Annotated in this window: 55 protein-coding genes (2 of these 55 only partly in view); 26 read left to right on the top strand and 29 right to left on the bottom strand. The window is 68.1% G+C overall.

Annotated features, from left to right (window positions below; translation table 11 throughout):
* Window positions 1-775 carry the 5' portion of a ricin-type beta-trefoil lectin domain protein gene (locus tag ACIBG8_RS14905; RefSeq protein WP_397343254.1) on the bottom strand. Its footprint begins 311 nt before the window's first position, so 775 of the gene's 1,086 nt are visible here — the first part of the coding sequence; the start codon lies at window positions 773-775; the stop codon falls past the left edge of the window.
* Window positions 776-1,170: 395 nt separating this feature from the next.
* On the opposite strand from ACIBG8_RS14905, the gene ACIBG8_RS14900 reads away from it, so the two are divergent.
* Window positions 1,171-2,472, top strand: coding sequence for a ricin-type beta-trefoil lectin domain protein (locus tag ACIBG8_RS14900; protein ID WP_397343253.1), 1,302 nt, complete (start codon window positions 1,171-1,173; stop codon window positions 2,470-2,472).
* 5 nt (window positions 2,473-2,477) lie between these two features.
* Here the strand turns inward: ACIBG8_RS14900 and ACIBG8_RS14895 are convergent, their stop codons facing one another.
* Entirely contained in the window at window positions 2,478-3,224 is a 747-nt protein-coding gene (locus ACIBG8_RS14895; RefSeq protein WP_397343252.1) for a FadR/GntR family transcriptional regulator, read from the bottom strand.
* 95 nt (window positions 3,225-3,319) lie between these two features.
* Here ACIBG8_RS14895 and ACIBG8_RS14890 point away from each other — a divergent pair, with 95 nt between their 5' ends.
* The 11 genes from ACIBG8_RS14890 (at window position 3,320) to ACIBG8_RS14840 (ending at window position 10,906) form a co-directional block, all read left to right on the top strand.
* Window positions 3,320-4,597, top strand: coding sequence for an ABC transporter substrate-binding protein (locus ACIBG8_RS14890; protein WP_397343251.1), 1,278 nt, complete (start codon window positions 3,320-3,322; stop codon window positions 4,595-4,597).
* A 2-nt stretch (window positions 4,598-4,599) separates the two neighbouring features.
* Entirely contained in the window at window positions 4,600-5,457 is an 858-nt protein-coding gene (locus ACIBG8_RS14885) for a carbohydrate ABC transporter permease (RefSeq protein WP_397343250.1), read from the top strand.
* Window positions 5,457-6,260: a carbohydrate ABC transporter permease gene (locus tag ACIBG8_RS14880; protein ID WP_397343249.1), complete on the top strand. Its 804-nt coding sequence runs from the start codon at window positions 5,457-5,459 to the stop codon at window positions 6,258-6,260. Before ACIBG8_RS14885 ends, ACIBG8_RS14880 begins: the two co-directional genes overlap by 1 nt.
* Before the next feature lie 2 nt (window positions 6,261-6,262).
* The gene (locus ACIBG8_RS14875; RefSeq protein ID WP_397343248.1) at window positions 6,263-7,441 is read left to right on the top strand and encodes a mandelate racemase/muconate lactonizing enzyme family protein; all 1,179 of its coding nucleotides are present in this window, start codon (window positions 6,263-6,265) and stop codon (window positions 7,439-7,441) included.
* 168 nt (window positions 7,442-7,609) lie between these two features.
* Window positions 7,610-8,353 (top strand): hypothetical protein, encoded by a 744-nt coding sequence (locus ACIBG8_RS14870; RefSeq protein WP_397343247.1) that lies wholly within the window; start codon window positions 7,610-7,612, stop codon window positions 8,351-8,353.
* Window positions 8,350-8,850 carry a hypothetical protein gene (locus ACIBG8_RS14865; RefSeq protein ID WP_397343246.1) on the top strand — a complete coding sequence of 167 codons (501 nt, stop codon included), beginning with the start codon at window positions 8,350-8,352 and terminating at the stop codon, window positions 8,848-8,850. The genes ACIBG8_RS14870 and ACIBG8_RS14865 overlap by 4 nt, the downstream gene beginning before the upstream one ends.
* Window positions 8,840-9,379, top strand: coding sequence for a hypothetical protein (locus ACIBG8_RS14860; RefSeq protein ID WP_397343245.1), 540 nt, complete (start codon window positions 8,840-8,842; stop codon window positions 9,377-9,379). Before ACIBG8_RS14865 ends, ACIBG8_RS14860 begins: the two co-directional genes overlap by 11 nt.
* Window positions 9,373-9,537, top strand: a complete 165-nt coding sequence (locus ACIBG8_RS14855) for a hypothetical protein (RefSeq protein WP_397343244.1) — start codon at window positions 9,373-9,375, stop codon at window positions 9,535-9,537. The genes ACIBG8_RS14860 and ACIBG8_RS14855 overlap by 7 nt, the downstream gene beginning before the upstream one ends.
* 69 nt (window positions 9,538-9,606) lie before the next feature.
* Entirely contained in the window at window positions 9,607-10,104 is a 498-nt protein-coding gene (locus tag ACIBG8_RS14850) for a hypothetical protein (RefSeq protein ID WP_397343243.1), read from the top strand.
* A complete protein-coding gene (locus ACIBG8_RS14845) occupies window positions 10,101-10,400 on the top strand; it encodes a hypothetical protein (protein ID WP_397343242.1) in 300 nt (99 codons plus the stop codon). The genes ACIBG8_RS14850 and ACIBG8_RS14845 overlap by 4 nt, the downstream gene beginning before the upstream one ends.
* Before the next feature lie 8 nt (window positions 10,401-10,408).
* Complete coding sequence (locus tag ACIBG8_RS14840; protein WP_397343241.1) at window positions 10,409-10,906, top strand: hypothetical protein; 498 nt, start codon at window positions 10,409-10,411, stop codon at window positions 10,904-10,906.
* An 872-nt stretch (window positions 10,907-11,778) separates the two neighbouring features.
* Here the strand turns inward: ACIBG8_RS14840 and ACIBG8_RS14835 are convergent.
* From ACIBG8_RS14835 to ACIBG8_RS14815, 5 genes are all read right to left on the bottom strand, one after another.
* Complete coding sequence (locus tag ACIBG8_RS14835) at window positions 11,779-13,578, bottom strand: relaxase/mobilization nuclease domain-containing protein (protein WP_397343240.1); 1,800 nt, start codon at window positions 13,576-13,578, stop codon at window positions 11,779-11,781.
* Window positions 13,579-13,744: 166 nt separating this feature from the next.
* A complete protein-coding gene (locus tag ACIBG8_RS14830; RefSeq protein ID WP_397343938.1) occupies window positions 13,745-14,542 on the bottom strand; it encodes a transposase in 798 nt (265 codons plus the stop codon).
* Window positions 14,461-14,997, bottom strand: a complete 537-nt coding sequence (locus tag ACIBG8_RS14825) for a hypothetical protein (RefSeq protein ID WP_397343960.1) — start codon at window positions 14,995-14,997, stop codon at window positions 14,461-14,463. The genes ACIBG8_RS14830 and ACIBG8_RS14825 overlap by 82 nt, the downstream gene beginning before the upstream one ends.
* A 261-nt stretch (window positions 14,998-15,258) precedes the next feature.
* Window positions 15,259-15,900, bottom strand: a complete 642-nt coding sequence (locus tag ACIBG8_RS14820) for a transposase (RefSeq protein ID WP_397343937.1) — start codon at window positions 15,898-15,900, stop codon at window positions 15,259-15,261.
* A 172-nt stretch (window positions 15,901-16,072) separates the two neighbouring features.
* Window positions 16,073-17,986 carry an FAD-dependent oxidoreductase gene (locus tag ACIBG8_RS14815; RefSeq protein WP_397343239.1) on the bottom strand — a complete coding sequence of 638 codons (1,914 nt, stop codon included), beginning with the start codon at window positions 17,984-17,986 and terminating at the stop codon, window positions 16,073-16,075.
* 165 nt (window positions 17,987-18,151) lie between these two features.
* On the opposite strand from ACIBG8_RS14815, the gene ACIBG8_RS14810 reads away from it, so the two are divergent.
* Both ACIBG8_RS14810 and ACIBG8_RS14805 read left to right on the top strand, forming a co-directional pair.
* Entirely contained in the window at window positions 18,152-18,655 is a 504-nt protein-coding gene (locus tag ACIBG8_RS14810) for a MarR family winged helix-turn-helix transcriptional regulator (RefSeq protein ID WP_397343238.1), read from the top strand.
* A gap of 121 nt (window positions 18,656-18,776) precedes the next feature.
* Entirely contained in the window at window positions 18,777-19,175 is a 399-nt protein-coding gene (locus ACIBG8_RS14805; RefSeq protein ID WP_397343237.1) for a hypothetical protein, read from the top strand.
* On the opposite strand, the gene ACIBG8_RS14800 is transcribed toward ACIBG8_RS14805, so the two are convergent.
* Window positions 19,109-20,503, bottom strand: coding sequence for an NF041680 family putative transposase (locus ACIBG8_RS14800; RefSeq protein WP_397343236.1), 1,395 nt, complete (start codon window positions 20,501-20,503; stop codon window positions 19,109-19,111). The genes ACIBG8_RS14805 and ACIBG8_RS14800 overlap by 67 nt on opposite strands.
* Window positions 20,504-20,714: 211 nt before the next feature.
* On the opposite strand from ACIBG8_RS14800, the gene ACIBG8_RS14795 reads away from it, so the two are divergent.
* A complete protein-coding gene (locus ACIBG8_RS14795; protein ID WP_397343235.1) occupies window positions 20,715-21,113 on the top strand; it encodes a hypothetical protein in 399 nt (132 codons plus the stop codon).
* 366 nt (window positions 21,114-21,479) lie between these two features.
* On the opposite strand, the gene ACIBG8_RS14790 is transcribed toward ACIBG8_RS14795, so the two are convergent.
* Both ACIBG8_RS14790 and ACIBG8_RS14785 read right to left on the bottom strand, forming a co-directional pair.
* The gene (locus tag ACIBG8_RS14790; protein WP_397343234.1) at window positions 21,480-21,761 is read right to left on the bottom strand and encodes a phage tail protein; all 282 of its coding nucleotides are present in this window, start codon (window positions 21,759-21,761) and stop codon (window positions 21,480-21,482) included.
* A gap of 123 nt (window positions 21,762-21,884) precedes the next feature.
* Window positions 21,885-22,472 carry a DinB family protein gene (locus ACIBG8_RS14785; protein WP_397343233.1) on the bottom strand — a complete coding sequence of 196 codons (588 nt, stop codon included), beginning with the start codon at window positions 22,470-22,472 and terminating at the stop codon, window positions 21,885-21,887.
* Window positions 22,473-22,663: 191 nt separating this feature from the next.
* Between ACIBG8_RS14785 and ACIBG8_RS14780 the strand changes: the two genes are divergently transcribed.
* The gene (locus ACIBG8_RS14780) at window positions 22,664-23,227 is read left to right on the top strand and encodes a hypothetical protein (protein WP_397343232.1); all 564 of its coding nucleotides are present in this window, start codon (window positions 22,664-22,666) and stop codon (window positions 23,225-23,227) included.
* 71 nt (window positions 23,228-23,298) lie between these two features.
* On the opposite strand, the gene ACIBG8_RS14775 is transcribed toward ACIBG8_RS14780, so the two are convergent.
* Window positions 23,299-24,000 (bottom strand): hypothetical protein, encoded by a 702-nt coding sequence (locus tag ACIBG8_RS14775; RefSeq protein ID WP_397343231.1) that lies wholly within the window; start codon window positions 23,998-24,000, stop codon window positions 23,299-23,301.
* A 303-nt stretch (window positions 24,001-24,303) separates the two neighbouring features.
* Here ACIBG8_RS14775 and ACIBG8_RS14770 point away from each other — a divergent pair, with 303 nt between their 5' ends.
* Entirely contained in the window at window positions 24,304-26,061 is a 1,758-nt protein-coding gene (locus tag ACIBG8_RS14770) for a DUF4132 domain-containing protein (RefSeq protein ID WP_397343230.1), read from the top strand.
* A gap of 900 nt (window positions 26,062-26,961) precedes the next feature.
* Here the strand turns inward: ACIBG8_RS14770 and ACIBG8_RS14765 are convergent.
* The 4 genes from ACIBG8_RS14765 to ACIBG8_RS14750 all read right to left on the bottom strand — a co-directional run bounded on the left by ACIBG8_RS14765 (window position 26,962) and on the right by ACIBG8_RS14750 (window position 30,599).
* Window positions 26,962-27,108, bottom strand: coding sequence for a hypothetical protein (locus ACIBG8_RS14765; protein ID WP_397343229.1), 147 nt, complete (start codon window positions 27,106-27,108; stop codon window positions 26,962-26,964).
* A 157-nt stretch (window positions 27,109-27,265) separates the two neighbouring features.
* Window positions 27,266-29,005, bottom strand: a complete 1,740-nt coding sequence (locus ACIBG8_RS14760) for a hypothetical protein (RefSeq protein ID WP_397343228.1) — start codon at window positions 29,003-29,005, stop codon at window positions 27,266-27,268.
* A gap of 9 nt (window positions 29,006-29,014) precedes the next feature.
* Window positions 29,015-30,031 carry an RICIN domain-containing protein gene (locus ACIBG8_RS14755; RefSeq protein WP_397343227.1) on the bottom strand — a complete coding sequence of 339 codons (1,017 nt, stop codon included), beginning with the start codon at window positions 30,029-30,031 and terminating at the stop codon, window positions 29,015-29,017.
* A 175-nt stretch (window positions 30,032-30,206) separates the two neighbouring features.
* The gene (locus ACIBG8_RS14750) at window positions 30,207-30,599 is read right to left on the bottom strand and encodes a DUF5131 family protein (RefSeq protein WP_397343226.1); all 393 of its coding nucleotides are present in this window, start codon (window positions 30,597-30,599) and stop codon (window positions 30,207-30,209) included.
* Window positions 30,600-30,628: 29 nt separating this feature from the next.
* On the opposite strand from ACIBG8_RS14750, the gene ACIBG8_RS14745 reads away from it, so the two are divergent.
* Both ACIBG8_RS14745 and ACIBG8_RS14740 read left to right on the top strand, forming a co-directional pair.
* Window positions 30,629-31,159: a hypothetical protein gene (locus ACIBG8_RS14745; RefSeq protein WP_397343225.1), complete on the top strand. Its 531-nt coding sequence runs from the start codon at window positions 30,629-30,631 to the stop codon at window positions 31,157-31,159.
* A gap of 412 nt (window positions 31,160-31,571) precedes the next feature.
* The gene (locus tag ACIBG8_RS14740; protein WP_397343224.1) at window positions 31,572-32,438 is read left to right on the top strand and encodes a NucA/NucB deoxyribonuclease domain-containing protein; all 867 of its coding nucleotides are present in this window, start codon (window positions 31,572-31,574) and stop codon (window positions 32,436-32,438) included.
* Window positions 32,439-32,720: 282 nt separating this feature from the next.
* On the opposite strand, the gene ACIBG8_RS14735 is transcribed toward ACIBG8_RS14740, so the two are convergent.
* Window positions 32,721-33,263 carry a hypothetical protein gene (locus ACIBG8_RS14735; protein WP_397343223.1) on the bottom strand — a complete coding sequence of 181 codons (543 nt, stop codon included), beginning with the start codon at window positions 33,261-33,263 and terminating at the stop codon, window positions 32,721-32,723.
* 224 nt (window positions 33,264-33,487) lie between these two features.
* On the opposite strand from ACIBG8_RS14735, the gene ACIBG8_RS14730 reads away from it, so the two are divergent.
* Both ACIBG8_RS14730 and ACIBG8_RS14725 read left to right on the top strand, forming a co-directional pair.
* Entirely contained in the window at window positions 33,488-34,150 is a 663-nt protein-coding gene (locus tag ACIBG8_RS14730; protein ID WP_397343222.1) for an AIM24 family protein, read from the top strand.
* Between the two features lie 1,436 nt (window positions 34,151-35,586).
* Entirely contained in the window at window positions 35,587-35,838 is a 252-nt protein-coding gene (locus ACIBG8_RS14725; RefSeq protein ID WP_397343221.1) for a hypothetical protein, read from the top strand.
* A 547-nt stretch (window positions 35,839-36,385) separates the two neighbouring features.
* Here ACIBG8_RS14725 and ACIBG8_RS14720 read toward each other — a convergent pair.
* The 5 genes from ACIBG8_RS14720 to ACIBG8_RS14700 form a co-directional block, all read right to left on the bottom strand.
* The gene (locus ACIBG8_RS14720) at window positions 36,386-38,029 is read right to left on the bottom strand and encodes a helicase-associated domain-containing protein (RefSeq protein ID WP_397343220.1); all 1,644 of its coding nucleotides are present in this window, start codon (window positions 38,027-38,029) and stop codon (window positions 36,386-36,388) included.
* Between the two features lie 89 nt (window positions 38,030-38,118).
* Window positions 38,119-38,592, bottom strand: a complete 474-nt coding sequence (locus ACIBG8_RS14715; protein WP_397343219.1) for a hypothetical protein — start codon at window positions 38,590-38,592, stop codon at window positions 38,119-38,121.
* 92 nt (window positions 38,593-38,684) lie between these two features.
* Complete coding sequence (locus ACIBG8_RS14710) at window positions 38,685-39,011, bottom strand: hypothetical protein (RefSeq protein ID WP_397343218.1); 327 nt, start codon at window positions 39,009-39,011, stop codon at window positions 38,685-38,687.
* A gap of 165 nt (window positions 39,012-39,176) precedes the next feature.
* A complete protein-coding gene (locus ACIBG8_RS14705) occupies window positions 39,177-39,407 on the bottom strand; it encodes a hypothetical protein (protein WP_397343217.1) in 231 nt (76 codons plus the stop codon).
* Window positions 39,407-39,640, bottom strand: coding sequence for a hypothetical protein (locus tag ACIBG8_RS14700; protein ID WP_397343216.1), 234 nt, complete (start codon window positions 39,638-39,640; stop codon window positions 39,407-39,409). Before ACIBG8_RS14700 ends, ACIBG8_RS14705 begins: the two co-directional genes overlap by 1 nt.
* On the opposite strand from ACIBG8_RS14700, the gene ACIBG8_RS14695 reads away from it, so the two are divergent.
* Together ACIBG8_RS14695 and ACIBG8_RS14690 are read left to right on the top strand one after the other, a co-directional pair.
* Window positions 39,619-40,164, top strand: a complete 546-nt coding sequence (locus ACIBG8_RS14695; protein ID WP_397343215.1) for a helix-turn-helix transcriptional regulator — start codon at window positions 39,619-39,621, stop codon at window positions 40,162-40,164. The genes ACIBG8_RS14700 and ACIBG8_RS14695 overlap by 22 nt on opposite strands.
* Before the next feature lie 32 nt (window positions 40,165-40,196).
* On the top strand, window positions 40,197-42,179 hold the full coding sequence (locus ACIBG8_RS14690) for a WD40 repeat domain-containing serine/threonine protein kinase (RefSeq protein ID WP_397343214.1): 1,983 nt from the start codon (window positions 40,197-40,199) through the stop codon (window positions 42,177-42,179).
* Window positions 42,180-42,438: 259 nt separating this feature from the next.
* On the opposite strand, the gene ACIBG8_RS14685 is transcribed toward ACIBG8_RS14690, so the two are convergent.
* The 4 genes from ACIBG8_RS14685 to ACIBG8_RS14670 all read right to left on the bottom strand — a co-directional run bounded on the left by ACIBG8_RS14685 (window position 42,439) and on the right by ACIBG8_RS14670 (window position 48,181).
* Window positions 42,439-42,558, bottom strand: a complete 120-nt coding sequence (locus tag ACIBG8_RS14685) for a LuxR C-terminal-related transcriptional regulator (RefSeq protein ID WP_397343936.1) — start codon at window positions 42,556-42,558, stop codon at window positions 42,439-42,441.
* 566 nt (window positions 42,559-43,124) lie between these two features.
* A complete protein-coding gene (locus ACIBG8_RS14680; protein ID WP_397343213.1) occupies window positions 43,125-45,488 on the bottom strand; it encodes a hypothetical protein in 2,364 nt (787 codons plus the stop codon).
* A gap of 77 nt (window positions 45,489-45,565) precedes the next feature.
* Complete coding sequence (locus ACIBG8_RS14675; protein ID WP_397343212.1) at window positions 45,566-45,688, bottom strand: hypothetical protein; 123 nt, start codon at window positions 45,686-45,688, stop codon at window positions 45,566-45,568.
* 495 nt (window positions 45,689-46,183) lie between these two features.
* On the bottom strand, window positions 46,184-48,181 hold the full coding sequence (locus tag ACIBG8_RS14670; RefSeq protein ID WP_397343211.1) for a DNRLRE domain-containing protein: 1,998 nt from the start codon (window positions 48,179-48,181) through the stop codon (window positions 46,184-46,186).
* Window positions 48,182-48,798: 617 nt separating this feature from the next.
* Here ACIBG8_RS14670 and ACIBG8_RS14665 point away from each other — a divergent pair.
* Entirely contained in the window at window positions 48,799-49,188 is a 390-nt protein-coding gene (locus tag ACIBG8_RS14665; RefSeq protein WP_397343210.1) for a DUF1707 domain-containing protein, read from the top strand.
* 283 nt (window positions 49,189-49,471) lie between these two features.
* On the opposite strand, the gene ACIBG8_RS14660 is transcribed toward ACIBG8_RS14665, so the two are convergent.
* Window positions 49,472-50,359 carry a LysR family transcriptional regulator gene (locus tag ACIBG8_RS14660; RefSeq protein WP_397343209.1) on the bottom strand — a complete coding sequence of 296 codons (888 nt, stop codon included), beginning with the start codon at window positions 50,357-50,359 and terminating at the stop codon, window positions 49,472-49,474.
* A 70-nt stretch (window positions 50,360-50,429) separates the two neighbouring features.
* Here ACIBG8_RS14660 and ACIBG8_RS14655 point away from each other — a divergent pair, with 70 nt between their 5' ends.
* On the top strand, window positions 50,430-51,533 hold the full coding sequence (locus ACIBG8_RS14655; RefSeq protein WP_397343208.1) for a TDT family transporter: 1,104 nt from the start codon (window positions 50,430-50,432) through the stop codon (window positions 51,531-51,533).
* Between the two features lie 134 nt (window positions 51,534-51,667).
* Here ACIBG8_RS14655 and ACIBG8_RS14650 read toward each other — a convergent pair whose 3' ends face one another.
* Together ACIBG8_RS14650 and ACIBG8_RS14645 are read right to left on the bottom strand one after the other, a co-directional pair.
* Window positions 51,668-52,336 carry a hypothetical protein gene (locus tag ACIBG8_RS14650; protein WP_397343207.1) on the bottom strand — a complete coding sequence of 223 codons (669 nt, stop codon included), beginning with the start codon at window positions 52,334-52,336 and terminating at the stop codon, window positions 51,668-51,670.
* A gap of 486 nt (window positions 52,337-52,822) precedes the next feature.
* Window positions 52,823-53,452, bottom strand: a complete 630-nt coding sequence (locus ACIBG8_RS14645; protein ID WP_397343206.1) for a hypothetical protein — start codon at window positions 53,450-53,452, stop codon at window positions 52,823-52,825.
* Window positions 53,453-53,562: 110 nt separating this feature from the next.
* Between ACIBG8_RS14645 and ACIBG8_RS14640 the strand changes: the two genes are divergently transcribed.
* Window positions 53,563-53,859 (top strand): hypothetical protein, encoded by a 297-nt coding sequence (locus ACIBG8_RS14640; RefSeq protein WP_397343205.1) that lies wholly within the window; start codon window positions 53,563-53,565, stop codon window positions 53,857-53,859.
* Between the two features lie 198 nt (window positions 53,860-54,057).
* Here the strand turns inward: ACIBG8_RS14640 and ACIBG8_RS14635 are convergent, their stop codons facing one another.
* Window positions 54,058-55,682, bottom strand: partial view of a LamG-like jellyroll fold domain-containing protein gene (locus tag ACIBG8_RS14635; RefSeq protein WP_397343204.1) — the 3' portion only. It continues 43 nt past the right edge of the window; 1,625 of the gene's 1,668 nt are visible here — the last part of the coding sequence; the start codon falls outside the window, past its right edge — the gene reads right to left on this strand; it ends in the stop codon at window positions 54,058-54,060.

Raw genomic sequence — 55,682 nt, 5'->3', positions numbered from 1 at the left:
GCGCGCCGTTCGCCTGCGACACGCCGGTGACGTCCACGCACCGCCCGGACCCCACGCCCCGGATCGCGGTCGACGAGGGACCGTTCGGCTGGCCGATGGTGCCGGGGACGGCCTGGAGCGCGGTGTACCAGGCGGCGGCCATCTTGTCGTAGCCGCCGGCGGTGGGGTGGACGCCGTCGACCAGGTCGGCCGTGGTCAGCTGGGCGTGCATGTCGACCAGGTGGACGCGCTGGCCCTTGCTCTGGACGATGCCGGGGATGGCCGCGTTGTAGGTGCGGGCGGCGGCCTCCTGGCCGGAGTTCGCCAGCGGGATGAGGGTGGCGACGAACACGTCCGCGCCGGGCAGGGCCGTGGTGAGGTGGTCGATCAGCGTGGACAGCCGCTGGGGCGCGCCGCCCAGGTTGTAGTTCTGCAGCACGTCGTTGGTGCCGATGTGCAGCAGCACCGTGCGTGGGTTGTAGGTCCGCGCCCAACCGGCGACGTTGGCGTCGATCTGGTCGATGCGCCAGCCGAGGTGTCCCTCATGGTCGTGGTCGCCGAGGTTTCCCGGCCCGTTGAACTGCGACCCGACGAAGTCGATCGTGTAGCGGCCCGAGGCCAGGCGCTGCCACAACCCGACGCGGTACCCGCCGGGGACCTGCGTGCCATCGGTGATGGAGTCGCCCAGCGGCATCACCCGCACCCCGCCGTTGGACTCCGCGCTCGCGACGCCGGTCCCGCCCAGCGCCACCGCGACCATCGCCAGGAACACCCCGGCGCACCATCGTCTCCACATAAGCCTGCCCAACCTTGTGCGTGTACGGAAATTCGCGGGTTTGTTAGCGTTAACATTCGCCGGGCCGGTCCGTCCCCTTCCGTGTCGTGTTCGGGGTGGTGTGGGCGGAGCAAACACGAGCGGGCGAGGGTCCGTCAAGAGCCCGGTTAGGGGCGTGCTGGAGCGCTTACGCGACCGACCAGGCATTTCCCGCACCCTCGCACACCGACACAATCGGCATTGTTATGAAACTTTCACCATCGCATCTCTCGGCCTAGAGGCCGGAATGTGGGCGAGGACAGGCCCTGATGCGCGGCACTACCACGGCCGCAAGTTGACGAAAGTTTCGGACATGCCTTGACATATTTCAGGGACGTTTCCACACTGACCCCCGAATCCACAGGAAGGGTGTCCGCATGAGCTCGAGGCATAGATCTCTTCTCGTCGCCCTGTTGGCGACGGTGCTGCTCATCGTCCTGGGCAACGCGCAGACGGCACTGGGCGAGAGCGCGAGCGCGACGGCAGGATGCGGCAGGAATCCGACGCTGAACAGCGGCACGCACTGGCTGACGACCAGCGGGAAGAACCGCAGCTACATCCTGAGAATTCCGGACAACTACAACAACGCCACCCCGTACCGGTTGATCTTCGGATTCCACTGGAACGGCGGCACCGCAGGAGACGTTGATTCGGGCGGAACCAGCGGCTACCCGTGGTCCTACTACGGGCTCAGGGCGCTGTCGAACAACTCCGCGATCTTCGTCTCACCCCAGGGCGTCAACAACGGCTGGGCCAACTCCGGCGGCGAGGACCTCACCTTCGTCGACGACATGATCCGGCAGATCGAGGCCGACCTCTGCGTCGACACCGCCCAGCGCTTCGCCCTGGGCTTCAGCTACGGCGGCGGCATGAGCTACGCGCTCGCCTGCGCCCGCGCGACCGTCTTCCGCGCGGTGGCGGTCTACTCCGGCGGGCAGCTCAGCGGCTGCAACGGCGGCACCCAGCCCATCGCCTACATCGGCCTGCACGGACTCAGGGACCCGGTGCTCAACATCTCCAACGGCAGGTCGCTGCGTGACAGGTTCGTCAGGAACAACGCCTGCACCCCGCAGAACCCGCCGGAGCCCGCGCAGGGCAGCCTGACCCACGTCGTCACCACCTACAGCGGGTGCCAGTCCGGATATCCCGTCGCATGGGCGGCGTTCGACGCGGGCCACACCCCCAATCCCGTCGACGGAAAGTCCGGCGACTACGAGCCAGGCGAGAACTCCTGGACGAGGTCAGTGGTCTGGAACTTCTTCGCGCAGTTCGGCGGCACGGGCCCGGAGCCGCCCAGGAACGCGCTCAAGGGCGCCGGGTCCGGGCGGTGCCTCGACGTGACGGGAGTCTCCCAGGCGAACGGCGCGCAGGTGCAGATCTGGGACTGCAACGGGGCGTCCAACCAGCAGTGGGCCTCCACCAGCGCGGGTGAGCTGCGCGTGTACGGCGGCAAGTGCCTGGACGTCAACGGCGCGGGGACGGCCGACGGCACCAGCGTGATCATCTGGGACTGCAACGGGCAGAACAACCAGAAGTGGCGGCTCAACGCCGACGGCACCGTCACCGCCGTAGGGGCGAACAAGTGCCTGGACGTTTCCGCGTACGGCACGGCCAACGGCTCCAAGGTGCAGATCTGGACCTGCCACGGCGGCACCAACCAGAAGTGGACCCGCGCCTAGACGCGTCAGCGCCGCAGCCGTGCGGGGTCTCCCGGGCCGCTGCGGCGCACCAGCCACGCCTCGGTGATGTGGGTGAACACGGCCTCAGCGGCTCCGCTGGGGTCGTGTTCCGCTATGCGCTCGTAGATGCGCCGGTGCCCCCGGTTGGAGGCGACGCACTGCGCCCGCTCCGGCCGCCCCATGTAGCGGGCGGTGTTGATCACCTGGCTCTCCAGCGAGCGGACCACCGCGCGGGCGATGCGGTTGCCGGACGCCTGCATGATCACGTCGTGGAACGCACGGTCGTGCTCGGCGTAGGTGATGTGGTCGTCCACCAGCTCGTCCATGCGATCGACGAGCTCGCGCAGCCGTTCGACGACCTCCTGGGTGGCGACCCGGGCGGCGACGTTGGCCATGTCGGACTCCAGCAGGCGCCGGGTGACGACCAGGTCGTCGAGGATGTCGATGCTCTCGTCCTCGGCGATGCTCGCCGCCAGGACGAGCTCGTCGAGCATGTTCCACATCGTCGGGGGAGTGACCATGGTCCCCGCCCCCTGGCGTACCTGGACCAGGCCCTTCTCCTGCAGCATCTTCACCGCTTCGCGGACGACGGTCCTGCTCACGGAGAACGACTCGCAGAGGGCGGGCTCGGGCGGCAGCGGCGTGCCCGGCGGGTGGACGCCGCCGACGATGCGCTCCACCAGCTCGGCCGCCAGCGCGCTCGCGAGGTTGGCCGGTCGCCGAGCCCACGCGGGGAGCTCCGATGTGGTCATGTTCCGCAGTATAGAGGGCTAGCCGTTGACGTAAGACGTCATACGACTTATGTTTACCGCAATCCAACAGCCCTCCCTTCGAGAAGTGAGCAGCGATGAAACAGGGAGCACTCTGGCCGGCCGTCCTGGTGACGGCGCTGGCCCTTGCGGGATGCGGAAGTGCTGCTGGGACGAAACCGGCGTCCAGCGCGAGTGCCTCGGGGGGCGGCACTCTCGTGGTCTGGGACTGGAAGTCCAGCGACAAGAACGCGGCCGCGTACGTGGCCAAGGCGAAGGCCGACTTCGCCGCCAGACACCCGGGCGTGACCGTGCAGTTCGTCGCGCAGCCGTTCGACCAGTACTACACGCTGCTCGGGGCGGCGATCCAGTCGGGCAAGGGCCCCGACGTGATGCTCTTCAACGGCGGCGGCCAGTTACGCGACCGGGCGAACGCGCTGCTCCCTCTGGACCAGTACGTCACCGCGGACAAGGACCGGCTCGCGGGCTGGGACGCCTTCGCCAAGGACGGCAAGATCTACGCCGCCCCGATCACCCTGCAGGGCCACCCGATCTACTACAACAAGACCTTCTACCAGAAGGCCGGCCTCGACCCGGACAAGCCGCCCACGACCTGGGACGAGCTGCTCAGCCACTGCGCCGCGATCAAGAAGGCGGCCGGCGTGCCGTGCTTCTCGCAGGGCAACAAGGAGGGCTACGGCATCCAGTTCTGGATGTCGGGAATGGGCTCGGGGATCCTCACGCCCGACGAGTACGACAAGTGGATCGCGGGCAAGCGGGACTGGACCAGCCCGAACGTCAAGAAGATCTTCGCGCTGTGGAAGCAGGTCAACGACGAGGGGCTGAACACCTCGGGCCCCAACTCCACCGGCATGTTCATGGACGCCTTCATCAAGTTCGAGGGCGGCAAGGCCGCCAGCATGATCGGCCTGATGTCGGACGTCGGCGGCTGGCACGAGATGAACCCGCTCCTGGGCGCCGACAACCTCGGCGAGACGATCGCGCCCGTCGTGACGTCCGGCGCGGTCCCGAGCCTCGCCTACGACGGCGGGGTGGGGTACGGCGTGGCCAAGTGGACCAAGGACCCGGCTCTGGCCGCCGACCTGGTCAAGTCCCTGACGAGCACCGCCGCGCTGACCGCCTACTCGGCCGACGCGGGGTCGATCCCCTCGGACAAGACCGTGACCATCGCGGGCGGCGGCCCGGCGGCCGCGGCGATCACCGCGCAGATCCCGGACGGCAAGCCCGCCCTGCACGTCGCACTGTCCGCCAAGACCCAGGAGGTGATGGGCCGGGTGTCGCAGCAACTGCTGTCGGGCTCGATCTCGGTGGACGACGCGATGAAGCAGATGGCCGCGGCGGACAAGGCGAGCTGAAGGTGCGCGAGCGCTCCGCTCCGTTCGTCCTGGTGGCCCCGGCCGTCCTGATCCTGCTGGTCTTCCGGCTGTGGCCGTTGCTGCTCGGCGTCAACTTCTCCTTCACGGGCGACGGCGACCTGGACGGGACGGCCGTGGGCCTGGCGAACTACGCCTACCTGCTGGACGACCCCGTCTTCCGGATCGCGCTGCGCAACGTCGGCCTGCTGGCGCTGCTGCTGCCCGTCGCGGTGGCGATTCCCGGGGCGCTCGCGACGTTCATCTTCCTGCGGGTGCCCGGGCACCGGTTCTTCCGCAGCGTCTACTTCTTCCCCGCCGTGCTCTCGCCGGTGATCGTGGGGTCGATCTTCAACCTGCTGCTGGCCTCGGACGGCCCGCTGAACTCGCTGCTGGAGATCTTCGGGCTGCAGCCGGTGGACTGGCTCGGCGACCCGGGGGTCGCCATGTTCACCGTCGTCGGCATCCACGTCTGGGCGACGTTCGGCATGGCCCTGGTGGTCTTCCTGTCCGGCTTCGCCACCCTGGACCACGCGCTCCTGGACGCCGCGCGCGTGGACGGGGCGTCGTTGGCGCAGGTGGTGTGGCATGTGATCATCCCCAGCCTCTCCCGCACGATCCAGTTCGTCTTCGTGACGACCATGATCGGAATGCTCACCTCGATGTTCGGCCTGCTCTACGTGATGACCAGCGGCGGCCCCGGCGGATCGACCTACCTGCCGGAGTACTACATCTGGATCCAGCAGGGCCAGATGAACCGCCCCGCCCTCGCCGCCGCGGCCTCCACGGTGCTCTTCCTGATCATGATGGTCATGGGCCTGGCGCAGATCGGGCTGCTCCGCCGTTCAAGACGGGTGGTCTGATGCGCGGCAAGTGGCTGGTGACCGTACCCATGGTGGTGCTGGCGCTGGCGACCATCTACCCGCTGGTCTTCACCGCCAACGTCGCGATGAAGTCCAAGCGCGAGTACATCCTCGACCGGTTCTCCCCGGCCACCTCTCTCCATTGGGAGAACCTGGCCGGGGCGAGCATGGGACGCTCCTTCGTCAACTCGCTCGTCGTCGTGTCGGTCTCGGTGATCGTGCTCCTGCTGCTCGGCTCGATGGCCGGGTTCGCGCTGAGCCACCTGCCCTTCCGCGGCTCTCGCGCGCTGTTCCTGGGCATCCTCGCGGCGCTGTTCATCCCCTTCCAGGTGATCATGGTTCCGCTGGCCCGCGTCATGGCGGACACCGGCCTGGTCGACACCTATCCCGGGCTGATCCTGGCCTACGTCGCGCAGTTCCTGCCGTTCACGATCTACCTGATGGCGAGCTACTACACCGGCATCCCCGGCGAGATCGTCGACGCGGCGCGGATCGACGGGAACACGCTCTACGGCGTCTACCGGCGGATCATGCTGCCGATGGGCCGCCCGGCGCTGCTGTCCGTCGGCATCCTGGACGCCCTGTTCTGCTGGAACGACGTGCTCATCGCCCTGCTGATGATGCCGTCGCCGGAGCACAGGACCCTCATGGTCGGCGTCACCGCGCTGCGCGGCCAGTACTCCGACGACATCCCCACCTTCTCCTCAGGAGTGCTGATCGCCGCGATCCCCGTGCTGGCGATCTACCTCACCTTCCAGCGGCAGATCGCCGACGCGATCACCGCCGGCTCCACGAAAGGCTGACCATGCGGATCACCGGATATCGCACGCTGACGACCGTCCAGGAATGGTGCCGGTCCGTCGGCGACGCCAACGGTGTCTTCGCCGACGGGGTCACCTCGGTGCCGATCGTGCTGGTGGACACCGACGAGGGGATCTCCGGCGTCGGGCTGGGACCGCATGTCGAGCTGGAGGCCATCTTCGGCGCGATCGTCGGCGAGGATCCGCGCGGCGTGACGGCGCTGTACGACCGGATGTTGCGGCACACGTTCAAGGCGGGCCACGCGGGCGTCGTCTTCGGGACCATCGGCGCGCTCGACAGCGCCCTGTGGGACATCAAGGCGAAGGCGGCGGGCGAACCCCTGTGGCGGCTGCTCGGCGGGCGCGACAGGAAGGTGCCCGCCTACGCGTCAGGGCTGGACATCGGCCTGACCGACGACGAGCTGGTCGCCGTCTACCAGGCCTACGCCGACCGGGGGCTGCGCGCCGCCAAGCTCAAGGGCGGCCTCGACGTCGAGCACGACCTGCGCCGATTGATGCTGGTGCGCGACGTGCTCACGCACGCGGGCGGCGGGACGCGCCCGGCGCTGATGCTCGACGCGAACGAGTCGTGGTCCCGCAAGCAGGCCGTACGCCATGTTCGCGAGCTGGAGCGGGCCGTCGACCTCACCTGGGTCGAGGAGCCCGTACGCCGGTGGGACGCCGAGGGGCTGGCCACCGTCGGGCGCGCCGTCAAGGCCGCGATCGCCAGCGGGGAGAACCTCACCGGGCTTGAGCAGTACCGCCCGCTGCTGGCCGCGGGTGCGCTGGACATCGTGCAGACGGCGGCGGTGTGGGGAGTGACCCACTTCCTGCGGGTCTCCGCCCTGGCCCACGCCCACGACCTGCCCGTGAGCCCGGTCGGCAACATCCCCGTCCCCCTGCTGCACGCCGCGACCTCGGTGCCCAATCACATCGCCAGCGAGCTCCAGGACCTGACGCCCGCCGTGGGCGTGAGCACCGATCTGTACGTCGAGGACGGCGCGTTCATCCTGGGCGACTCGCCGGGTCTGGGCATCAGGATCGACGAGGCCGCGATCGCCGCGTATCCGCGCCAGTCGCAGACGCGGCTGTTCCACGGCCCCAACGTGCGCCCGGAACGCGCCGGCCACCGCCTCCTCGCGCAGGACGCCACCGATGAATTCCTTCTGAACAATCCCCTATAAGTACCGCTCACGTTTTAGAGATGGTTTTTCGGGGTGAGGATTCCGACACGTAAGGTTTCCTGACTGGATCTTGCCAACATGGTGGCTGGATCTTATGGTCGGGGCGGATGTGATCTCGTGGGGTGTCATAACGGGGGCGCCCTAACCCGCCAAGAGAGTGGACGTGTCATGTCAGCGACCCTTGCTCAAATCACCCGCGCCGCAGCAGACGGCGCTCGATTAACGATCGACCTGCCCGACGCCGCAGGCGCCCTGGAGTGGCACGGCATCACCAAGATCGCCGGGCCTGGCTTCGCCCGCTCCTTCTCCCTGGCCCAGCGCGGGGGCAACAGCGCCATCCCCACCCACGTCTTCCCCGGCGGCCGGGTGGAGAACTTCCAGCGCCGGGGCTACGACCTGACGCTGTACGAGGCCGCCGACCGCTCAGACAGCTGCCTCATCTGGGTCGGCCCGCACAACGAGGCCACCACCTGGTTCAACGGCCCCGCCCCGCGCCGCTCCGTGCTCAACGCGCTCGTCGCCGCGGTCGACTTCGCCGACGCCCCAGAGGGCGCGACCGTCAAGGCGCGCGTGCCCGCCGTACTCCAGCAGTTCGGCACCACGGTCATCGGCGCCAACGACCGCCTGACCATCATGGCCACCGACGCCCGCACCTCCCGCGAGACCCTGCCCGACTGGCAGGGCGCCAACCGGGGGAGCGAGGAGGTGTGGAAGGTCGCGCTCGACGTCGACCCCGACCAGAAGCCCAGGCTGGCCGGCACGCCGTACGAGTGGAAGTACACCTTCGCCAACGCCAGCGCCGTCTTCACCGTGCAGTTCGCCTACGACCTCGACAACGCCTCCATGCGCGCGGCGGACACCGGCCTCGCCGACGCGGTGCTGGCCGGGCTCAAGGTGCAGTGGTCGCAGTGACGCTGCCGCTGGCGCTGTCACTGCTCTCCCTGCTGGTCACGCTCTTCGCGCTGGTCGCCGTCGCCGGCGTCTACTCCCGGGTGCGCATCCTGGAGCAGACGGCGCTCAACCCGGACGCGGCCCGGCTGGCCGCCGAGTCCAGGACGGTGTCCTCGGCGTACCGGCCGGAAGCGGGCCAGGTGGCTGCGGTCGTGCTGCTGATGGACGGCTCGTGCGCCGTCTGCCACCAGGCCTGGACGATGGCACACGAGCGGGAATGGCCCGAGCTGAAGATCGTGGGACTCGTCACCGACCCCCAGATGGCCGCGGCCTTCACCGGCGGCACCGTCGTGGCCGACCCCGGCCAGTGGCGTGAGCTGTTCGAGGGCTACGCGCCCTGCATGTACGCGATCGACCCCAAGGGCGCGGTCCTGGATCGCCGGTTCGTCTATGGCGACACCGATGTGCCCGAGTTGTTGGCCAAGCTCGTAGCTTCGAGGAGCACACATGCGCTTTGACCAGATCCCGGAGATGGACGCCGCCCCGGAGGGGGCCGCGCCCAGCCGGGTCAAGATGATGATCGGGTCCGTGCCCGCCAGCCGCCGCACCCTGATGAAGGGCCTGGCCGTCTCGGTGATGGCCGCCGCTGTCATGCCGTTCGACTGGGTGCTCAGCAAGCGCCGGGCCCTCGCCGGACCTGACAGCCTGTGGAGCGAGAACAGCTGCGAGAACTCCTACCCCGGCGGCTATGGTCAAGGCAGCAACAACTGGTGGGGGGACGGCAAGGCCGTCTGCTTCGGCGGCTGGCGCATGGGCGCCTACCCGTGCAACGGCTCCCGCCGCCACTTCGAGGGCAGCCGTACGCACAAGCCGGGCGCCTCCGACCAGGAGAAGTACACCAACGTCGCCCGCGCCACCACCTGTTCCGGTCTCAACGCGTGGCGCTGGAAGTACGGCACCCACCAGTACATCTGCTCCGACGCCTACACCACCGTCACCTGGCGCGACGGCACCCACCACCGCGATCTGACCATCGCGATGTGCTGATGTCCGCTCGGGTACGCATGCTGACCCTGCACCCCCTCGTGCTCGCCGTACCGATCGTCCTCGGTGCGGCGCTGCCCGTGGTGGTGCGGGGCTCGCTGCTTCTGGCCTGCCTCTGGGCCGGGGTGAACGCGGGATACGCCAACTCGGGCAGCACTTGAAGCCACAACTCGGCATTCCTGCTGAGCGCGTCGGTCTGGCGCGGTCGTGGCGCCCTCGCCTGGTTCGGCGTGGGCTTGGTTCTCGGGGCCTCTGCGGTGGCCGGGGTCGGTCTCATCCTGGGCGGCATCGTCCAGGGCCTGGTCCCGCTTCCCGTACGGCTCGCGCTGCTCGGCGTGCTGGCGGCAGCCGTACTCCTGCGCGAGTTCGGCCTGGTCGACTTCCGCGTGCCGGAGAACGCCAGGCTCGTCCCCGAGCATGTTCTGCAGCGCGGCCCGATGCTGGGCGGGATCCAGTTCGGGTTCGAGATGGGCACCGGGATGCGCACCTACTCGCCCTCCTCCGCGCCGCACCTGGTGCTGGCGGCGATCGTGCTCGCGCTGCCGTGGGACGGCGCGCTGGTGGCGGGGGCCGGGTTCGCCTTCGCCCGCTGGCTGATGGCGGCGGCGAGCCTCGGGCACAGCGAGGACGGCGGCTGGAGCGACACCTGGTTGCTGCACGCGCGCCTGCTGGCCGCCGCGACCGCGCTGGCCACCGTGGGTTCGCTGGTGTATGCGGTATGGGTATGACGTTCTACGTGATCGCCGACAGCGCCTGCGGAGGCTGCTCGGCGATCGCCGCGCAGCTCGGGCAGGTCCTGTCCGTGCCGGTGGCGGTGCGCTCCTGCCGCGACCCGCACCTGGCCGAGGAGTTCCCGGTGCTGGCCGGCGAGCCCGCCTGCGCGCGCCCCCTGGCCGTGTACGGCGGGCGACTGCTCGGTGGTGCGGCGTTGATGTGGTACGGAGCACGCCTGCTCACCCCCGGCCGCCGCCTCGCCGGCCTGCGTTTGGCCGTGGAGGTGTTCCGGCTCCGCCTCAGCCGATAGGAGAAGCCATGAAACGCATCCTGTTCGTGCTCGCCGCCGTCACCCTGGCCCTGACCGTCACCGCCACCCCGGCCCTGGCGAAGGCCATCTCCCACGGCGCCCTTACCGGCCATGGCCTACATATCTGGATAAAACCAGGCAGCGCCCGTCAGGACGCCCGCCTGAACACCCTAAGAACCGGCACCCAAGCCAACGGCGCCCTTTACGCCGACCTCTCAGGCTCCTTCTCCGCCAAACGCCCCAAAGGCAAACTAGGCCCCCGATACCGCCTCGACTGGTACGGCCCGCCCGGCAACACCCCGGTGCTGCACCAGTACGTGTACCCGTACGCCCGCAGGGGCCCTGTGGTCTACACCCCCCGCCAGCCCGGCGCGGAACGCCACGGCTGGCACCGCGCCCCCGCCTACGTCAAGACCACCCTCATCGCCCTGGGCCTCCCTCCGCGGGCACCGCACAGCTCGCGCTGGCCCGCCTACGGACCTCGTCCACTACCGGTGAGCTGGTGAACGCGGCCGCCGCCGCATCGACGCCGGGTATCGAGGAGATGCGTGCGTGTTCCGCGCCAGGACTCACTCATGCCGCTTGAGCTGCAACCACACAACGGTCCGAGTGGGGGTGAGCACTTGCTCAACCTGGGTCGAGCCCTCAAAGGTCGGCTCTTGAAAGACTCCAGCTCAGCGTGGGCGACGGGTACCCGCCCGCCACCGCGCGGTTGGGAGCAGTCTCCCTAGGGTGGCCCTCGCCCACCGCAGCATCATGAGCGAGGGCCCGCTCCCATCAGGCGCGGCTACCAGCCCCCCACCACCCTGACACCACAGAACGTGATGAGGCAATCGCTGCAAGTGACTTGACTGGGCGTCGGAGGCTCGCGTCGTATTCCTCACGCCGATTCACGAGTTCGTTGATCTTCGGATTCGGCTGCGGACAGAAAGTCGGTGGGCCGCATGAGCCGACTCGGCCGGTCGGGTACGGCCGTGAGGCCCAGTGAACCTCCCGAGGACTTCGTCGGCGACGCAGTCACGCAGGGCGCGATCCCCGACATGCCGTAGACCGCCAGGGAGGCCGTCCCGTTCGGCCGGGGCATCACGGTCGCATGCATGCCGTGTGGGTAAGGACATCCATGGGGTCTCCCTCGTACGGATCGCGGAGGCAGGGCCATTCGCCTCGGGTGCGTGAGTGCGACGGTATGGAGAAGGCCTATGAGGTCTTCGCCAGCCCGCAGGAAACCGGCGCGGGCGGGCACAGTTTCGGGCGCAGAGATACGGATGGTCTTCATCGCGCCCAGCTCCTGCAGGTCGTGCGCTCTCAGCGGCGTTCTGGGCGGCGCGGCCGATTCCTTCGCGTAGCGGGTCGGAGTAAGGCTCATTGTCCACGGGTGCTATCTGCCTTCCTTGCTGGTGTGTGGTGGCTGGACTCGGCCTGGTGCGGGCGAAGGTCGCGCGGCTGCGCCCCGCGATGCTGAGGCGGGGAAGTCCGCGGCTGACAGGTGTGCCGCGTCCACGCTGGGAGGTGCCTGCGCGTGACGGTGACCGTTCGGTGTTGCTCGTGGTGTGGCCGGGCGCGTAGCCAGGTGAGCGGCAGCCCGCCGGGCCCCGGCCGCCTGTGCCGGGCGATTCTGATAGTCGCGCAGCTCGGAGACAGCAACTGCCAGGGCCGCCAGGTTGGTGATGAGCGTCGTCGTGGCCAGGTTCTGATCGTGCAGGGCGATGTTGACCATCGCCATGAGCCGGGCGGCCGATCGCAGCCGGGCTCCGGCGGCGCTGCGGGGCGGGAAGCGTCCGAACGGGTGGCGGCCCGCGCGATCGAAGGCGGCGGCGGCCAGCCTCAGCTGATCGTTGTCCAGCGCCTGTCCGGCGACCCGAAGCACGTCGGCGGCCGCCCAGGCCGCGTCGCACGCCTGCAGTGGGTCATCGGCCATCTGCCTGGCGGCCCAGCCGGTCGCTGCCGAGGCCTCGGCGTAGATGGCTTGCCGCTCCTCGCGCGTCAGCGTCACCTCTCGCGTCAGCGTCTCTTCGCGCGGCAGGGTCTTCGTGAGCTGCCAGCGCTGGCGCAGGTGGGGGAGGGCGAGCTCGGCCGACAGCTCGCCGCCGCCCACCCACAGCTGCTCGCCATCGGCATCCACGTACTCCGGCAGCGACACCGCATACCCCGTGACCTCCTCGGGCCGGACCGGGCCGTGGCGCAGCCGTACCAGCACACCCTGGTCGCGGAGCGCTGCGAAGAATCCCTGCTCGTCGTTGGCATCGGCCACGACCTGTCGTACGGCGGCTCGCAGCGCTACCTCGGCTGCCCGAGTGGACAGGCGCTCTCCTGCAGGGATGTCCGTGGACGGTTCCCATCGGTGCTGCAGTTTGGGCAGGCTCAGATCGGCGGCGAGCTGGCCGCCCGACAGCCAGATCGGCTCATGCCCTGGACCTTGCGGTTTGAGGGCCACGGCGTAGCCGATCGCCTGGCCGGAGTCTCGGGCGCGGGTGGACACCTGCACACCGGCTGCTTCCAGGCGGGCCAGGAAGTGCGCTTCCGTCCGGGCTCCCGCTGCGGCTACGCTGACGCGGCGCTGGAGTAGCGCCCGCTCCGGTTTCGCCCATCCGTGCCGGATGGCCTTTTCCATTTCCGCCCGCGTGGGACGACGGGCCGCGGTCCGGTCCCCGGGCGGGGTCTTCCGCAGCCCGAGTTCCTCTTCCACGCTCCGGCAGACTTCCCGGACCCGGTAGTAGTCGTTCCACACCTTCGGCTTCCCACCGTCCTGGCGGGCCAGGGTGGCGGCGATGTGGATGTGGTCATCTGCATGCCGTACGGCAAGCCAGCGCACCGCCCGCGCTTCCTGCCCATGAGGGGAAAGCCCGGTGTGATGCATCACCTGGCAGGCGATCTTCCCCCACCGCTCATCAGCCAGCTCGGGGTCCTCAGGCGCCGCGCGAACAACGCAATGCCAGACCGGTCTGTCGTCGCCTTCCTCGCCCAGCGCCTGGACCGGCTGGTTGAGCAGGCCAGCCAGATGGCGTCGTGCTCGTGCCCCTTCCACCGACGAGGGTTGGAAGGGCGGATCGAGGAGCGCGACCGGATCCCGCCAGGCCGCGACCAGCCGGGGGTTGAGGTGTTCTTCCCGCTTGCCTGGTCCGTAGAGGTAGCGGAGCAATCCGGCGACGTTCGTGCCGCGCATCACCTTGCCGATCACGACCGCCCACCGCCTTCCATCCGCTGACCGCGGCTTTCCGCCAGCCGCCGGTGGGATTCGGCCAAGCGTGGAAGCTCACTTCTGGGATTTCCATCTACGCAGGCCTTGTGTGCTGCTGCCGTTTCCACCCCGAGAGGGTGGATTCCCCGTAGCGTCTCGATCAACATCAGCGCGGGGGACAGGGCTCAGGGCTCGACTCAATCGCTCGGCGAAGAGGGCCGAGGAACGCCGATCGCGAAGCGCTACCGGCTTCCCCAGTCAACCCTCGGAAGTCAGTCTTCGCGATCTTCGCGGCATTGCACCGCATCTCGCGCGGTGCTCGCGACGTTGCCGCAATCGACCGGAGAGTTTCGCCGGTCCTCCGACTGGAGCTGGCAGGGCTCCGTCGGCTAGAGGCTCCGCCGGGCCGGTCATGGCTTGACGTCGTTCTTGAGACCAGGCGTTCGGCCCCGGTGAACTGAGCTCCTCCAGGCCCGCAGAGAATATCTTGCTTCTCCCCGAAATGGATGATCATGGAAGTCAGTGTCGGACTATGGCGTTGCCTGTGCCGTAACCCGAAGATGTTGAGCGTCAAGTTGTTGGGCTCTGGCTCACTTTCCGGATGCTGTTGGTGATCTTTAGAGGGTTGATAGGGGCAGGTCTCGGCAGAGTCTGTTGAAGGAGCTGGGAGATCGGGTGGGCTGCCCGCTGCGGTGAGCACGTGCTGGACGTGGGTCTTGGCGAGGCCCTTGTAGCGGCAGGTGCGCAGGCCGTGGGCGCGGGTGGTTTCGGAGACGGTGGCCTCGCACCCGGCGCGGATTGCGTAGCGAGCCTTCCACTCCTCGGTGTTCTGGTCGGCCCGGTTGCGGGTTTGGATCTCTTGGAGTGGCTGGGGCAGCAGTGTCAGGTGGCGGCCTTTGCCGTTGGCATCACCGGTGCAGGCCTCGCGGTCGGGACAGGCCCGGCAGTCCGCTCGAGGAAACAGCGCGGAAAGGCGGGGCCGACCGTGCCAAGGGTGGGTTTCCAGGGCGGGCTGGTGATGCCGTTGGGGCAGGTGACGGTGTGGGCGTCCCAGTTGACGTGGAAATCTGCCTTGGTGAAGCCAGCCCGCCCGCGGGGATCGGCGCGCAGCGGTCCGAGCAGGGTGATGCCCCAGCGCTGGGTAGTGTGGTGGATCAGGTCTGGGGTGACGTAGGCGCTGTCGACCAGGTGCTCGACCGGGGTCAGGCCAGTATTGTCCAGACCCTCGTGGATGGCCTCCACCGCGGTGATGTCCTGGACGGGTGCGGGCTGGGTCAGGACGTGCACGATCACGTTGGGCCGGTCCGGTTCGCATGTTTCACTTTGGTGATCGCGATAGCCGACCCATTCGTTCGTGGTCGAGGCGCCCACCTTCCGGCAGTAGCGTGCCTGCGGATCGTGCGGGCTGACGATCTCCATGCCGGACCACGGCCCGCGGGCAACGATCTCGCCGTCCTCCTCATCCGCCTGCTCTGCGGCCGAACGGCGCGGGCGTCCATGACGAGTCTGGCGATCGCGGGTGGACTTGGGTGCGCGCCAGGCCAATTGCCCCTCTGCGGTGGTCCAGTACTGCTGGACCCCACACCTGCCGCAGGACCTGCACCCTGGGCAACTCCCGCAGCCGCCGGGGAGCCTGGGCAGCATAGATCGCTTGCAGGATCCGCAGCCCGTCCTGGCCGATCAGGAGCACCTGCGCTGCCTGCTCCTCCTTACCCCTTGGGAGACGGTCATAGCGCACCGGCCGGCCATAGCGCCGCCCCCACTCGGGGTGATCAGCATGCTCAGCCACTGTTCGTCGACACCGGCCAACTCCTCCAGTGCCATGCGGAGCGTCTCACCGACCAGCTCGATCCGGTTGAGCTTGCGGATCGCGGCCAGTACGTACGTGGAGTCGGTCCGGATCCGCCCTCGCTGCTTGACCAACCCTGCCTCCACCAGCCGGGTCACCATCACCGCCAGCAGCCGATCCGCGCGATCATCCTGCGCCATCCGGTCCCGAAACTCCGACAACACCGAATGATCAAAGCCAGGATCGGTCAGCTCCAGCCCCAGGCAGTACTTCCAGTCGATCCGGCATCGCACCGCCAGCGCCGCCTGCCGATCGGTCAGGTTCTCCGCGAACTGCAACACGCTCACCAGCGCCAGCATCACTGGCGACACACCCCGCTGCCCGTCAACGGGATACCACTCGACGAAGTCTTCCTCTGTGAACACCCCCGCCAGCCGGTCCCGAACCCACATCGCCGGAGTCCCGCTGGGATTGGCCGCTCGTGCTGCCCGAACCGTCTCCGCCGGGATCCACCGGCCGATATCCCCGCCCATCGACACGCGCCGCACCTCCGTTAAGTCACAGAGACCATGCGGCGCGGCGATCCCTCTCAGACAAGCACGGCCTCAAAGGTAACGCCAGCCCCAGAAAAGATCACCAACAGCATCAACTGTGTGGAGGGGGGATGGTAGGTGACGGCAATGATGCCACCGGTTTGGCTGCTCCTCAGGTGTCCGAGGTGTCCAACGATGTGGGTGTCTGTTGTGCGCCGCGCCAGCGCCAGGTGATGAGGGTGGCCGCGATGGTCGCCGACAGGGGCAGGTTGATGCCGAGGTCGTCGGGCCATGGCCACTGGTGCGCGCCGAGCCATGCCGAGGCGCCGACGTTGACAAGCCAGCCGGCGAGGCTACCGAGCAGGGTCGCTGCGGTGGCGACCGTGGCGATCATGGGGAGGCGGGGTCCCGATCTCAGCCACGTGTGGCGTGGGCCGCGCCGCTGCAACCAGGCGCCGGTCAGTGCGGCCACGACGGCGGAACTGATGCCGATGGAGGTGAAGGCGGAGTGCAGGAGGCTCGCCTGCCCGCTGACCAGCCCGCCAACCCCAGCTATGAGGGTGGGCGCCACATAGGCCACCACGACCTCACGCCAGAGCGTGAAGGGCGTTTTGCCGTGCTCCGCGGGGACCGCGGACCGCTGGTGCGGCGCCGTCCGTGCATGCAAGGCCGTACGCCACCCGTCATCGGTGCCCGCCCAGGCGATGTAGCCGTCGGGGCGGACCAGTACAGCGGGACCGTCGTCGTGGCGCTCGACCTGCACCAGCTCGGTCTGGACCGGCGGCGTGCCCGGCGGGCGGATGAGGAGGAACCCACCTGAGCGCGTCTGTCCGACCGTGGTGCCGTCGGACAGCGCGATCGTCGTGGCGCGGGTACCGACCAGGCGGTGCTGGCCACGGGTTCGCGGGTAGCGCAGGGCGGTGCCGGACAGACCGCCGACCATGAAGCGGGTGACCACGGGCACGCTGAGCAACCAGGTACCGGCATGGTCGCGGATCGCGCGGGAAACGCGTCCGCCGAGTGTGATGCTGCGCATCATCGCGCCGCTGGTTCGCAGCGCTCGGCGACCGATGGGGTGACGCTCCTGGTGATAGGTGTCGAGCAGCTGCTCGGCATCGCCACCGAGGACGGCGTCGAGCTTCCACGCCAGGTTGATCGCGTCCTGGATCCCGGTGTTCATCCCCTGACCGCCAACAGGCGAGTGGACGTGGGCGGCGTCTCCGGCGAAGAAGATCCGTCCGTGACGGTACTGCTCGATCTGACGTTCGTCGCAATGGAAGCGGGACGCCCAGCCGATCTCCTGGACGCCGACCTCGCGTCCCATCGCGCGATCGAGCACCTCGCCAACGTCGGCCTCATCGATCCCGGCGGTTTCCGGCACCTGACGGCGGCGGTCCCAGGTCATCGAGCGATACCAGCCGTCACCGTAGGGCGCGAGGAAACCGAACGCGTCCCGGGCGCTCGCGCCCACAGTCAGCTGCCCTTTGGCCGGCGGCCGCGTCGGAAGCACGTCGGCCAGGACGACCGAGGACAGCACGGTTTCGCCGGGGAATGCCACGTCGAGCAGGTCGCGCGTGGTGCTGTGCGCACCGTCGGCCGCGATCACCCAGGTGGCACGCACTCGCGAGGCGTCCTTGGTTCCCCTGGCCCGCACCATCAGGGTGACGCCGTCGTCGTCCTGGGACAGGCCGAGAAGTTCGACTCCGCGGCGTATGTCGGCTCCGTGTTCGCTGGCGTAGTCCGCGAGCAGGCGATCGACGTTGGGCTGCGGAGTCACCAGGGTGAAGGGATAGGGCGAATCGTCCTGATCGAGCCGCAGGACCGCGCCTGGCCACAGGCTGACGCGAGTCGCGCGTTCCCCGAGTTGGAGTAACTGCTCGGTGATGGTCCGACCTGCGACGGTTCGACTCGCGAGCAACTCCAGCGTGCGCGGCTGGACAGTGAAGGCGCGGCTGGCCGGGTTGGGTGACGGCCAGCGTTCCACCACCACCACACGGCGGCCTGCGCGGGCCAGATCACCAGCGGCGGTCATCCCGGTGGGGCCGCCGCCGATCACCGCGACATCGCAACAGTCCACGGTATGCATCTCGCTACCTCACTCCCTGGTCCGTTCATGGAGCGGCTCTCGCGCAGGACCACCGACGGTGGCGAACCTTGGTTGCGGGTGACCGCGAAACCTGGTTGAGTTGCGTGTGCAACTCAAAAGCTACCTTGACTTGCACACGCAAGTCAACGGGCGAAGGAGGCGATCATGAGCCTGGCCGAAACCGGTAGCAGCCCGACGGAACGGACCGAAGAGGACCAGCGACAGGACTGGATCGCGCTGGTGAAGGTCCTGCTCGTGCTGCCCGGCGCGTTGGAAGCGCAACTGCTGCGCGACTCCGACCTGACGCTGCTCGGCTACATGATCTTGGCGCGGCTGGACGACACACCCGATGCGACCCTGAGGATGAGCCAGATCGCCACCATGGCAAACGGATCTCTGCCACGGACCTCGCAAGCGATCTCACGACTCGAGAATCGGGGATGGGTCCGCCGGACCGTCATCAGCGGGCGCGGGCAAGGCCGGCGTTTCACGACCGCCCGCCTGACCGAGGCAGGTCGCGCGCAACTGGCAGCGGCCACGCCTGAACACACCGCGCTGGTTCGTCGTCTGGTCATCGAGCCGGCAGGCGATCAGTTCAGCGCGCTCGGGTCCGTTGCGCAGCGCATCGTCGAAGCGCTGGGACTACCCGCGCGGCCCGCCGCCGACTGACGGTGTCACCCCGAACACATTATCCAAGACCTGCCGCGACCAGGCGAACGTCTTGCCAGGACGCTGCGCGACTCCGGAACGTTATCCGGTACATCCCCGAAGGCGTCGCGCGGCGGACGGCATGAGCACCGCGCCGAAGGTGACCACCCCACGCGGCGGGAACATCTCGCTCGCCGCGGCCGCCGACGCCTTCCTGACCACCCCGCGCACCGCCAACCCCAACACCCACCGCGCCTACGCCTCCGCCATCGACCGCACCATCGCCCTGCTTGGCCGCGACCGGCCGCTCGCCGACGTCACCGACGCCGAGATCGGCGCCGCGCTCGCTGGCCTGTGGGGCCGATGCGCGCCGGCGACCTGGAACCGCAACCGCGCCGCCGTCACCTCCTGGCTGGCCTGGTGCCGCACCAAGAAGCGCTGGGCCGCGCCGTCGGTCCCGGCTGAGCTTGTTCTTTATCCACCGGGTTGTTGTAGATCGGCGAGGGTGCGGCCGCGTTTGATGGTCTTTCCCACGTCGTAGCGGGTGGCGGGGCGTCGGTTGGGGATGCCGGGTGGGCGTCCGGGGCCGGGTCTGCTGGGTTTTGGTACGCGGGCCGGTTGAGCGATGGCGGCGCGGAGGTTTCCAAACCCGCGTCGGACGCGGGCGGGGGTGAGCTGGCCGGGAGGTGCGGGTTTCTCCCACGGGCGGCGCAGGTCTTGGGTGAGGCCTCGGGCGAGGCGGAGCTGGGTGTGGGCGGCGATGATCAGCCACGTCCACCGGTCGGCGGCATGCGCGTCGCGGAGCTTGGGCCGAGTCCAACCCAGGGTCTGCTTCCAGAAGCGGAAGGTATGTTCAAGATCGAATCTGCGGAGGAACGACTGCCACCAGCGGTCCACGTCGGGCCCGGTGGCGCCGGTGGCCGAGGACCACAGCCACACCGGTGGGGCGTCGCGGTTGCCGGGCAGATGCTCGACCTTGAGCCGGATCAGCGTGCCTTCGATGATGGGTAGCTCGCCGTCGTGATCGAGCCAGGCGGCACGGTGGGTGAGTCGGGGGTGGAGCCGGTCCCACGCAGTGGCCTCGGCCTTGCCGTAGTTGCCGGTGTCGGTGACCGTACTCACCGAGGGCTCAGGCCAGGTCGCGGGGTCGGCCAGGGCGAGCTCGCCGCCATGCTTGGGCGGACGTCCGTTGGTGCCCGGCAGCCGAGCCGGGGCGGGCAGCCGCAGCACCCGATCGGAGCGGATCCGGCCCACCAGCTCGACTGGTAGATCGGCCAGCACGTAGGCCAGGCGGGTGATGTCGTAGCCGGCGTCGGCGACGATCAGGATGTCGGGGTCGCCCTCGTGCCACTGCCCGGCACCGATCAGGCGCTCGGCTACCGCGCGCAGTTGGGCGGCGGTGACCGCAATGGCGTCGCAGGCCGGTCCCAGCCGCACCACGTCCAAAGGCGCGGTCCAGGAGGTGGCGCCCATCTCCAGCGCCACGACGAACGAGTACGGCCAGCCCGGGATGAACTGGGCGGCACTTCTCGCCCGGCCGTACACGTGGCAGAACAACCGCTCAGCCGAGCAGGCCGCGTCCGAACGCAGCCACGGCGACACATCGACCGCCAGCACGATCCGCCCATCCGGCCAGCGCGGCAACGGCAAAGCGGCCAGCACCGTCCGCAACCGGTCGACGTCGATCCGGCCCAGGTTGAGCCCGCCGTACAAGGCGCCGTGCCCACGCCGATGCTCGGCCGTCAAGGTCAGCTCCACCAGCGAGCGCACCGGCCCCGAGGCACCCAACACCGCATCAGCCAGTTCGAACAGCGCATCCCCACGAGCGGTCAGACAGGAGTAGAGGCCGGTCCGGAGCTGGGATAACACCCTCAAGGACTCGACACGGGCAGCGTGGTTCAGCACACTCACCTTCACAGCCTTTAGTGATCAGCAGCGACTCAGCACCGCACATGATCACTCCAAGGCCGCCCCGCTGTCTCCGAAACGACCAAACCCCCAGCCCGGTAACGCGCGGTCTTAGCCGCAGACACCGAAAATGCCTTGCACCCAGAAGGGACTCGACCCGAACCTAGGGATCATGTCCAAGCAGCGAGGCGAGTCCTTCGCCGAGATGGTGAAGCGGTTGCGAGAGGAATCCCTGCCCGGTGAATCTCGGATCGTTTCGCACCCTTTGGCTGCTGGCGAGGTGATAGACGACCTCGGCCGTCGCTGGGTGGTCGAAAACGATCGCGTGACTAGCCTGCTCGCCAAGCGACTAATGCGCACGTCGGGCACCGCACTCGCAGTCATTGTTCATGAGGACATTGAGTGGATCGCCGATGACCAGCGCTTGGCCACGTGGGAGCGGTGCCGCAAAACATTCAAAGGCCCGTTGGACCCTTGGCTGCAGCCCGATCCCCAGCCCCAGTACACCGGGACGCTGCTCGTCACCGACGGCGGTGACAGACTGCTCTGCCTGCAGCTGCACTGCTGCTGACACGCCTGCTTCCTGCACGACGCTCCGAGGTGGGCAAACTGTCACCGCGGCCGCAGCCTCGCCGATCTACAACAACCCGGTGGATAAAGAACAAGCTGAGTGCCTGTTTCTCAACCCCCGCGTTCGCCCTGGGCAGGCACGGTTTCTGGGGTCTTTGGAGGTTCGAGCGTTGATCTGCGAACCGTACGGATATCCGTTACGGTGACGGCTCTCCGTACGGATCTCAGGGCCGCTGTCGACGCCGAGCGAGTTAGCGTCACGCGTAGGCGTTACGCCGTGACGGCTACAGAACGCGAACGGCTCTGCCGAACGGAAAGCTGTCCAGGAGCAGCAGGCCGGTCGATCAGGTAATTGAAGACAGCGCACTCACTCAACATTGATTTCGTCGTAGGCGATGGTCACCGTCTCGATCTCGTTGCTGGCGTTGGGATCGGCGCCTGTCCAGGTGCTGGCACTGCCGTTGGTGAGGCGAAGGCGCCGTACCGCACTGCCGCTGCTATCCAGCATGGCGACGGTGACGGTCGCTCGTGGTTCATCGGCGTTGGGGCGTGTCTTGACCCAGTCCGCGAACGCCTCGCCCTGGCCGAGCGACTCGGACAGCGTGAGCTCCCCGGATGGCTGGACTCCTGGCTGCCTGCCGCCGATCAACAGCGCCTCGAGGTCGTTAGGGCACGTCGCAGCACTCCGACGTTTGGCGTTAAGTGATCTTGCTGGTGGGCGTAGGTGAACCGTGGCCCCACCCAGGGTGGGGCCACGGTGGCGCGATCGGGGTTAAGCCTTGATTGATGCGGCTGCCCTGGCTGCCTGCTCGATCTTCGCGCGGTAGGCTGCGCGGGCTTCCTCGTCGATCGGCTCCTCGTGTTCGGGGCGCAACCCGGTCCGGCCGTCGAGTCCTTCGCGCAGGATGTCGGCGTGTCCGGAATGCCGGGTGGACTCGGCGAGGACGTGGAGCATGATGGCGAACAAGTTCATGTGCCAGGCTGGCGTTGACTCCGACCACCACGGCACGTGGCCGGGGGCGTCGAGGGGAAGCTCGTTGATCGTCGCGTCCGAGTGTTCCCAGGTGCGCCGGTAGAACCCGATGATCTGTTCGCGGGTCTCGTCCTCGGTCGCCCAGTGGCTCCCGTCGGAGTCCTGCCACTGGGGCAGCGGTTCCGGGGATGGGCGGTCGAAGACCTCGCCGAAGTACCTAGCCTCGACGGTGGCCATGTGTTTGACCAGGCCGAGAAGGTTGGTCCCGGTCGCTGTCAGAGGTCGGCGGGCGTCGTATTCGGACAAGCCGTCGAGTTTCCAGAGCAGCGCCTTGCGGTCCCGCCGCAGTCTCTCGTGCAGGTTGTCTTTCGCGAGATCGTCGATCATGGGCCACGATCCTGTCAGCTCGCGCCCGGGGGCTCAGCTGGCGGGGCTCAGTCGGCCACGTGTTGAAGCGGCGGCCCACCCCTACCAGGCGGCGCGGAGGGCAGGGACGGTGGTGGAGTTCCATGCCGGTCACCGACGATGACGACGCGGTAGGTCGCAACCTTTCGGGCAGATCGACACTCTAATTGCACATGATCAAGACGATGACGATAGTCGCGGCCCTGGTGGTACCCCTTGCGGCGGGCCCGGCTGCTCCTGCTGCGGCGCAGACCAAGACGATCGCCTTCGGCGGAATGACCTTGACCGTGCCCGATGGATGGATGGTGCGTCGCCTCACCGCTAGCTCCGACTGGCTGACGGTCACGACCGAGAAGTGCGGCAGGAAGAAGGTCACCTGTCCGAGTTTTGAGCTGGTGGGCGCCAAGACGATAAAGGGGGGGAACGACATGAAGGGGTACCGCACCGACCGGCAATTCGAGCCTGGAACCGGAGTGAACGCCTGCCGGTTCAGGTCGGACACCGACCACGGTGAGCGATTCCCGTCGGACAAGCCACTGGTGAACGAGTTCCGGCCGGTGGGCGCGCGAAAGGCCGAGTACAGGGAGTGGGCGGGGGAGTGCTACTCCTTCAAGACTGGCAAGACGGTCAAGCGCTTCACCCAGCGCCTGTGGTACCTCTCCAAGGAGAAGGTCCTTGTCGTGGACGGCTGGAACAATCCGGAATTGGCCGACGTGCTGGCTCACGCTCGCTGGTGACGCAGGAGTGGTCAGGCGTCTCCCAGGGCGATTGCGTTTTCCTGTGATGGCCTTCCTGGCTTCTCACAGCTCTACAATTCGCATCGCGCAGGATCGGTGAAGGCACCGATGCGGGCGGGGCGCAAGGCGATGGCCGGGCTCACCGGCCCATTGGCTTCCGGCCCGCGCCCCTCGTCGTCGGGAGCGCTATCGTCGCGCTCGACGTCAGCGTGCCCGTTGGCGAGGTAGGCGTCACGGGCGGCCCAATCATCGACCCCATCCACGAGAGGCGGTAGCCCCTCGACGATCCACTCCGTCGGGTAGGGCCGTGCGGGCTCGTCCACGATCGTCACTACCTCCCGCCCGGGTGCCGGCGGTCGCCCGGCAAGGGCGTCGCGAGCGGCGTCCTCTGCGCTCCAAGCGGTGCGCACCTGGGCCAGCAGCGCGCCGGTGCGCTCAAAGCCCGCCTCCGCCAGTCCCGCCATCTCGCGGCGCAAGGCGCGGCCGACACGGTCACAGCTGGCGCTAGCCGCATCGCGAGCGTGGCGGGCACTGGCGATCCGAGCCGGATCGCCAGCGGCTGTCGCGGCGGTCAGCTCGGCTTCGGCCTGCTCGTATCGCTCGTGTAGCGCCTGGTGCTCGGAGACGAGGTCGGCTACCCGGACGCCGGAGACGATGCCCTCGGCCTGGTTGATCGTCACGATCTCGTTCACCGCTTGGTTCGCGGCGTCGGCCCGGTCGAGGAGCGCGTCAACCTCGGGTTGCCCGGTCCGGCGCCGGTCTGGATCCGCCATCGCTGACCCGCTCCCTATTATCCGCTGAGTTTCGCCCCGGCGATCACAGGCCCGGCGGCGTCGTTATCCACTGAGATTCTGGCCGCTCTCAGTGGATAACTCGGCTTATCCACTGAGCTGCTGTCGCGGGATCTGCAGTGGGTGTCGAACAACCTCTGATCTTTCGCTGGGGCCGCCTCCAAAAGAGGACGCCGGACACCCAGGTCTCAAGCGATCCGCTGGTAGCCGTCCAGAACGACGATCTTCATTCGGACATCGTACGACTACGATCACCGAATGACGTTTGCGGGAAATTGGGATCATATGGAACCGGCAATCAGGGAGGCATATCAGCGCTTCGACGCCCTCACCGAGCAGGGTCTGGGCCCCGGGCCTGACACCGACTGGCGCCTCTACGGCACCTACGCCCACACCAAGCTCTGGCTCAGCCCGCAGGGCGGTCACGACTACGACGAGCGCGTCCTGCGCCTGGTCCGCACCGTGGCCGGGCGCACCATCGACTGGACGCCGGACGACGCCTGGAACCTGGCCGAACGCGCCGGCTTCTGGGCCGGCCAGGGCCACACCCGCTACGAGGAGCTCTATCGGATCCCGCTGTCGGCAGCCCACCTGCTCCATCCGCAACAGCGCCGCGACCTGTTCGGCCACCTGACGGACCTCGGAGAGCTCCAGTCGCTCCTGGAGAGCCTGCTCACCGAGGAGGGCCCAGCCGGCGCGGTCAGGAACGTGGTCGGGGAGGCCGACCCCTTCGCCACGATGCTGGCCGAGGAGTACGGCTTCCGCTTGGCCGGAATGCTGCCGCTGCTACGTCACTGGGCCACCGCTGACACGCCGGCCCCAGGCGACGGCTGGTTGCCGGTCGTCTGCGACCTGCTCACTCCTGAGGCCATCGCCCTGGTCCACGAGCTGGTCACCCGCCTGGCCGCCTATCGGGGCGGCCCTTTCGTCTGCCACCACGCCGCCATCAGCTGGAGCGAGGAGCGCTTCCTGAAGGGCCGGACCGTCTCGGTGGCGCGCGGCCTGATCTGGACTTGCGAGGTCATTGACGAACCTTGGGTCCCGTCGCTGCTCGCCGACGTCGCCGTCACCTGCGGCACCGGCCACGATGGCCCCGGCTCCACCTGCCGCAGCGAGAGCGTCGCCAACGAGGCTGTCGGCGTGCTGGCCCGCCGGGGCGGGCCCGAGACCGTCACCCCACTGGCGCTCATTCAGGCGCGGGTGCGGGCGGCGTCCGTACAGGAGAACGTCACTCGCGCGCTCGACGCGCTCGCCGTCACCGCCGCGCTGACCCGCGACCAGTTCCTCGGCCGCACTCTGCCCGCCACCGCCGCGACGCCCGAAGAGATCGAGCAAGCGCACACGGCCGCGCGCCACCGCCTGGAGCAGGCGCTCATCCACCAGCGTGCATGGACCTGGCGTGAGGTCGGTGACCATCTCCTCGACCACCCCGTCACTGGCCCCTACGCCCGCGCCCTGGTGTGGCGGATCCCCGGCGGCCCCGCCGGCCTGCCCGTCAGAACCGTCGACGGCTGGGAGTTGGCCGGGCGCCGTCCCGAAGGCCCTGTCGTCTTGTGGCACCCGGGTGGCGCGAGCGCCGAGGAAGCGAGTGCGTGGCGCGAGAGGGGTCTGGCGCAGCCGTTCGAACAAGTCCTCCGCGAGGTGTACGCGGAAGAGCCGGACCGTATCGCCGGTCACGTCGTGCGCTACGACCTGGCTCGGACGGAGCTGATCCGGTACGGCTGGACCGGCGCGTCGATCGGCTACTGGGAGAACGACTGTTACGAGGGGCAGGGCGAGGTGGTGCGCGACTTTGCGGGCTGGCAGGCCCGCTGGCTCCTGCGCGTCATCGAGGGCATGTCCGACGAGGGCTGGGAGCCGGACGTGCTGTGCGCGACCAACCCGATGACCTTCCACCGCGACGGCCAGAAGGTATCCGCGGCCTCGGTGCCGCCCCTGGTGCGGTCAGAGATTCTGCGAGAGGCCGATCTCACAGTCGCCGCCGCTTCGGCCGGCCCGGACGCCCAGCACCTGGTCGACCATTACGACGGATATTGGCACTAAAAGTTATGCAGCACCGACACGACGATGCGGCGGCGCACATGGCGGAGGCGCACGGCTTCTGGCCGGGTAAGGATCTGCTGGGCATCTGGGGTCGGGCGGACTGACGCGGGGGATGGGGGCTCCAGGCGTGGAGATATCTCCGCACTCAACACAGCTCCGGCCAAGATCGGTGGGTGTTCAACACCCACTGAAGTCGGGTTGCCCAGGAGGAATCGCACCCCGGGCGACCCGAGCTCAGATCTCGTCATCGTCGGCATCGGGTGCGTCAGGGTCACGCAGAGCGGCGCCGTTCATGCAGCCGCGATGCATGAACAGGCAGCCGCCCGTTGCCCTCTGCGGGACGGGCGGTCTATCGCGGGCGAGCCTTCGACCACGTGGCCAGGTGAAAGCGCAGCCAAGCCAGCTGCGTGGCACGGCAGGTTCGGCAGGTCAGCCGGTGTGGCCAAGGCACGACGGTGGGCATGGGCATGGCCAGCACTGTAGTGGGCGATCTGCTGCCCCCAGGTGAGATGCGCGCAGCCGGTCACCTGCCCGGGTGCGGAACCGTCAGCCCCCGGTGATGACCATGAACAACGCCAGGCCCATGAGGCCGATGACGCACACGCCGAAGATCGCAATGATGACCATGACGGCGCTGAAGCCGGGACTGGGCGCGTTCGCCAGGTCGCGGGATATGGATTGGAGGCTCGCTGTTACCCGGGGGCTGATTCGGCTCCCACGGAAAACGCCGGCTCACGGCTCGCTCCTTCTCCTGGTCAGGACGAGACTTCTCTCGTCTCCAGAGTCGAGCCGCCAGAGCCGCAGCGCAACGACATTCTTCGCCCAAGGTGTACCTGGCCTGACCCCGGTCAGAGCCGACGAAACCCCGGGTATCCCTTCCTGGAGCTGTGCGGCGCCGGGCTAGGCGATTGCGATCCAGTCGCCGAACTGTTCGCGCGGGTCGGCCGGGGGTCGGACCCACGTCGGCCGCGAGGCTGGAGCATCTGCCGCGTCGAGGTCGCCCGCGTCAAGGTCATCGGTGCCGGGCTCGTGGGACGAGATGGTCACGACGGATATGTTCCCACCCGGTCGTCTTCCTCACGCGAAGACACAGCATGGCGAGGGCGGGGATCTCCTCACCAGACGGGCCCAGAACACAGCCGCCTATGGCCAGGGCTGAGGCGCCTGAGCGCCCCGCCTCGCTTGGCGAGCAGCGACTGAGGTTTCAGGACGGTTCTGTCGCCAGGTAGGACACCTCCTCCCCGCTGATGCGCCACGGCACCCCGTCGGGGCTGACGGCCAGCCGCGCCGCCCCGGCGCCGGGCGCCGTCTGCCAGGCCGTACCGTCGAAGACCATGACGGCGCTGTCGCCCGCGGGGGAGAGTGGCGTGACCACCCACGTCTCGGCCGATCTGGCCACGTCCTTGGCGGACTGCTGCACCTCTGTCCAGGTAGAGGGCGGCTCGTGACGGAAGAGCCGTCCCTGGGCGGTCACCACCCAGGGGAGGCCGTCAGTGCCCGCCGCGACCGCTGTCCCTTTGATCCCGGGCACGGGCTCCCACGCCGGTCCCGTCCATCGCAGCAGCGGGGTATCGCCGCCGCCCACCGGGTGCTCGCCGGCCAGCGCCCAGATCACGCCGCCCTTGCCCGCCGCGAGGTCGACCGCCTCCCGCAGGCGGGGGCTGACCGTGACCAGTTGGGCGTGCTCGCTGCCGCGTGGGGGTTCGATGCGCCGGACCACGGAGTCGCTGTCGATCAGCCAGGCGGCGCCGCGGTCGTCTGCGGTGATCCGTACGGCATGCACTTCGATCTGCGTGTCGTAGGTCTTGGTGGCCGGGTTCCAGCGGCGTACCTGGTTGCCGTCGGAGGCGATCCACACCATGCCGTCGCCGCCGACGGCCAGGTCGCGCGGCGCGGAGCCGTCGCCGAACCGGGGGATGGCCGTCCACCGGCCGAGACGGCTGGTCGGGAGGGTGGTGGAGCCGAGCGGCCGGTCGGTGACGTCGACCTCGGCCGTGATGTACTCCACGCCCTGCCACTGGCCCTTGACCGTGTCCAGGCGGACGCTGCCGTCGGCCAGGACACGGCGCACGCCCGCCTCGAAGTCGACTTTGACGACCTTGCGCCGCAGCAGCGTGGAGACGACCGCTTCGCTGCGTTTGAGGGCTTTGACGGGGATGGTGACGGTCAGGATGTTGCTCACCTCCTGGGCCATCGAGCGGGCGCTGGTGAAGGCGTATTTGGCGCTTGTCTGCGTCTTGATCGACACCCCGGCGACCTTGGGGTTGCCCAGCTCGATGGTCAGCGCCGACATGCAGCGTACGGAGGCGGTGTGGGTGGTGGTGACCGTCGTGGTGACGGTGTCGGTGATCGTGTGCTGTAGCGAGATGTCCTGGTCCAGGGTGGTGGCGTTGGTGACGCGGAGGTTGTCCACCACGAGCAGCGGTGGGATCTCCAGGTCGTCGGCGGGCCGTTCGGTGAAGGTCACCGGGCCGACCACCTGCTCGTCCACGATGACGTTGCGGGGTCCGCCCTTCATGGTGGCGTCGGGGTTGGTCAGCTCGATGGTCCATTGCCCGTTGCGCCGGTCGTGCGCCTTTTGCCGGTAGACCTTGTGGTCGTGCTGGTCTCCGGCGACGAGGTCGTCGCCGGTCTTGCGGTTGCGCAGCCAGTACACCCCGGCGTCCGGGGTGGGCAGCACTTCCCATTGGGCCTCGTGTTTGCCGTGGTAGGCCTTCTCGTGGCAGACCCGCTCCATTTCGGTCCCCGCCCACAGTGCGGCCACGTGCTTGCGGTCGACGATGTAGTAGAAGCCGGGGTCGGCCTCCTCGAAGCGCCACAGGGCGTTGTCGCGTTTGGCCGGGTCGTCGTGGTACGCCCTGCGGTCGTGGTCGTCGCCGCCGCGCACCGCCTGGCGGTGGGCGAGGTCACGGATGATGAAATATCGGGCATCTTGTGAGGTCATCGCCGCGCCTTAGTGGGAGAAGGTCAGGTGGCCGGTCAGGTAGCCGACCTGGGTCCAGGTGCCGGTCACCGTGGCCGGTGCCTTCTGGGCCGCTGCGGGCGGGGTGGCGTAGGTGGTGGTGACTTTGGCGGTGAAGCCGACGTCGCGCTGGCCTTCCGACAGGGTGCCCGACAGGTAGACGGGGCGGCCTGATCCGGCGCGTACCGGCGCGGTCAGCCCGGTGGTGGTGGTTTTGACGGTGCTCGTGGTGTTGTTCCTGGCGAAGCCGTACTCGAACTCGATCTCCTCGGTCATCTTGTAGTTGGCCACGTCGGCCTTGCCCACCGACATGCTGACCGACACCAGGACGCCGAGGGTGAGCCGGTGGTCGGTGGAGATGGTCTCGGTGCTCTTGCGCGAGCGCTCGCTCTTGAGAACGAACTGCTGCTCGGCGCCCTCGCTGCGCAGCCGGACCCGGTTGATGACCAGCACCGGCACCTGGCTCCACTTCGGAGCCTTGGCGGTGTCGAAGGTGAGCGATTCCAGCTTCTGCGACACGATGAACCCCGGCGGGCCGCCTTCGCCATCGCTGACCATCTCCACCGCCCACCGACCGCTGGTGCGGTGCCCGGGCGGCTGGTGGTAGAGGTCACCGACCTCGTTGTCGCCACCCATGAGCGCGTCATTCGGATAGCGACGATTAACGAAGCGAAAAACACCGGGCTCGTCGGTAGGTTCCGGTTTCCACTGCGCCGCCTTATTGCCCGCGTATTTCATGATATGTCGGATTGTCAGGCCGTCTCCGGCGGAGAGGGCGGCTCGGTGGCGGCGGTCGACCAGGTAGAAATAGTCGTCGGTGGCGGGTTCGAACCGCCACTGGGCGACGTCCCGCACGGGCGGGCCGACGGGCGAGGTGAGGTCGGTGGGTTGCTCGTGATGATCCGCCTTTTCGTCCTGGTGGTAGACGTAGCCCTTCCCGAACTTCTCGCCCGCGACCACACACCTCTTGTGTAGTTGGTCGCGAAGGAGGAAATAGCGAGAAACCATTTTCTGATAATCGCGAGATCTGACTGGATTGACAATACTGAATCTTAATCCGACATATCCCCTTAAAAGGGGTGCGACTCCCCCTATCCCCGTCGCCGGTCGGGGTGACTTGTTCCTGATTCTCAGAATGAAGCCCAGATCGTGACAGGGTGGGGCCGCGTTCATCTACGGCGAGTTACACGGTGAGCAGCGCCCCCGAGAGTGTCGCGTGGTTGATCTTCAGTGAAGCCTTTTCATCCCCGCTGTGGGCCATGACCGCCCAGATCCGGGCCTGCGCTGATCGGGGAATTCGAGCATGTCCGATGTCGCTCATTGAGTTCACGAACACCTTGCGCGGCATGCGCCAACGCAGCGGTTCGGTCATCGCGGTCTCATGGACGGCCACGCCGAACCCCGGGCCGGAAGTCCGAGGATTGCCGTCGTGCTGGTACTTGTCGGCCCCCATCGCCTTCAACCGCTTAGCCAGCGTCAACGCATAGCAGTTGTCGCACCCAGACGAGATCCGGTCGCATCCCGTGGTTGGGTTCCACGTGACTTCGGTCCACTCGATTCTGGTCGCCGTGCTCATGCGGCGGTCCCACTGCGATCATGGGTCGCGTGCTTTCCCTGACCATGAACGACGCCGCGGTTGAGGCGCTCAAGCTGCTGACCGCTCTGACGGTCGTTGCACCGCCTGGTGGCCTCTCGCCGGACCTTCGAGAACGCGCGGCACGGGGGATAGTCCGTCGCGGAGAAGTCCTGACCTGGGCCGACTCCACGGGAGGAGCCGCAGACGCACCCTCGTTCTTCCCAGACCTCACGGCCTGGGAGTGCTCTGACAGTTCCTTCCATTTGGAGGACTTCGTCCCGGTGGAGGTTGCCACCGTCGATGACGCACCGGTTATCAGCGAAGAGGATCAGGAGACTCTGCTCCGGCACGGTGTCGCGTTCGCCCTGGAGTTCAGCAAGCGCGTCTACATGCTCGACCCGCCCAGCGCGGTGCGGTGCATCCTGAGCGCGAACGAGACCAATGCGACCTTCCGGTTCCATCAGATCAGACCAGGCGAGAGCTGGAATCTGCCCGACCTTGACGGCTATCGCCTCGACAAGTTGGTCGTGATCGACATCGAGCCCGCCGGCGGCCAATAGAACGAGCAGGCGCCGATCGGTGTTGGTGCAGAGAAGTTTAAAGAAGGAGGCGACACGGGCTTCGAGACATCGATCATGGATGTCACGAACCCAGCCAAGATCGACAGGTCGGTGATCGGGTCCGCCTCTCACCGCGGTCCGAAGACCTAACCGGAATGCTACATAGAGTCACCTCTCAACTACTAGGAGCAGTAGGGGTGGCGGAGGGATTGTGATCTTCCCAGCTCACGCTCCCGCCCCATGAGGTGACATGCGCATCACCACTCCCACCCGTTCGCGAATCAACCGCCTCCTGATCTTGCCCTCCTCGCTCCCTTGCTGGTCGCCTCCGCGTCGCAGTCCGCGTCGGCTGCTACCTCCACCACCCCCGCCTACCCGGGCGGAAGCGTCGTGGGAGCCTGCGCTCCCGCGCGTGCGAAGTGCGCAGACCGCCCGCACGCGCGCAGCGGCCTGCCCTGCACGGACCCGTTTCACCGACTGCGAGCAGCGAAGCGGCCACGTGCGGTACTACGTCGACGGCGTGCAGGTCGGGGTGGCCAACTACCTGGCCACCACGGTGGTGGGCACCAAGGTCAACTCCAACACCTTCACCGCGCGCATGACCATCGAAGTGCTCGGCACCCCGGGCATCCCAGCCGGATCCTCGGCGATTTTCACCGCCGACTGCGACAGCCCGTGCGCCTCGGGCGGCGAGATCGCCGGACCCCTGATCACCGGCGCCCAGTTTGCCGGCGACTTCACCTTCAGAGACCCCACCTCCACCAGGCACACCCCCGAGATCGAGGTCACCGTCATCCCGGTAGTCCCCGAGGCCGACGGCCAGATCCCGGGCCGCGGCGTGCTGAACATCACCGTCCGCTGCGATGACGAGTTCAACACCACCATGTTCCCCGGCTGCGTGGTCACCACCTTCATCCCCACGATGACCACCATGACCCAGCTCCCGCAGATCTCCGCCAACATCCGCACCATCCAGTCCCGCGGCGGCTACGGCGTGCCCGGCATCCACGCCCTCCACCGCGAGGCCGATGAAGCCCAGCAACGCCGCAACCGCGACAAGGCCTGCAGCACCCGCGTCACCGGCCCCCGCCCCGCCGGCATGAGCTGCGACGAATACCCCTTCGCCACCACCCAGGAAGGCGGCGACACCCTGCCCGCCGAAGCCCGCGGCTGGTCCTGGGTGCCTGAGGGGGAGCAGAACAGCCAGGGCGGACTGGTCACCGGGTTCTACAAGGCCAACCGGGTCCTGGACGGCGACCCGTTCTACGTCCAAGTCTGAGCCCGGCCTACAAGGTGTCGGTGGGGGCGCGGTTCACTCGGGCCGCGCTTCCGGCTGCCGCTGATCGGCGCGGCGCGGAGCGTCGACAACCTGGCCGTGCTGAAGGAGGCACGCTCGTCACGAAGATGGCCAGGACTGTCAACGCCTGAACGCGGCCGCCCTTCATGATCTGATCTTGGCGATTCAGATCGTGACAGGGCGGACCGCGTTCATCCATGGCGAGTTACACGGTGAGCAGCGCCCCCGTGAGTGTCGCGTGGTCGATCTTCAGTGCATACTTCTTCAGGCTTGCTGCTCGCAGGAGTTCTCCGCCTCGGCGTCGCACAGGTCGATGCCCGCGCCGCCGAAGACCTGGTCGAAGCCCCCACTGTCGCCAATGAGGATGTCGCTGCCGCCGTTGCCGTCGATGAGGTCGTTGCCCCCGTCGCCGTTGACAAAGTCTCGGGCGCTGCCGCCGGAGTACTGATCGCCTTCCGGGCCGAGGAAGGCCCGAGTGGGCAGCGCCGTGTTGTTGCGGACGACGTCGGCGCCGCCCTGCGTCTGCACCTGGATCTTGGCGATCCCGGCGCTGGGGCAGCGGACGGTGCGGCTGTCAAGCCGCTGGCAGTTGAAGCTGGGCGTGTTCATGGTGTCCTTGAAGTTCCGGACGACCAGGAATCCTCCTTCGAGGCTGATGTTGATCTCGTCGCCGACGTCCCCCGAGTTGATCGTGAGCTGGCCGCCGACGCCGCTCACGCTGGTGGCCGCCATCGCCGGGCTGGCGAACACGGCCATCAGGGGAAGGGCGAGCAGAGCCCCCGTGGTGAGTGCGCGCTTGAGTCTCATGGTTCTCCTTGATGAGTGATCGGCCCCCTGTCCGCAGGGAAGTACATCCCAATCACGCCGGAGAATGTGCGTCCAAAGACACACTGGGAAACGGCTCTTTTCCTGAGCCGGACGTGTCGGGCGTACCGGAGTCACTGCAGGGGCTGGTGGCGCGGGCACGGGACAAGTCCATGTCGAGGATCGCCTGAGGGAACCCCAGCGGGACTCGATGGCGTTGATCCAGCATGCGTAGTTCCGTCTTCGGCAATCTGGATCCCCAGCACGCCCCGCCCGGCTTCGCCCTTGCCAACTCCAAGATGCTGCGCGTGCAGCTTCCCGAGGTGCTGGCCAGGCAGGGCTCCATGGTCGCCTTCCAGGGGCAGATGAGCTTCGACTACGAAGGCTCGGGCGGCATGGGCAAGCTGTTCAAGAAGGTCGTCACCGGCGAGGGCGTGCCGCTGATGCGCGTGCGCGGTCAGGGCAGCCTCTACCTGGCCGACAACGCCGACGACATCTTCCTGTTCTACCTGGAGGACGAAGGCATCACGGTCAACGGCCGCAACCTGCTGGCCTTCGAGCCGCAGTTGAAGTGGGACATCAACCGAGTGCAGGGCGCGGGCGTGGCCGCGGGCGGGCTGTTCAACACCACCGTCACCGGCACCGGCTGGGTGGCGGTCACCGCCCACGGCACCCCGATCACACTCGACGCCGGCCAGGTGCCCACCTTCGCCGACGGCCAGTCGGCGGTGTGCTGGAGCGCCTCCCTGCAAGTGGGCGTCAACCGCACCTTCAAGGCGGGCGCCATCATCGGGCGCGGCAGCGGCGAGGCCATGCAGTTGGCTTTTCAGGGGCAGGGCTTCGTGCTCATCCAGGCGAGCGAGGGCCCGCCGGTGGTCCAGACGGGCTGACCGTCACCGAGAATTCTCCATCGAGTGCGAGACAATGGCCGCCCGCCATCCATGGGTACACGTGTCCACGCCAGGCGCTGTGGCGACGCCGTTCCAGGCAGTGACCGGGGCGGGTGGGGTACGGGCTGGCGCGGGCGGCGCGCCTCGGTAGCCGTCTGGCGGCGCGGCCGGGACAGGGGCCCCATGCGGCGCCGCAGCACCGCGTGTGGCCGGACGGTAGGGAGCATCTCCGTCATGTTCGTCGTCTCCGCGGCCTCGGCGAACTCCTCGGCTTCCTCAGCGCGGCCGGTGACGTCGATTCCGTTAGGGTCACCCGCGCGTCCGCCTCGTACCCCTATGCAGGGGCGCCTCCCAGCAGGTCGTGGGTAGCCTGTGATTTGGATCGCTTGAAGCAATCCAAGTCACAGCTGAGGGGTCTATTCGGGTGGGCGTTGGGGTCCTGCCTCGATGGCGGACCGCGCCAGAACCTCGATGCTGCCATCGCGGTAGGCCAGTTCCAGGACGGGATCTCCCTCCGCCAGACCCCACTTCTTTCGTTCACGAGCGGTCGGCCTGCGCGGCGTAATACGTGCGGCGGATCTCAGTCCGGCAACAGGGCCTCCACCAACACCAGCAGGTACAAGCAGTTCGCATTGTGTCTCGCTCACCCGCCAAGGCCGACCGATCGGCGACCCGGCTGGCCCTGACCGGCGAGGCGATCGCCGACGCCCCTGGCCCGGGGCGGCCCGCGCCGGCAACCACCCCCAGACCTTGGGGCCATGCCGCCGACGGCCTGGCCCCCTGTATCCCAAGCCGATCATCCGCCGTCCGTCATGGACCCGCGATGGTGATCCATGCAGACCGGACAGACACCCATTGGCCACCGCCGGTTATGGCCGGGGGTGCGCGTGTGGGAGGAAGCCATCGGCCACACCGTCGACATCCCCCTCACCGGCGATACCGGCGCTGTCTGGAGGGTGGCGTGGAACCCGGACGGGCAGTTACTGGTCATCAGCGATCACGATGGCGCGATGTGGTGTAGCGGGCACTTGATGAGAAGTTGAGGGCGCTCGCTAGGAGCGTTCAGGGGTCAAGCACGAATACCGCACTAGTTAGATAATTGTTCTCCGCCAATCGCCTGGATCGGGCAGCGCGATGTGGGCTGAGAGGGTGTCATCCCTGGCGCCGCGCGATGACCCGCATCAATGGCCGCCATAGGCACATATATCGGACTCTAGCGCCCAAACTAGACGCGCCTTCTCGAGGGCGCTGCCCGGTCGACCTGGCGACGGTTACGGATGGCCAGGTGCGTCGCATCTCCCACCAGGAGCCGACTTATCACTCTGGCCACGCACCTCACGATACGACTAAGTGCCCCCCGTTTCCGAACTTTCTCCCCCACGTCGGCGGTAGGCTAGAATCGAACCGGTGTGCGATCTTGTGTCGAAATGTGCGGCGTGTTGCTAGATGAAGTCGTCGTCACTCAGGTCGATCACGCGGGCCAGCCGGAAGCCATCATCAGGCCGCAAGGGCACCGCTACCACGTGCAGCGCGTGATCGGGCGATGGCAGAGATCGTCAGGCAGCATGCTCTTCCGCGTACAGGCCCGGCTGCTCGCGGGTGAAGCGCTGGAAGAGAAGGCCGCGGTCATCGCCGAACTGGTGCACTCAGCTGACGACCGTTGGCGTCTGCGCCGAATCTGGGAGTAGGGCCACGAGCGACCCCCATCACCGCGGGCTGGTCAGGCGGCAGCGCCGCCCCCCACGCTGCGCTCCCAACCGGGAACATCGCGGCCTACCGTCTCGCGCCATCCACCGATACCGGTCATCGTCACCTTGCGCCTCCTCGTGATCGTCAGAGCAGTGAGCATGCCGGACCTGGCGGGTGCGAGCAAGGCCGCGACGCGAGCTGAAGCGTCCGGCCAACCCTGGCGGACGTCGCCAGTTCAGAGTCGCTAACCCCCCTCGGGGTCGTGTAGCGCGCGCCTTGGGCGACGGCGCTGAACCTGCGGCGGTAACCAGATGGAGTTGAGCTAGGGGTGTCCCGTCTCGTCCGGTCACGGTGCCTTTGGTTGACAGGGATACCAGCTGGAGTTGGCTGTAGCGGGGACGGTCGAGGCCGGGGCGGCGGACGGTCCGGGTCTCGACGCCGCTGTAGGAGGTGGCGTACTCGATGATCACCGTGCGGCGGTTGACGATCGCTTCGGCCAGGACGAAGCAGTCGCGCCTGCCCAGGATCGGGGCGGCGGTGGCGATCTCATCGGCCAGCGCGCAGACACGTACCGGCGGTGACGGCCACAGGCCGTCGTTTCCGGCCCAGGTCGGTGATCAGGTACTCCACCGGCTGGGGTAGCCCGTCCGGGGCTACCGCGCGCAGCTGCTCGAGCAGGGTCTCAGCGTCGTCGCCGGCGGCCAGGTAGCGCTGCAGGCGGGTCGTCGAGAGCCGCCAGACCCTGGTGTGGGTGGCGACGGTTTCCAGGTCGGCGATCTGGTCGATCAGCGCGGACAGCTCCGGGGCGGGGATGCCGATGGCGACCAGGGTGTGGTCGCTTTGCACCTTGACGGTGCCGGTGACGGTGAGCACGGTGGCGGCCAGGGCTGCGACCGCGTCCTGGCCGTCGCTCAGCAGCACGCGGCCGAGCGGGGAGAGCGCGCCCCGCACGGTAAGGCCCAGCGCTTGGGCCTCGGCCAGCACTCCGTCGAGCACCAGGTCGAGATCGACGCGGTCGTCGAAGTCCAGCGAGGAGTACACGCCGGGCGGTGGCGGGTTGGGCAGGAACCAGCGGGGTCGATGCCAGCGCACCAGGGCCGCCAGGTCGGCCGTGCTGGTCGCGGCCTGGCCGGGCGGTAGGAGGGTCAGAGTGTTCAGGACGGCTCGCCGGATCGCCGGAGCGGCCTCGAAGCCGAGATCCTCACGCGACAGCAGGGTGGGCGTGCGAGCGGTGGGCCGGTGCCGGTGCCGGTGCCGGTGCCGGTACAGCGGGGCAGGTGGCCCGCCGGGCAGCGCGCGCAGCCGCGCCCAGGCGCCGATCAGCTGCCCGGCCTTGTCCGCCGGGGAGGCCGCCTGCCAGGCGGTGCAGGGGTCGGTGTCGATGTGCAACCATTCGCTCTGGTCATAGCGCGCGGTGGTCTTGGCGACCACCAGCCTGGCGGCCACGACCAGGTGGAGCAGGAGCCGCATCTGCTCGACCGGGCATGCGATGTGTTCGGCCAGGTTCCGGATGGTCGGTACGGCCAAGCCGCCGCCACTCTTCTTGACCACCGGGAGCGGGTCGCCCTCGAGGTGGGACAGCAGGGCCTGGACCTGTTCCACGGTGACGGCCAGGGCGGTGGTGGCTTCAGGCAGCAGCCGTTCGGCCGGCATGACGGGCGTGGTGTCCGGCAGCGGGCAGTGCAGCGGCAACGGTGGGAGCTGAGCCATCGGCTCGCCGCGGCGGCGACGCAGCCGCGCCAGTTCGTCCAGCCCGGGATGCACCGCCAGGCCGCCGCCGACCGGCCACACCAGCACCCGTTCGGCCAGCTGCTTCAGCACCTCCGCGTGCCGCTGATGACCGTCGTCGCCGGGGGCGATGGCGAGCAGGTCCTGCACCTCGGCCTGCTCGACCACGCAGACCGCGCTCAGCGGGCCGCCCCCGTCGTGGGTGTAGTAGCCGGGTGCGGGTACCCGGCCGGTGGCCTGCTGCACCGCGGTGGCCACCTGGGTGCAGGCGGAGTCCAGACCGGCCAGCAACTCGGCGATCGGGCCCGCCTCACACAGCCGTACCGCCAGCTGGTGCAAGGTGACCGGGCGAGGCTCGCGGGCCGCGTCCGGCCGAAGCGCCACGATCTGGGCCAGCGCGGCGGGTTCCAGCCCGGCCAAGTGCTCAAGGACGGAGGCCAGGAGGGTGAACGGCTGCGGCATGGGTCCCGATTGTGCCAGCGAGATCGCCACGTCTGCAGGGGTACAGCTGGCACCGGCGCCAGCCGTACCCCTTGGACATGCGTCGATCTTCAGGCTTTCCGGATTGTCCAGCTTCCATTCTGAACAAGATCGGTACGGGTAAAGCCAACCCATTGGCCCCGCATCTCGTTCCTCGTCCTGGAGAGCAGAAGCTGAACGACGCCGCTGTACTGGCGTCCTGACAGGGCGAGCTCTTCCCACTCCCCAGAGAACACACCACCATGCGACAAGGTCCCGCGCACGTGCATCCTGGACCGACCAGGGCCGCCAGGGTCCTTCATCACCACGCGCCTACCGCGCTGGGACACCTCAAAGGTGTGCTCGTCAGTATGGATTGCTCCATCGTCATCGGACCGGTACTCGTAGGCGCTATGCCACTCCCCAGCAAGGGAGGTCCTCATGCGGCGACGGGTGATCGTCGAGTAGATGACGCGTTCAATGGACTCGCCGAAGATCACATCGCTCGCGCGCTGTACTGCTGCTCCAGCAAACGCCAGCAGTAGCCAGATCAGCACATCGGGCATCGGTCTCCTTAGAGCCTGTCCACCCTCTCCAGTAAAGAGGTTGTTTGCCCTCAAGTACACCGACCCTAGTTGGCCGGTAGCTCCTCCCCCAGTCAGCTGAGGAGCAGGCTCACCCCGACGATCAAGCCCAGGTACAGGGCGAGCGCCACCGCGCAGATCGTCAGCCCGAGCCAGCCCAGGACGATCCCCAGCAGCGCCGCACGCCGCCCGGCACCGGCCAGGCGTTTGCCCCGGAAGCGGCCGATGTGGCCGCAGGCGATCGCGGAGAGCGAGCATGCCGCGGCGGCCACGAGGGCCATGACCGGGTGCAACCATCCCCAGACGGTCGCGAAGGAGCCGAGCGAGAGCGCTGCCAGGCCAGCCATGGTGACGCTCGCCTGTGCAGGGCGGCTGAGCGGCGCGGCCGCCGTCGTGCTCATGCCCGACATCGTGAGCGACAGCCAGAGGTCAGGAGGCCGTGGTCTACAGGATCGTTATCCGATCTCCGCTCGGAGCGCTCAGGGCTCCGGCGCTCTCCAGCGAGCGGGCGCTGCTTCGGCTTCATGGTAGAGGCCCGCATCTCGTATGGCGGCGCCGAGTCGAGGTCAGGCGTGCTCGATGGCCACGAGGTAGATGTCGAGCTCGTTCTCCACGAAGACCAGCACGTAGTCGCCGGCGTGGAGGGTCCATCGGCCGTCCTGGCCGGGCTCGGCGTCGGTGGGGATGCCTTCGATCATCAGGCGGATGATCGCGTCGGCGACAGGAAGGCGCAGGTGCGGGGGAATCTGATCGTAGGCCTGCCGGGCCAGGCGTTCCCATTCCAGGTGGAAGGACATCAAGCAGAGCCGGGCAAGCCGTACCGCTCGCGCAGCAGTTGCTGCTCCTGGTCGGTCAGGCCGGACACCGCCAGGAACTCCTCCGGAGTTGTCCGTACGGCGTCAGGGGCGTGATGCCAGTCGTGGGTGAGCTTGAGCGCCCGATACTCCTCGAGCGGCACCACCACGGCCAGGTGCCCGCCACGTCGGACGACCTCGTGGTCGTCGCCGGGTGGCAGGGCTTGCTCAGTCACATCGGGCAGTCTATCCGACCTCGGATCCCGCCTCCTGGGGAACATCCGGGCAGGCATCGGTCACGTGGGGTGGGCGCTGGTATCTCGTGGCGTGGGACCTCGATCGCGACGACTGGCGCACGTTTCGCGCCGACAGGATCGCGCCGCGCGTCCCGACGGGGCCTCGCTTCATTCCGCGTGAGCTGCCTGGCGGCGACGTGGCCGCGTTTGTGACCGATCGGTTCCGGGGTTCGGACGCCTCTGGGGGCTGGCCTTGTCAGGGTGAGGTCATCCTCGGCCTGCCGGCCGCCGAGGTGTCTCCCTACGTTCGTGACGGGGTTGTCGAGGAGCTTGGCCCGGACCGTTGCCGGCTCGTTCTGGGGTCCTGGTCGTGGATCGGGCTGGCCACAAGCGTGGGCAGGTTCGACGCCGACATCGAGGTCGTCGGCCCGGCCGAGCTCAGGGACGCCTTCGCGCATCTGGCCCGCCGCTCCTCCATAGCTGCGACGGGCGTCAGCACACATCTGGTTTACTGCGAATCATGAACGGGGTCTTAGTTGCTGGCCGATATCGCTTGATGGAGGAAATCGGCGCAGGTGAGATGGGCCGCGTCTGGCGCGCTCAGGACGAACTGCTGGGCCGCACGGTCGCCGTCAAGGAGATCCGGCTGCCGACGCCCGACGAACACGGTTACGCGCGGATCGTGCACGAGGTCAAGGCGGCGGCCCAGCTCAACCATCCCTGCATCGCGACGGTCCACGACATCGTCTCGACCGACACTGGTCCGATGATCGTTATGGAGTATTTCGCCGGGCGCTCGCTGGCTCAGGTGATCGCCGCCGAGGGCCCGCTCCCGGTGGCGCACGTCCGCGGGATCGCTGTTGACGTGCTGAACGTGCTGGTCGAGGCGCACCTCGTCGGCATCGTCCATCGCGATCTCAAGCCCTCGAACATCCTGCTGTCCGACACCCGCCTCGTGGTGACCGACTTCGGCGTCAGCCGTACCGCCCAAGACGCGCCGTTGAGCGCGGCGGCCTTCCTGTCCCCGGAGCAGGTGCGCGGTGAGGGGACGAGTGCGGCGGGCGACCTGTGGTCGCTGGGTGCAACGCTGTACGCCGCGCTGGAGGGACGCTCGCCGTTCGAGGGTCCGACCCTCGTCGCGACGATGGCGGCGGTCCTGGCCGCGGACCGGCCTCGCCCGGAGCGGGCGGGTCCACTGGCCCCGCTGCTGGACGCCCTGCTCCAACGGGATCCCGCCCGCCGCCCGACCGCCGCCCAGGCGCTGACGCTCTTAGCCGCGTCACCTCCAGCCGGGCCACTCGTCGGACCTCCCGCACCTCCCGCCGCGCCGCCGCCTAAGCCTGTGCTCCTGGGCCGCCGCAGTCTTCTGTACGGCGGAGCCGCCGTTCTGCTCGTCGGCGCCGGCGCCGGCACCGCGGCCGCAATCCTGCTGCGAGACGACACACCCACGCGCCAGCCGCAAGCCAAGCCGCCGACCCCGCAGGCGACCAGCAGCGCCCCCGACCAGCCGTCCGTCACGCCCAGCCCCGCTCTCGAGTGGACGGCCCTGCACACCTTCACCGGTCACGACAAGAAGGAACCCGGCGAGGCGCTGTTCACCCCGGACGGCAAGTCCGTGATCACCAGCCGCTACCGCGACGGCGACATGCTCGCGACCTGGGACGTGCAGACGGGCAAACGGCTGCGCGTCTACGGCGACGCCGAACTCGGCGCCAGCACCCTCTCCCTCGATCCGGACGGGACCAGGGTGATCACCAACGGCGTGACCTGGTCCTCGCTGTGGAACCCGGCGACCGGCGCCATGGTCAGGAGGCTGGGGGGCCACGAGATTCCCTGGGAGTCGAAGTTCAGCCCGGACGGCTCGGTGCTGGTTACCACCGGTAAGGGCCAGCCTGTCCTGTTGTGGACCCCGGACGGCAAGCTGCTCGCGAAGCTGAAGGGGCACACCGGCATCGTCTGGAACCCCGCCTTCAGCGCCGACTCCTCCCTGCTCATCACTCCCAGCGAGGACCGTACGGCCCGGTTGTGGGACGTGCGCGAACGCGAGCTCCTGCACACTCTCAAGGGCCACCGGGACATCGTCACCGACGCCGCCATCAGCCACGACGGCAAGCTCGCCGCCACCGCCAGCCGCGACGGCACGACCCGGCTGTGGGACACCGGGACGGGCGAGCAGGTGGCCGAACTGGAGGGCGAGGCCTACAACGTCGCCTTCCGGCCCGCCGACCCCGCGGTCCTGGCCACCACCGACATCAGCGGCCCGTTCCGATACTGGAACCCAGCCTCACCCGAGCAGCCCACGGAGCTACCCAACCAGGGCCGGCTCAACGCCCTGACCTTCTCCACCGACGGCTCCCTCCTTGCTACCTGCGCCGAGAGCGGCGAGATCTACCTGTGGGACGGCGCCACGGGAGCCGCAGCCGCAACCCTCACCGGCCACACCGGCGCGGTACGGTTCGCAGCCTTCAACCACAACGCCACCGCGCTCGCCTCCTGCGCGGAAGACGGCACAACCCGCGTCTGGCAATTCTCGCGGTAGTGCCCATCCACGCCAGACGGTGAAAACCGCAACGCCAAGCAGCTCCGTGACCAGCAGCGAACCAGCCCGGGAGAACTGAGGACAGACAGACCGCACTACCGTTCTCACATGGATGCGATCGCTATCTTGGACACTCTGCGGGAACACAACCGTCAATCGCGATCAGGCGCCGAGAGCCGCTGTCATGAGCCCCAAATGCGGTGCGGTCCCGTTTGGTAGAGCACGAGTGTTTGGCCCTTCGGCTCGTAAGGCGCTGGTCCTAAGCCGGATGGGAAACCAGGCCCGCATCGTAGGCGATGATGACCAGTTGTACGCGGTCGCGGGCGCCGAGCTTGGTGAGCAGGCTGGCCACGTGTGCCTTGGCAGTGCCGGGGCTGATGCGGCGCTCAGGATGTCGTCGTCCAGTGGCAGGTCCTTGACGAGGAACCCGGCGGCGTCACCGTCACCGTGGGCGTTGGTGTCGAGGGCGGCGGCACAGTAGGAGCCTCATCGCCCCATTCCGCGTCAGGGCCTGGATCGGGGTCGACCATGTCCGCAACGGGGGGAGACGTTTCGGCATGAGCGGACCCGCCTGCCCCCAACGGCGCGTAGCAGGCCAGCGAAACCACGGCGGCGGCCCGAACCGCTCAGAGCTTCATGACACGACTGTGGCGGTGCTCGGCCTTGAGCGGGCCCTCACCCCGAGCACGGAAACCCCCACAGCGATACATAGCGGACACAACCACAGCACCCTAAAGGATCCCTTTACTTCATCTTTGCCCGTTTGGTGTCTATAAGAGAACATTTAGGTAAATCGCTGAGCGGACGGCTCGCGAGTGAGCCAGGACCACTCCTGATCACCCGGGCGCCGACGAAGGCAGGCTTCGGGGGTGAGTGTCTGTTCTCTGCGTTGCCGGCGACAGGCTGGACCTGCGCATCGGCGGGCCCAGCCTGTCGCCGGCACGATCAGCCGGCCGTGAATGAGGTGACGGGACCCAGGTTGCCTGCCCTGTCAAAGGGCCGGACCTCGCCGTACCCGGACTCCGGAATGGTGACCGTCACCTGGACGCCCTCAATCGGTTGCCCATCGCCCAAGGACCGGTAGAAGACATACCCGGCGATGTCCGTCATGCCGTTCGGGCCGAAGGTGACCTGGCGACCGGACACGGTGACCGACGCGACCTTGTCCGGAGGTGTGGAGTCGATGCCGAACTCACACCACCTGCTCCACTCGCTCACCAGACCCGGCTGGTCGCGGTCCTCGGCGCGCACCCGCCAGCGGTAGACGCCGCCGTTGTGGACCTTGTCGGTCATCTGGATCAGCGTGGTGTTACCGGAATAGGCCGGGGCCGTCTGCTCGTCCACCGCCTCGCCGTCCAGCGTCTGCCACTGGAACCGGGCGTTGAGGAAGCCGCCCTCGCGGTGGCTGAAGTTGGCTTCATGCGTGCTGGACCTCGCCGCTATGAAGAAGGGGCGCTCGTCGCCGGTCGCGCAGTCCGGCCTGGTCACCGGCGGATACGAATATCCGGACTGGGTGAGCCGCAGGGCAGTCGGCACGTCGGGCGCCGACTTGGCGACGGTGAAGGTGTACGTGGTGACCGGGCTGCGGTTGCCCGCCTTGTCGTAGGTGTAGGCCTCCATGGTGTGCACACCGGAGGCGGCCGGCGTGAAGGTCACCGTCGCGGTGCCGTCCTCGCCGACGGGCAGGTCATTGACGCCGCCGAGCGAGACCCTGAAGCCCTTCACGTCCGTGGCGCCGTTGACGCTCAGCTTGAACTCCCCGGGTACGTCGATGCCGCCCGCGGGAGTGGAGTCCTTGTAGAGCGTGGACGTCACGGTCGGCGCCGTCTCCGGGGCGACCAGGTCGAGCCGGTATTCACACCACGGGCTCCAGTTGCTCGTCGTCCAGCTGTCCTCGGAGCGGGCGCGCCAGCGGTAGCTGCCGTCGTGAATCCCCGCGGGACTCGACGCCCTGGCGTACGGCCAGCCCCTGTCCAGCTCGACCACGCTCTCGCCGAGACGGGTCCCGTCGAGGTTCTCCCATTCGAAGCGCACGTTGACCGGCTCGGAGAAGGAGTGCTCCACGGTCGCGTACGCCTGAGGGGTGGCCGTTCCCAGGTAGGGACGGCCTTCGCAGGGCTGCTCGTTGATCGCCGTGTTCTCCGGCATCGCGGGCGGCACGGACGACTCGACGATCAGCTGGGGCGCGTTGGCGAAGACGTACCTGCTGAGGGTGTCCTTCTCGTCGGTCGCGCGCAGGCCGAGCGTCACCGGCGACCCGTCGCCCAGCACCGCGGCGGACACGTCGAGCTCCAGGGTGGAGCGGCAGGCGTCCCAGGTGTGGGTGGAGACCTTGGCGTTCCACGTGGGCTGGGCGTTCCACGTGGTCCGCGCGCTGATCGCGCCCGTGCTCCATACTTCGAGTGCGTGCTCACCCACCTGGCAGTCCTTGACCCGATCGAGCTTGAGCGTGGCCCGCGCCAGCCGCCTGCCCTCGAGCGCCGCCGGCTGGAAGGTGAAGAACGAGCGCTGGGCGCGGTTGCCGTCGCGCCCCACGGGTGCGGCGACGTCCTCGTTCCAGTGCGAGGCCTGGCGATCACCCGAGTCCGCGTAGGTCCAGCCGGTCGGTGTGAACGATTCGACCTGCGGCGCCGGCTGCTGAGAACCGGTGGTCGTGTACGTGTAAGCGATCTTCAGCTCTGGATCGTGGTTGAGAAGGAGGTTGCCGAAGGAGGCGACCTCGTCCCTGCTGGCGAGGCCGAGGGTGAGCAGGTTCTCGCTGCCCGCCAGGAAGGTCCGGATGGTGCCGGTCACATTCACCGTGTAGCGGCCGTCGACCCCGCAGGTGATCTGTGAGACGCCGATTTGCCTGAGCCACTCCGGCTGGTGCCGCCAGTCCGTGTGCCTGTTGATCTGGCCGGTGGTCCAGACCTTGAACCCCTCGGAGTTGTCGCGGCCGCAGGGGGTGTTCCTGGTGAAGACCAGTTGCGCGGAGTCGATCGACTTGATCGACGGCGCGGCCTGTATCGCCGTGAGGTTGAGCTGGAAGAAGGACCGCCTGACGTCGGAGGCGCTGTCACCCGTGCCGAGCGGGGCCGGGCCGACGTCGTTCAGGAATGACTTGTTCTGCTGGAGCGAGGAGACATAGGTCCACGATTCCGGCGTGAACGACACGCTCGCCGTCCGGTCGACGTCCGCGGCCACGGGGGCGGCGCCCGGCAGGAACACCAGCGGCAAGGTGGCCAGCACGATGATGGACCTGGTGCGTAATCCCCACCTCTGGGAAGGCGTGAGGACCGCGGCCAGCGCGCGCGGGAGTTTACTCAGCATGACGGAGAGCATGCTTCCCGCACCTATTCGGTTCCTTTACCCCGTTGTATAGCGCCGCACAGGGATGACCGGCGGGCTCAGGGAAGCACGGGTGCGATCGGCGGCGAGTTCGTCCATCCGACCTCGACCAGCGTCTGGCCGGAGTCCTTGGCGAGCGATGCCTCGTCGCCGGTGGGCGTCCAGCTCGGGGTGTTGGTCATATCTCGCCGAGATCTCTCGTTAGCGCCTTGATGGTCGACGCTCTCCCTGTTCTCGGAAGCGCCGAGCTGGCCGTTCGGCACGGCTTGGTGCGCGTCCTCGGAAGCACACGGCGCAGGTGCTTCCGAGAAGCCGTTCTTCTCAGTAGCTGCTGACCTGTGGGTCCAGCGCCTATCAAGAAGTCCCGTCGAGATATGACCACGCCCCCGTTTCGGCCACCAGGGTGAGCCCGGCCGTCGCCCAACGCCCCGCCCGTCGGTGTCGGCGGGAGGGGCGGGTCTACCTCCGCAGGGTGTTTTACGGCTGACCACTCCCGTTGCGCTTACCTATCCTGGTGAAGGCGAGCCCGGCGCCGAGGGACAGCAATGCGCACAGAGTCAGCTCGATCGTCCCGATGGAAGCTCCAACCCCGAGAAGGGTCAGGATGAGCACAAGGAGTGCGAACGTGGCCATTGCGGCGAGAACACCCTTGATGGCAGACGGCATGGCGTTTCCCCCTATCGGCCTGATGTGAAGCTGGTGACGGTGCCCTTGGCGTTGACCTTGACGCGGTTCCAAGGGTATTGGGTGGCGAAGCAGCCGTAGTACCCCGCACAATTGGAGATGATCCTCTGGCTGTGCACCTCCTTGGTTGCGGCAGAGACGTTGTAGATCTTGAGGAATCCGCCGCTTTCCTGGCGCATAACGCCGCTGACGGTGTCGAAGTAGTGGTTCGTCGACGGGATCTTCGTCACCTTCGTGCCGTTATAGCACCACTGGACCCTGGTGTGGTACTTGTAGAGGATCTCGCCGAGCAGTGAATGCTTGGTCTGCCAGCGGTTGGTGACCCGGCACTTGGACGTGGCAGCCGCGGCCAGCATCTGAGCTCCAGCCGGGGCCGAGCTCGTCGTCGGCTCGGTGTCGATGGTCTCCGGCTCGTCCTCGAACCCGACCGCGTCCTTCTTGGGGTCGATGATGGCGGCGGCGATCTCGGGGTACTTCAGGAGCGTGGCCCGGTCGGCGTCGGAGATGGTCTCACCTTCGGCATCACGGATACGGTCCAGCGCGGCGCGGGCGTCGGCGGGAATCTCCCCCTCCGGTGCGACAGTCAGCTCAAGCGATGGGCTGAGTTCCGGCTTCTGCACGGCGCGACTGCTGTTGAGCACCACGTAGCGGCTCGTGCTGCCGCCGTTGTCAAAGTTGAGCGCGAAACCGTTGTTGGCGGAACCGGTCCTCCATCCGTTCACGATCTTTGTGACGGGGAAGGTGAACGACTGCCAGTACATTCCATCGGAGCCGACTTCATCCAGGTTGACGCAGTTCTGTCGTCCGTCGGCTTTGGCTTTGACTTTGTCGGCTATGGGTGGGCGGGTGGCGAAGGTGATGGTCTGCGGAGACCAGCTGGCGCTTACCCGGGCAGCACTGATGCCCGCCGTGAACGTGTCGCAGTCGGTGCCATTAAGAGAGGACGTGTATCCCCCCGTCAGCAGCCGGGCGGTGATCAGCCGCTCACCGGGCTTGGCCGCGATCGCCTCGGGGTCGAACTTGATGTAGCCGCTGCTTTGGGGAATGAGGAGGATGCCCTCCTTCTGCCGGAAGCCAGGCAGGTCCTGATTCACTTCCCCGTCGAGAATGGGCCAGGTGGGGAAGGTGGTGATGGGGTCAAGCGTCACCGGATAGGTCATCTTGGGGTCGTTCAGGACGCTCGCTGACGGCTTGAGAACCAGGGTGGTGTCGGCTCCCTTGGTCTCCACCGTGACCGGCAGGTCGTTGCTGTGCTTACCGCGCACTCCCGGCATGGCCGGGGGGACGCCGGTGGAGTCCCACATCTCCGGCTGGCTGGCGGCACCGACGAGTTTGCCGGTGGAACGCTGGCGCAGCTCCAGCTTGCCGCTCTTGTCCTCGCTCAGCTTCAACTGAGGGCTGATGACCGGCAGCCGGACCTCGACGGGACCCTTTGGCTTCTCGCGCAGGATGACGTTGTGGGTGAAGCCTTCGGACAGTGCGATCACCTGAAGGTCGGCCCCGGGTCCGGCGGCGTCGGCGAAGGTGGCCACGTTGGCCTTGACGGTTGGCTTGGGCAGAGGCGTGGGCCAGTTCAACGCGTAAACCTCACCGCTGGGCGCGGTGATCTGCGCCAGCGGCTTGTCGTCGCCACCGGCTGAAATCCTCAGGTCACCCTTGGTGTTGCGGGGCCGCAGGACGCCGTCGGCACCGACCAGGTCTGCGTCGATGGCGTGCCAGGCGCCGTTTGCGCCCTTGGTGCGCACGGGGCCGAGGCCGACCTGCCGCCGCAGGTTCCCGTCGGGCTGGGCCCAAACGGTGATGCGCTCGGTGCGCTTGGCAACAACCTCCACATCCTTGCCGGCGGCCTTGGCCTGCTCGAGGGCCTGCGCGACGCTGGGGTCGACCGAGCTATCGGCCTCCGCTCCGACCGCTGTGTGGCTCGTGGAGGGGGTGGGGGTGGGTGCGGCGTGAGCGGGGGTGCCTGCAGCGAGGACGGCGAGGGCGGTCACGGCGCATGCCGAAGCCAGTCCCGAATATCTACCCATTGAGGATTCTTAAGTCTTTCTTGGTATAAATCGGACAATTCCGGCATAAAGTTAGCATAAGGATCCGGTCAAGAGCGCCGCAGCCGAGACGGTGAGCTGACAGCCTCGCAGTGGGATCGGCCGGAAAGCACGACAAGCCCCGCTCCCGACGATCTCCGCAGGTCACCCCGGCGTCAGCGAGGCGGACAGACTGAACAGAGCACGATAAGTCCGGCGCCCACTGCGCCGCAGGCGGCATTTCCGCCAGGCCGCCCTGCTCGATACCTGACCTAACGTCAGCACGGCGCTGGGAAGGGTCACGCACAGTACAGGCGTACACTTCCGTTCCGCCGTACTCCGTCCCCCGAGATCAAGATAGAAGGATCAGGCCCACCAGTCAGGGTGATCACACCCAGCAGCCGACACATCGAGAAGTTCGTGAAGGAACTGCCCGACGGCACGTACAGCGGTATGGCCGAAGTGATCGTGTCGGTGCACACGCTCACCGGCCCCTTTAGGGCGTTGACCTGGGCAAATCACCCTTCGCCGCCCGTTACTCTTTGTGGTCACCCGTCGCAGATCGTCACAAGGACCTCTTTGCCATGCAGTTCGGATGCGGCCTCTTCCTCCTCATTGTCGTCATCGGCGGCCTGGGGCAGTTCCTCTGGAACATCCACCCCATCGTGCTCTTCGTGGCGATCGCCGCCCTGCTCTTCGGCCTGTGGAAGTGGTATCAGCAGAAGCGGGAGGCGGAGGCTGCCGAAGCCGCTCGCGAGTCATACGCGAAGCGGCTCGCCTATGCGAAGTCCTGGCAGACCGGCTCGGGCACCTTGGCACGCGACACCGACCGGGACCTAGCGGTCGAACTCCTTCGCGCCGGGCACGAGGATGGGCGTCTGCCTGCGGATGAGATGGCGGACCGCATGGGTGCGGCGATGTCTGCTCGCACGCACGGCGATCTGGCGGAGGCTCTGAACGGTCTCCTCGGCTGAACGTGCCGACTGCTGTTCTACTCCGGCGTCCGAATCGCCGAGCTCGTCGCCCTGGGCGACAACGACGTCCCTCCCCTCAGCCCGCAAGGGCAAGGTCATCGTCCACTCTGGCAAGGGCGAGACCTCCCGCGAGATCCCCCTGCTGGACGGTACCGCCCGCGCCTCGGTCACCGAGTGGCGCACCGAGCGCGCGTCCTCGCCGTGGCGGTACGACGCCGGCGAGCTCCAACGCCACCGGACCTCCCTTGACTCGGACGCTTCAACCCGCAGATCGGAAACATCGTCACCGGCAAAGGGCGGCGAGGTCGCGAGCAGGTCCCGTGAGCGCCCGGCCCGCCAGCCGGATCATGCGGATCGGCCGAGTGAGGTCCAGCCCGATGACAGGCACCTCGACCAGCGTCCCGGCGCCCAGCTCCGCCGCGACCGCGAGCACGCTGAGCACCGCCGCACCCGTTCCTTGGGCGACCGCGCTCTTGATGGCCGTGGCCGAGGACAGTTCCATGAGCGGCTCCGCCGTACCCCCCAAGGCTTTGTCGAGGACCTCGCGGGTGCCCGAGCCGCGTTCCCTGGCGACCAGCGGGGCGGCGGCCAGCTCCGCCGGGGTGATGCCGGAGCGGCGTCTGGCCCACGGGTGTCCCGGCGCGACGAGCACCGCGAGCCGGTCCCGCATCACCGTACGGCCACGCAGTCCCGCAGGGGTTCGCACGCCCTCCACGAACCCCAGCTCCGCCTCTCCCGCCAGCACGTGCGCCGCCACCGCCCCCGAGCTGCCCGCCAGCAGCGTGAGACCAAGCGACGGGCGCTGGGCGCGCAGCGCCGTCAGCCAGCGCGGCAGCAGGTATTCGGCCGCGGTGAGGCTGGCGGCTACCGTGAGACGGGAGTCCGCGGACTCGAGCAGCGAGGCGATCCCCGCGTCCAGCGCGCCGGCGGCCTCGCACGCCTGGCGCGCCCATCCGGCCACCAGCGCGCCGTGGGCGGTCAGCCGTGAACCTTGAGGCGAGCGTTCCAGCAGGGCGAGGCCCAGCCGCCGTTCCAGCGTGGCGATCCGGCTGCTGGCCGAGGGCTGTGAGATGCCGTGCTCCCTGGCGGCCGCGCCCAGACTGCCCAGCCGCGCCACGGACAGCAGCAGGTCGAAGGGGCGCAGATCGCTCACCTGATCGGGCAAGGGCATAGATCAAATCTATGAGGTCATCGGTCATCGGCCCCTACGCTCGAGCCGAAACCGGGGTCAGCCTGGAGTCATGAGCGTCAATCTTCCCTTTGGCCTGCTCAGCAGGCTCGACCGGCCGTCCGATCTCTTCCGCCACCTGGGCCCGAACTGGTACGCCGCCGTCATGGGCACGGGCATCGTGGCCAACGCGGCCGCGTCGCTGCCGTTTCCCTGGTTGCGCGCCCCGGGAACGGTGGTGTGGCTCCTGGCCTCGGTGCTGCTGGTGGCGCTGACCGCCGCGTGGATCGTGCACTGGGTCAGGTACCCGGCAGCGGCCAGGGCTCACGCCGACCATCCGGTAATGGCGCACTTCTGGGGGGCGCCGGCGATGGCCCTGATGACGATCGGGCTGGGGGCGCTGACGTTCGGCAAGGACCTGGTCGGCCTGAACGCGGCCCTGTGGATCGACTGGCCGCTGTGGACGGCCGGCACGCTGCTCGGCCTGGTGACCGCCGTCTGGATCCCGTACAAGGCGATCACCTCGCACGCCGTCGACGAGGACGCCGTCTTCGGCGGCTGGCTGATGCCGGTGGTGCCGCCGATGGTCTCCGCGGCAACAGGTGCGGTGCTGGTGCAGCACCTGCCCGCGGGTCAGGCGCGGGCCACCATGCTCGCTGCGTGCATGGCGATGTTCGGCGTCAGCCTGTTCGCGACGCTGGCGATCCTGCCGCAGCTGTGGCGGCGGCTGATGCACTCCGGCACGGGCCCCGCGCTGATGACGCCCACGCTGTGGATCATGCTGGGCCCGCTGGGACAGTCGATCACCGCCGCGGGCAACCTGAGCGACCAGGTGCCGGGCAGCACGCCCATCGCGCTTCTCTACGGCCTGCCCACCTGGGGTTTCGCGCTCATGTGGCTCGCCCTGTGCGTGACGCTCACGATGAGGGCGGTACGGCGCGGCATGCCGTTCGGCCTGACCTGGTGGGCCTTCATCTTCCCCGTCGGTACCGTGGTGACCGCCACCTCCAGCCTCCACGCCCACACCGGGATGGTCGCGCTGGGCTGGATCGCGACCGTCCTCTACGCGTTCCTGGTGGTCATGTGGGTCAAGGTGGCGGCACGAACCCTGCGGCTGAGCCTGCGCGGCGACCTCTTCCTGCCCGCTCCCCGGGCGGCGGACCTCACCATCGCCTGACACCCGCATGGCGGGCGCGGCACGTTCCGCCGGGGATGAGGTGCGTGTGAACAAGCACTCGCCGACCGGGATCGCCCGCCAGGAGCTGCGCAACGCCACCTCGACTCCTGCAGAAGACCGGCGCACCGGTCACGTCACGGTGACGAGGACGGCGGCCGGAAGTAGTTGCTACCCCACTCACCAGTAAGGCTCCGCCAAGAGATTGTTCTGACGTAGGGCCTCAGCTCGTCCTGGGCCGCTCCGGCCAGCAGCCGGGGGAGCAGGTGATCGCCGATGAGAATCAGCGTCATCTGTGGGTGTTGTCTGATCAGCCAGTGCCATGTTCGGTGAACGGAGCGCGAGCCTTTTCCTGTCAGCACACGCTGAACCTCGGAGATGACCAGCAGTGCCAGCCGCCGTTGGGTGATCACCTCGGCGAGCCAGGCATCCCACCCGAGGTGATGGGGCTTGGAATCGTGCCGGTCGAGGTGCACGGCAAGTTCTGCGGCCACCTTGGCCGGAACCGTCCACCATGCCGAGCGATGTCCAGGAATGCCGCGCTCCCTGAGCGTGAGCCGCGCGGCCCCTGCCGCCGCTTCCTGCATGGGGACTCCACCCTCGAGGACGACCCCTTCGTCCCCCAAGCGGTGCCGAACATCCAAGACATCGGCGAGGACGGCGACCGCCTGCTCGTCCACGGTCATGGACGGTTCCAGGTCCGCTTCGACGAAGTTCTCCAAGCCCCAAGGCGAGGAGGTGATCTCGTCGATGACGCTGGCGGGGGCCGGAACTGCCCCGGCGATGCCTTGAGGGGGAAGCGTCATGGTTCCATTGTGCCGCCTGATGCTACATATTGTGATGAAGTCGGCACGATGTGTACGTTGCGGGCGGCACGACGCCTGTGGCGCGCGACCCCAAGCCATCGACCAGGTCCTGGCCACCCCGGTCCACCGTTCGTCGGGCTGATCATGATCCACAACTCAGATCCAAAGCCGGTGCAGGCAGCATTGCCAGACACACGGGCGCGTTCTGTCCACTAACATGCCCGCTTACAGCCGCTGAGAAGGTAAGAATCGAGCAGCCCGTCGGCGCATCCACATTCGCCACGCGGACGGGCCTCCACAGCCGTAGTTGGCGAGCTGGCGACGGCAGGCTCCGAGGGCGCCAACCAGGTCGTCGGCTTCGGTACGGTCCTCGGCGCAGGCGTCGGTCTCGGCGTTGCCCTGGCCGGCAGGCGGTGCTCACGAGCGTGAACGCTACCCTGGTAGGAGGCTCCCGGGCGGAGGATGGATCATGCTCGGCCCTCGCGGTCAGGGCTGGTTGGTGGAGAACGGCACCTGCCCCAGCAGGCCTGCGACCTCGGCGGCCAGGTACCCGGCCACCACCTGCGCCAGCAGCGGTGAGAACTCCTCACGCACCCCGCCGGCCACGGGCAGCAGAGTCCCGGCGGCCGCCGCGAGCTCGTCGTCGCCGTCCTGGCCGACGGCCACGACAGTACGGCCGAGCGCTCGAGCCCGCCGCGCCACGGCCAGCGCCCGCTGCCGGGTACGGCCCGGCGCCGCGAACACCACGGTCGGCATGTTCAGCGGGCGGGCCAGCACCTCCACGTGCCCCCACTCCTCCATATCCTGCGCGGCGGCGAACACTCCGGCCGCCTCCACGAGCTTGGCCGCGGTGAACTGGGCGCTGCCGTACCCCGGACCGCTGCCCAAAGCCAGCATCACCGGGGCATTGGCCACCTGCTCGGCGACCCGGGCGCAGCTGCGCCGTACCAGGTCGGTGGTCGCCGCCACGGAGTCGGCCACCGCGGCGAGTTCGGCGCCGACGTCGTCGGCTTCTCCGTCCCCGAGGTGGCCGCGGGCCCGGCCGATCTCGATCGCGACCAGGTACAGAGTCAGGAGGCTGGCCTGAAAGGTGCGGATTCCCGGGCAGGGCAGCAAGAAGAGTGTCGGCGTTGAGTGGTTGACCGGCGCGTTGGCCGGGGAACATCGCGGCTCAAGCCTTGTGCTGACAGGATCGATTCCTACTCGACACTCCAAGATGGATCCCCGTGGATGAGCAGTTCCCTCCAGGACAGCATGGACGTGACATCGCGGTTCGCCGTGCCGCCCAGATCCTCACAGCCTGGGGAGACCGACCGCAGCCTGACAATCTGAGCGAAGCGGTGAAGGTATTCGACGAGATGGACGACGTCGACGACCAGGAGTGGAGGGACCTCGTCTGTGCAATGGCGTTCGTCGCCAACCTGTTGGCTGACCATGAGAGACAGGGAGGCGACCGCACCGCGTGGCTGACGCGGATCACGGAGAAGGCGGTCTGGCGATCGAGCTGGCCCGACACGGATTAGTATCCGCGCGAGGCCCACCAAGACATCGGCCGCGAGGGTGATCCTGCGGCTCTCGTCATCCGATAGCAACCGTAACTTCATGAGGGCATCTGACCCTAGCTGACAACCCGCCGTACAGACACGCAAGGGATCGGCGTGTGGTTTTGATCGGTGGGTGGGTGGCTGGGTTCCATCGGCACTATCTGGCCACGTGGTCGATCAATTGCGTGCGGTCTGAAGCGTGGTTGTCGTAGCCGCGGTCACGATCGGGGTGTTCATGTCGTGCCGGATCTGGCCGGCGTCTAGAGCCGCGGTGTACAGGCGAACCTCGTCGACGGCGCCGTCGTAGGAGGTGTTGTTCTGCCCGCCAAAAACGTAGCGGTTGTTGGTGTGGGCGCCTACGTCGCCAACGCCCTCCAGGCTGGCGGCTTCGATACCGTTGACGAAGATGCGGGCGATGCCGCCATCGACGGTGACGGCCAGGTGGGTCCAGACGCTCGCGGGCGTCATCGTGGGCTCGATCACGCGATTGTTCACCCAGATCCGGAAGCCGGTCTCGGTCTGGTAGATCGCCAGGGGGGCGGTGATGGTGGCCGCCCCCCATGTGGACGACTCCAGCTTCAGGACGGCCGTCTCATAGTGGCTGGCGTTCGGTCTGAGCCAGGCGCTGAAGGTCAGGCTGGTGCCGATGGGCAGGTCGCTTGGTTCGACGCTGACGCCGCACTGCGGTTTGGGCGGGAAGAGGTAGACGAAGGCCATGCCCCGCCCGTGCCTGCCGTCCGTCCTCCACTCGCAGCCCGGGAGGGAGGTCTGGCTGTGGTGCGAGGAGTCGACGGGGTACCCGCCGCTCTCCTCCAGGCCGAAGGCGGCGGCGAGCGCGGAGGTCGGGGATGGCGTCGCGCTGGCGCTCACGCTGGCCTGCTCCGAGGCGGCGCTGGCTAGGCCGCCGTTGTCGAGCGCGACCACTTTGTAGAAGTATGTCCCGGCCTCGATGGGTTCGGAGTACTCCAGGGATTCCACCGTGGCCCGGTAGGTTGCGGTGCCTGGTGTGAAGCCGGAGTCCGTGGAGCGGTGCACCTGGTAGGCGAGGTAGCCGCGATCGTCGGTGGCGGCCGCCCAGGAGAGCGTGGCCCGGCCTGCGGACGCGGTGGCCCTTGGTACGTCGGGAGTGGACGGGGGGGTGTCCGCGGGCAGGGATCCGGCGTTCACGGGTGTGCGCATGTCGGCCGCGATCTGCGCAGGGCTCAGGGCGCGGTCGTAGATGCGCATCTCATCCAGCAGGCCCTCCAGCCCGACGCCGATCTGGAAACTCCCAGGCGCCAGCCTCAGGCCGGGGGCGCTGTCTTGGGCGGCCTGCTCGCCGTCGATGAACAGGCGCAGCACGTTCCCGTCATAGGTGGCCGCGAGGTGAGCCCAGCGACCGATGGGCAGGGCGCGGCTCTGGGCGGACACGTAGGCGACATCGGTCGACCAGAGGCTCGTCGTCGCCCGACCCTCGCTGTCGGCGGACATGCCGAAGTCGCCGGTGGAGAAGTCGGTGTTGTAGAAGACGCTCTGGTCGGGGCGTACGTCGGTGAGTTTGACCCACGCCTCCAGCGTCATGGCCGTCGTCAGGCGCAATGACGGAGAGTCAGGCAGGATCCAGCCGGATTCCCCGTCCAGCAGGGCGGCCCTGCCGTACCGTCCCGCGCCCCAGTCGATGGCGGCCTCCTCGGCGTGGTTGCCCAGGCCCGAGGCGTCGTGAAGCGTCGAGCCCGCGCCCTCGTCGAGTCCGTACGCCGCCACGAGCCCGTCGAGACCGCTGGACGCGAAGGCCGGAGCCGTCAGCGCGCCGGCCGCCAGAA

The organism is Nonomuraea sp. NPDC050556 (assembly GCF_044457355.1).
Classification (GTDB): Bacteria; Actinomycetota; Actinomycetes; order Streptosporangiales; family Streptosporangiaceae; genus Nonomuraea.
This window is presented reverse-complemented; position numbering and strand designations above follow the sequence as displayed.

Coding starts and splice junctions, on each gene's coding strand:
- ACIBG8_RS14900 (WP_397343253.1), top strand. CDS start 1,171: ATGAGCTCGAGGCATAGATCTCTTCTCGTCGCCCTGTTGGCGACGGTG.
- ACIBG8_RS14895 (WP_397343252.1), bottom strand. CDS start 3,224: ATGACCACATCGGAGCTCCCCGCGTGGGCTCGGCGACCGGCCAACCTC.
- ACIBG8_RS14890 (WP_397343251.1), top strand. CDS start 3,320: ATGAAACAGGGAGCACTCTGGCCGGCCGTCCTGGTGACGGCGCTGGCC.
- ACIBG8_RS14880 (WP_397343249.1), top strand. CDS start 5,457: ATGCGCGGCAAGTGGCTGGTGACCGTACCCATGGTGGTGCTGGCGCTG.
- ACIBG8_RS14875 (WP_397343248.1), top strand. CDS start 6,263: ATGCGGATCACCGGATATCGCACGCTGACGACCGTCCAGGAATGGTGC.
- ACIBG8_RS14870 (WP_397343247.1), top strand. CDS start 7,610: ATGTCAGCGACCCTTGCTCAAATCACCCGCGCCGCAGCAGACGGCGCT.
- ACIBG8_RS14860 (WP_397343245.1), top strand. CDS start 8,840: ATGCGCTTTGACCAGATCCCGGAGATGGACGCCGCCCCGGAGGGGGCC.
- ACIBG8_RS14845 (WP_397343242.1), top strand. CDS start 10,101: ATGACGTTCTACGTGATCGCCGACAGCGCCTGCGGAGGCTGCTCGGCG.
- ACIBG8_RS14840 (WP_397343241.1), top strand. CDS start 10,409: ATGAAACGCATCCTGTTCGTGCTCGCCGCCGTCACCCTGGCCCTGACC.
- ACIBG8_RS14825 (WP_397343960.1), bottom strand. CDS start 14,997: ATGGAGATCGTCAGCCCGCACGATCCGCAGGCACGCTACTGCCGGAAG.
- ACIBG8_RS14820 (WP_397343937.1), bottom strand. CDS start 15,900: ATGGGCGGGGATATCGGCCGGTGGATCCCGGCGGAGACGGTTCGGGCA.
- ACIBG8_RS14815 (WP_397343239.1), bottom strand. CDS start 17,986: ATGCATACCGTGGACTGTTGCGATGTCGCGGTGATCGGCGGCGGCCCC.
- ACIBG8_RS14810 (WP_397343238.1), top strand. CDS start 18,152: ATGAGCCTGGCCGAAACCGGTAGCAGCCCGACGGAACGGACCGAAGAG.
- ACIBG8_RS14805 (WP_397343237.1), top strand. CDS start 18,777: ATGAGCACCGCGCCGAAGGTGACCACCCCACGCGGCGGGAACATCTCG.
- ACIBG8_RS14795 (WP_397343235.1), top strand. CDS start 20,715: ATGTCCAAGCAGCGAGGCGAGTCCTTCGCCGAGATGGTGAAGCGGTTG.
- ACIBG8_RS14785 (WP_397343233.1), bottom strand. CDS start 22,472: ATGATCGACGATCTCGCGAAAGACAACCTGCACGAGAGACTGCGGCGG.
- ACIBG8_RS14780 (WP_397343232.1), top strand. CDS start 22,664: ATGATCAAGACGATGACGATAGTCGCGGCCCTGGTGGTACCCCTTGCG.
- ACIBG8_RS14775 (WP_397343231.1), bottom strand. CDS start 24,000: ATGGCGGATCCAGACCGGCGCCGGACCGGGCAACCCGAGGTTGACGCG.
- ACIBG8_RS14770 (WP_397343230.1), top strand. CDS start 24,304: ATGGAACCGGCAATCAGGGAGGCATATCAGCGCTTCGACGCCCTCACC.
- ACIBG8_RS14760 (WP_397343228.1), bottom strand. CDS start 29,005: ATGACCTCACAAGATGCCCGATATTTCATCATCCGTGACCTCGCCCAC.
- ACIBG8_RS14755 (WP_397343227.1), bottom strand. CDS start 30,031: ATGGTTTCTCGCTATTTCCTCCTTCGCGACCAACTACACAAGAGGTGT.
- ACIBG8_RS14750 (WP_397343226.1), bottom strand. CDS start 30,599: ATGAGCACGGCGACCAGAATCGAGTGGACCGAAGTCACGTGGAACCCA.
- ACIBG8_RS14735 (WP_397343223.1), bottom strand. CDS start 33,263: ATGAGACTCAAGCGCGCACTCACCACGGGGGCTCTGCTCGCCCTTCCC.
- ACIBG8_RS14730 (WP_397343222.1), top strand. CDS start 33,488: ATGCGTAGTTCCGTCTTCGGCAATCTGGATCCCCAGCACGCCCCGCCC.
- ACIBG8_RS14720 (WP_397343220.1), bottom strand. CDS start 38,029: ATGCCGCAGCCGTTCACCCTCCTGGCCTCCGTCCTTGAGCACTTGGCC.
- ACIBG8_RS14715 (WP_397343219.1), bottom strand. CDS start 38,592: ATGCCCGATGTGCTGATCTGGCTACTGCTGGCGTTTGCTGGAGCAGCA.
- ACIBG8_RS14710 (WP_397343218.1), bottom strand. CDS start 39,011: ATGAGCACGACGGCGGCCGCGCCGCTCAGCCGCCCTGCACAGGCGAGC.
- ACIBG8_RS14705 (WP_397343217.1), bottom strand. CDS start 39,407: ATGTCCTTCCACCTGGAATGGGAACGCCTGGCCCGGCAGGCCTACGAT.
- ACIBG8_RS14690 (WP_397343214.1), top strand. CDS start 40,197: ATGGAGGAAATCGGCGCAGGTGAGATGGGCCGCGTCTGGCGCGCTCAG.
- ACIBG8_RS14680 (WP_397343213.1), bottom strand. CDS start 45,488: ATGCTGAGTAAACTCCCGCGCGCGCTGGCCGCGGTCCTCACGCCTTCC.
- ACIBG8_RS14675 (WP_397343212.1), bottom strand. CDS start 45,688: ATGACCAACACCCCGAGCTGGACGCCCACCGGCGACGAGGCATCGCTC.
- ACIBG8_RS14665 (WP_397343210.1), top strand. CDS start 48,799: ATGCAGTTCGGATGCGGCCTCTTCCTCCTCATTGTCGTCATCGGCGGC.
- ACIBG8_RS14660 (WP_397343209.1), bottom strand. CDS start 50,359: ATGCCCTTGCCCGATCAGGTGAGCGATCTGCGCCCCTTCGACCTGCTG.
- ACIBG8_RS14655 (WP_397343208.1), top strand. CDS start 50,430: ATGAGCGTCAATCTTCCCTTTGGCCTGCTCAGCAGGCTCGACCGGCCG.
- ACIBG8_RS14650 (WP_397343207.1), bottom strand. CDS start 52,336: ATGACGCTTCCCCCTCAAGGCATCGCCGGGGCAGTTCCGGCCCCCGCC.